The organism is Bifidobacterium sp. UTCIF-1 (genome assembly GCF_006408915.1).
Lineage (GTDB): Bacteria > Actinomycetota > Actinomycetes > Actinomycetales > Bifidobacteriaceae > Bifidobacterium > Bifidobacterium reuteri.
Map to the genome: position 1 here is coordinate 53,670 of NZ_JFAG01000013.1, position 51,498 is coordinate 105,167.

Annotated in this window: 31 protein-coding genes, 1 tRNA gene and 1 pseudogene; 13 read left to right on the forward strand and 20 right to left on the reverse strand. The window is 59.8% G+C overall.

Translation table 11 applies throughout. The features are described from left to right. Positions 1–621, forward strand: a 621-nt coding sequence (locus BW09_RS10945; RefSeq protein WP_181162097.1) for a LacI family DNA-binding transcriptional regulator, incomplete at its 5' end; no start/stop codon positions are given. A gap of 130 nt (positions 622–751) precedes the next feature. On the opposite strand, the gene BW09_RS07050 is transcribed toward BW09_RS10945, so the two are convergent. The 8 genes and pseudogenes from BW09_RS07050 to dnaA all read right to left on the reverse strand — a co-directional run bounded on the left by BW09_RS07050 (position 752) and on the right by dnaA (position 16,801). Then, a complete protein-coding gene (locus BW09_RS07050) occupies positions 752–4,996 on the reverse strand; it encodes a bacterial Ig-like domain-containing protein (protein ID WP_140463782.1) in 4,245 nt (1,414 codons plus the stop codon). A gap of 465 nt (positions 4,997–5,461) precedes the next feature. Continuing rightward, positions 5,462–6,022, reverse strand: a complete 561-nt coding sequence (locus BW09_RS07055) for a DUF3566 domain-containing protein (protein WP_140463784.1) — start codon at positions 6,020–6,022, stop codon at positions 5,462–5,464. 67 nt (positions 6,023–6,089) lie between these two features. After that, positions 6,090–8,831: a DNA gyrase subunit A gene (gene gyrA, locus BW09_RS07060; RefSeq protein WP_375137569.1), complete on the reverse strand. Its 2,742-nt coding sequence runs from the start codon at positions 8,829–8,831 to the stop codon at positions 6,090–6,092. Positions 8,832–8,905: 74 nt separating this feature from the next. Beyond that, positions 8,906–10,996, reverse strand: coding sequence for a DNA topoisomerase (ATP-hydrolyzing) subunit B (gene gyrB, locus BW09_RS07065; protein ID WP_044089255.1), 2,091 nt, complete (start codon positions 10,994–10,996; stop codon positions 8,906–8,908). A gap of 205 nt (positions 10,997–11,201) precedes the next feature. After that, positions 11,202–11,672, reverse strand: coding sequence for a DUF721 domain-containing protein (locus BW09_RS07070; RefSeq protein ID WP_044089256.1), 471 nt, complete (start codon positions 11,670–11,672; stop codon positions 11,202–11,204). Between the two features lie 178 nt (positions 11,673–11,850). Then, positions 11,851–13,018, reverse strand: a pseudogene (gene recF / locus BW09_RS07075) (DNA replication/repair protein RecF); the annotation flags it as partial. 169 nt (positions 13,019–13,187) lie between these two features. Beyond that, positions 13,188–14,312, reverse strand: coding sequence for a DNA polymerase III subunit beta (gene dnaN, locus BW09_RS07080; protein WP_044089257.1), 1,125 nt, complete (start codon positions 14,310–14,312; stop codon positions 13,188–13,190). Between the two features lie 968 nt (positions 14,313–15,280). Next, entirely contained in the window at positions 15,281–16,801 is a 1,521-nt protein-coding gene (dnaA, locus tag BW09_RS07090; RefSeq protein ID WP_140463788.1) for a chromosomal replication initiator protein DnaA, read from the reverse strand. A 318-nt stretch (positions 16,802–17,119) separates the two neighbouring features. On the opposite strand from dnaA, the gene rpmH reads away from it, so the two are divergent. The 10 genes from rpmH to BW09_RS07145 all read left to right on the forward strand — a co-directional run bounded on the left by rpmH (position 17,120) and on the right by BW09_RS07145 (position 26,786). Continuing rightward, positions 17,120–17,254: a 50S ribosomal protein L34 gene (gene rpmH, locus BW09_RS07095; RefSeq protein ID WP_007054596.1), complete on the forward strand. Its 135-nt coding sequence runs from the start codon at positions 17,120–17,122 to the stop codon at positions 17,252–17,254. A gap of 34 nt (positions 17,255–17,288) precedes the next feature. Then, positions 17,289–17,636 carry a ribonuclease P protein component gene (gene rnpA / locus BW09_RS07100; RefSeq protein ID WP_140463790.1) on the forward strand — a complete coding sequence of 116 codons (348 nt, stop codon included), beginning with the start codon at positions 17,289–17,291 and terminating at the stop codon, positions 17,634–17,636. A 1-nt stretch (position 17,637) separates the two neighbouring features. Further along, positions 17,638–17,955 carry a membrane protein insertion efficiency factor YidD gene (gene yidD, locus BW09_RS07105; protein ID WP_081886645.1) on the forward strand — a complete coding sequence of 106 codons (318 nt, stop codon included), beginning with the start codon at positions 17,638–17,640 and terminating at the stop codon, positions 17,953–17,955. Continuing rightward, the gene (yidC, locus tag BW09_RS07110; RefSeq protein WP_044089261.1) at positions 17,952–18,965 is read left to right on the forward strand and encodes a membrane protein insertase YidC; all 1,014 of its coding nucleotides are present in this window, start codon (positions 17,952–17,954) and stop codon (positions 18,963–18,965) included. The genes yidD and yidC overlap by 4 nt, the downstream gene beginning before the upstream one ends. Before the next feature lie 125 nt (positions 18,966–19,090). After that, positions 19,091–19,639, forward strand: coding sequence for a R3H domain-containing nucleic acid-binding protein (locus tag BW09_RS07115; protein WP_140463792.1), 549 nt, complete (start codon positions 19,091–19,093; stop codon positions 19,637–19,639). Positions 19,640–19,739: 100 nt separating this feature from the next. After that, positions 19,740–20,405 (forward strand): 16S rRNA (guanine(527)-N(7))-methyltransferase RsmG, encoded by a 666-nt coding sequence (gene rsmG, locus BW09_RS07120; RefSeq protein ID WP_140463794.1) that lies wholly within the window; start codon positions 19,740–19,742, stop codon positions 20,403–20,405. A gap of 586 nt (positions 20,406–20,991) precedes the next feature. Further along, positions 20,992–21,960, forward strand: a complete 969-nt coding sequence (locus BW09_RS07125; RefSeq protein ID WP_044089264.1) for a ParA family protein — start codon at positions 20,992–20,994, stop codon at positions 21,958–21,960. Continuing rightward, complete coding sequence (locus BW09_RS07130) at positions 21,960–23,330, forward strand: ParB/RepB/Spo0J family partition protein (protein WP_140463798.1); 1,371 nt, start codon at positions 21,960–21,962, stop codon at positions 23,328–23,330. The genes BW09_RS07125 and BW09_RS07130 overlap by 1 nt, the downstream gene beginning before the upstream one ends. 566 nt (positions 23,331–23,896) lie before the next feature. Next, positions 23,897–24,718, forward strand: coding sequence for a L,D-transpeptidase (locus BW09_RS07135; protein ID WP_258185023.1), 822 nt, complete (start codon positions 23,897–23,899; stop codon positions 24,716–24,718). An 835-nt stretch (positions 24,719–25,553) separates the two neighbouring features. Beyond that, positions 25,554–26,786: an ATP-binding protein gene (locus BW09_RS07145; protein WP_140463800.1), complete on the forward strand. Its 1,233-nt coding sequence runs from the start codon at positions 25,554–25,556 to the stop codon at positions 26,784–26,786. Positions 26,787–26,922: 136 nt separating this feature from the next. Here BW09_RS07145 and BW09_RS07150 read toward each other — a convergent pair whose 3' ends face one another. The 5 genes from BW09_RS07150 to BW09_RS11290 form a co-directional block, all read right to left on the reverse strand. Beyond that, a complete protein-coding gene (locus tag BW09_RS07150; RefSeq protein ID WP_140463802.1) occupies positions 26,923–27,948 on the reverse strand; it encodes an NAD(P)/FAD-dependent oxidoreductase in 1,026 nt (341 codons plus the stop codon). 310 nt (positions 27,949–28,258) lie between these two features. Further along, on the reverse strand, positions 28,259–28,615 hold the full coding sequence (locus tag BW09_RS07155) for an endonuclease domain-containing protein (RefSeq protein WP_044089268.1): 357 nt from the start codon (positions 28,613–28,615) through the stop codon (positions 28,259–28,261). 237 nt (positions 28,616–28,852) lie between these two features. After that, complete coding sequence (locus BW09_RS11160) at positions 28,853–32,965, reverse strand: murein biosynthesis integral membrane protein MurJ (protein WP_258185024.1); 4,113 nt, start codon at positions 32,963–32,965, stop codon at positions 28,853–28,855. Then, positions 32,962–35,244, reverse strand: coding sequence for a DUF6049 family protein (locus tag BW09_RS07170; RefSeq protein WP_140463804.1), 2,283 nt, complete (start codon positions 35,242–35,244; stop codon positions 32,962–32,964). The genes BW09_RS11160 and BW09_RS07170 overlap by 4 nt, the downstream gene beginning before the upstream one ends. A gap of 80 nt (positions 35,245–35,324) precedes the next feature. Next, positions 35,325–36,275 (reverse strand): NUDIX hydrolase, encoded by a 951-nt coding sequence (locus tag BW09_RS11290; RefSeq protein ID WP_181161801.1) that lies wholly within the window; start codon positions 36,273–36,275, stop codon positions 35,325–35,327. A 539-nt stretch (positions 36,276–36,814) separates the two neighbouring features. Between BW09_RS11290 and BW09_RS07180 the strand changes: the two genes are divergently transcribed. Next, on the forward strand, positions 36,815–38,233 hold the full coding sequence (locus tag BW09_RS07180) for a CCA tRNA nucleotidyltransferase (protein ID WP_140463806.1): 1,419 nt from the start codon (positions 36,815–36,817) through the stop codon (positions 38,231–38,233). A 431-nt stretch (positions 38,234–38,664) separates the two neighbouring features. On the opposite strand, the gene BW09_RS07185 is transcribed toward BW09_RS07180, so the two are convergent. The 7 genes from BW09_RS07185 to BW09_RS07215 all read right to left on the reverse strand — a co-directional run bounded on the left by BW09_RS07185 (position 38,665) and on the right by BW09_RS07215 (position 47,039). Beyond that, a complete protein-coding gene (locus BW09_RS07185) occupies positions 38,665–39,294 on the reverse strand; it encodes a LytR C-terminal domain-containing protein (protein ID WP_044089275.1) in 630 nt (209 codons plus the stop codon). Between the two features lie 45 nt (positions 39,295–39,339). Next, positions 39,340–40,248, reverse strand: coding sequence for a 4-(cytidine 5'-diphospho)-2-C-methyl-D-erythritol kinase (locus BW09_RS07190; protein WP_044089305.1), 909 nt, complete (start codon positions 40,246–40,248; stop codon positions 39,340–39,342). A gap of 118 nt (positions 40,249–40,366) precedes the next feature. Then, the gene (gene rsmA / locus BW09_RS07195; protein ID WP_044089276.1) at positions 40,367–41,368 is read right to left on the reverse strand and encodes a 16S rRNA (adenine(1518)-N(6)/adenine(1519)-N(6))-dimethyltransferase RsmA; all 1,002 of its coding nucleotides are present in this window, start codon (positions 41,366–41,368) and stop codon (positions 40,367–40,369) included. A 21-nt stretch (positions 41,369–41,389) separates the two neighbouring features. Then, positions 41,390–42,862, reverse strand: a complete 1,473-nt coding sequence (locus BW09_RS07200; RefSeq protein ID WP_140463808.1) for a G5 domain-containing protein — start codon at positions 42,860–42,862, stop codon at positions 41,390–41,392. A 371-nt stretch (positions 42,863–43,233) separates the two neighbouring features. Further along, positions 43,234–43,307 (reverse strand) — tRNA-Thr (locus tag BW09_RS07205). A 131-nt stretch (positions 43,308–43,438) separates the two neighbouring features. Next, positions 43,439–44,389, reverse strand: coding sequence for a thioredoxin domain-containing protein (locus tag BW09_RS07210; RefSeq protein WP_140463810.1), 951 nt, complete (start codon positions 44,387–44,389; stop codon positions 43,439–43,441). A gap of 205 nt (positions 44,390–44,594) precedes the next feature. Next, positions 44,595–47,039 carry a serine/threonine-protein kinase gene (locus tag BW09_RS07215; RefSeq protein WP_140463824.1) on the reverse strand — a complete coding sequence of 815 codons (2,445 nt, stop codon included), beginning with the start codon at positions 47,037–47,039 and terminating at the stop codon, positions 44,595–44,597. Between the two features lie 495 nt (positions 47,040–47,534). On the opposite strand from BW09_RS07215, the gene BW09_RS07220 reads away from it, so the two are divergent. Continuing rightward, positions 47,535–50,462 (forward strand): glycoside hydrolase family 3 protein, encoded by a 2,928-nt coding sequence (locus BW09_RS07220; protein ID WP_140463812.1) that lies wholly within the window; start codon positions 47,535–47,537, stop codon positions 50,460–50,462. Positions 50,463–51,498: the final 1,036 nt, after the last annotated feature.

The window sequence follows — 51,498 nt, forward strand, 5'->3', positions numbered from 1 at the left end:
ACCTTGTCCAATCATCGACCGACCGTGCTGCTGGACGATGACCGTCGGCAGACCGATATCGATACCGTGCTGACACCGTGTGAGGCCGGCGCGCAGGCAGCGATCACCTACCTCCACGGTATCGGGCGGCGTCGGATCGGCATCATCGGCGCCAATCCGGCGGTGAACGAGGTGTCACTCGAAGACAGTCGCATCACCAAAGGACGCCGTATCACCGGCTGCCGAATAGCATTCGAGGAGCTGGGCATGACGTGGAATCCCGCGCGCGTCATTCCGACTCCATGGAATAACGTGGACGCCCGGCAGGCCGTGCACACCTATGAATCGACGATCCGCGACTGCGACGCCCTGTTCTGCATGACCGACACGGTGGCGTTCGGCGTGATTCGCGGGCTCAAGGATATCGGACTCGATGTGCCGCGCGATATCGCCATCATCGGATTCGACGGCATCGCAATGGGGGCGTCCATGGTGCCGTCGCTGACCACGGTGGCCGTCGACATCGAAGACATCGCCCGGCGGTCCGTGGATCTGCTGATCAGGCGGATCGATGACGAACCCAATCTCCCCCATCAGCGCGTCACCGCGACATTCCACATCGAACGCCGCGAATCCGCCTGATATACGAAGAATGGCTCCCCGGTGAGGGAGAGCCATTCACATATTGTGCGTATTTTGCACTATTCGCGTACTCATTGGCGTAGGTGCTTACTTGCGCACGCACCTACCCACGTACCGCGTACCCGAAGCGTCAGTGACGCTGGCGGTTGAGCAGGAGGATGCCTCCGGCCAGGATCAGCACCACAGCCACAGCGGCCACGATGGTGACGCTGGAGCCGGAATCAGTCAGCTTGCCACCCTGATCGGCGGCGGGCTTCTTGTTCGGATTGGCGGTGTTGTCCTTGTCGCCACCGGGTTGCTGGCCGGGCTGCTGCTCGCCACCCTTGGCCTTCACCGTCACCGTGAACGTAGTGGTGATGGTCTTGTCGGCCTTGAGCGTGAGCGTCACCGTCAGGGTGCCCGCGTTGGAGAACGGCTTGGACAGATCCACCGGTTGATCGGAACCGTCGAAGAAGGCGGCCGTCGCATACTCGCTGTCGTCCAAATCGCGCGTGTTGCCGTTGGAGAGCTGGGCGCTCACCTTCAGGCCCTCGGCGGAGAACGTCTCACCGACCGCATATTCGGTCTTGTTGGGGTTCTGGGCCACGCCGATGCCGGTGATGGTCACGTCCGGCTCAGGCGTCTGCTTGGGGGCGACCGTCAGATCGAACGTGGCCTTGATCTCGGGATTCTCCACCGCGGCGACCGTCACGGTCAGGTCTCCGGCCGGGAGCGGCTGAGTGAGATCGACTGCGTTGCCATCCTTGTCTGCCGCAGACAGCGTATACTCGCTGGGCAGCAGTTCGTCGGTGTAGTCGCCGGTCCACGCACCTTCCACCTTGAGACCGGAAGCGGCTGCGGAGAACAGGTCGCCCTCCGTGTACTTGGTCTCCGGGTTGACGGTGGCGGTCAGTGACTCCAGTGTGGGCAGCGGGTCGGCGGCCTGGAAGATCTTCACTTCGGCCACCTTCACGTACGGATAGTCGCTGCCGTTGTCCACCGGGGTGACGATCAGGCTGATGGCCTTGGTGGCGGGCAGTCCGCTCAGGTCGAGGACGGTAGGCTCGGCGGGCTTGCTGGCGTCAGGCTTGCCGATCAGATCGGTATCCACCCATTTGCCATCCTCTCCAAGGTACTGCACCTGGAACTGGGCCGGTGCGGCCTCGGCCTTGGTCTGGTCAACATAGAACTCCAGATTGCCGAGCTTGTACGCCTGATCAAAGGTCCAGTTGATCCACGCCGGATTGGCCGGAGCGTTCTCGGACTTGTCCTTCCAGTTCGACCAATTGGTGCCCAGATTGCCGTCGGACGCATCCGAAGCCTTGGAGGTGCCCCACTTGGTCTGCACGTCGGACGCAGTGGCGGACGAACGGAACTTGTATGCCAGGTTGGTCACGTTCTGCACACGCACACGGAAGCGGGTGATCTTGCTGCCATCCACGTTGAGCTTGACCGTCACCGGCACGACACCGGCCTTGGAGGAGTCGAAGCCAAGCAGGGTGTACTCGGACGGATCAAGCACACGGGTGGTGCCATCAGACAGGGTGGCGGTCACTTCCAGCCCAGCGGCGTCCAGGGACTCGCCGGTCTGGTAATCGGTCTTGGCCGGCTGCTTGGTCACGGCAATGGATGCGATGTCCGTCACCGGGGCGGCCGTTTCGACCAGCGTCACGTTGTCCACATAGGCAGCGGAGGCATCATCCAGATCAGGCTGTGCGATGTTGACCCACAGGGCGCTGTCTGCCGGCACATCCCACGGCACAGTGAACGTACCGCGCACGTACACCTTGTCGCCGCCATCAGCGGTTTCGGCGTCCACCGACTTGTTCAGCAACACGGTGCCATACTGGCTGAAGTTGCCGCCTGCACCGGAACCTTCCTTGCGGGAACGGACGGTGGCGGTCACCGTGGATGAAGTCTGGTCGTTGCTGGCGCCGGTGGTGACCCAGAATCCAAGTTCATAGGTCTTGCCGGGCTGTGCAGGGATGTTGCGCTGATCGATCTGCGTGAACGAGACGCCATCGCTCTTGCCGAGCTTGGCGGCTCGTTCGCCGGAAACCACCGCGTTCTGCTGGTTGAGGTCGGAGCGGTAGCGCTTGATCTTGGCGTCGTTGTAGTTGTCGCGGTTCTTCGAATGGTCGCGGTTGGCCGGCGCCCACGGCGAGATGCCGTTCTTCGGCTGGCTGGCCTTGCCGTGGTTGATGCTTTCGAACGAACCGTCCCACAGCTGGTCGTATACGGTCGAGACGCTGATGCCGGTGACCGCACCGGACTTGCCGGTGTTGGTCAGGGTCAGCTTGGACACGTCGGACGAGGTGCGCACGTGCAGCACCTGCTCGCCTTCGCCGGTGGTCTGCTGGGTGTATCCGCGATCGTTGGCCAGTCCGGCTTCGAGCACGGCGTCACCGGCAGTGGTGGCCTTGATCTCCAAGGTGGCGTTGCCGGGCGCGTCGATGGTCACGGACTTGCCTGCGGACAGGTCACCCACGGCACCGGTTTCGGTGGTATCGGCACCTTGGAAGGCACCCACGGCCGGGGCGGACCAACCGGACACCACGTGCTGGGTGCCATAGGTCTGCTTGGCGTGATCGAAGCCATGCGGGAAGTCGAGGGTCTTGAGCGCATTGTCACCAGTCAGATACTTGTTGCTGATGGCGAACGGGAAGTTGTCGCTGGCCATCGCACGGCCCTTGCCGGCTGCGTAATCGGTGGCCTTGGCGGAGTAGAGCGAGCTCAGATCGCCCTTGGCTACGGCCTCGAGGTCCAGTCCGGTGGCGGCGACATAGTCAGCCAGGGAGACGTACTGGTTGCCGTTCTCGCCGACCTTGGCCCATTTGGTCTGATCGCCGCCGACGTACAGGTTGCTGCCATAGTTGATCTGGAAGCCGTCGTCATTGATCTTGCTGTTCTGGTCGGTCAACGTAGTACCGTCCTGCGCGATAATCACGTTGTTGTTGTACGTCACGCCGGCGTTCTGCGCATTGTTGGAGAACGTGACCTTCTCACCCTTGGGCAGGATGGTCGTGTTGTTGTAATAGTTCATGTCGGTGATGCCGTCGAGCGTCACCGTGCGATAGGTGTCGGTGGAGTCGTCCCGTGGCGTGGCGGCGACGCCGTCGTTGACGGACAGGTTGTAGCGGAAGGTGCCGCCGAGCGCCGTGCCGATCTCGTCCGGATTGTTGTACCAGTCGGTGCAGGCGCACACGAGGGCCGCGCCGCCGGCGTTGTCATGGCTGTAGTTGTACTGGAATACGGTGTTGCGCGTGCCGTAGTCGAAGTCCCATGTGGTGCCGTCGTTGTTGCCGGGCAGCTTCTTGGTGTTGGTCACCTCGTTGAACTGGAACAGCGTGTTGTCGGAGTTCCAGTTCCAGATGCCGGCGTTGGAGCCCTGGCCGTTGACGCTTGCCGCGTTCTCCAGATAGTTCTTCTCCACCACTGCGCCATCGGACATCTGCACGACGATGCCGTCGCCGCCGATGTCCTTCAACGTGTTGGATGCGATGTACAGGTTCCTGTTCGGGGTCCACGGGTACTTGTCGCGGGTGGAGCCGCTCACGCCGCACTCCCAGGCCACATCCTCGCGGCAGCGGAAGTCGGAGGACATGTTGATTCCGGATCGGTTCACGTTGGTGATGGTGTTGCCCACGATCTGCACGTCGTTGAACCAGGAGCGGGTGGCACGGGAGGTATCGGATTTGACGCTGCCCTTCTTTTTGTCAGCGCCATCGACCGGGATGGAGCGGCCGTAGTTCTCGAGCTGGATTGCCGCGGATCCGCCAAGGTCCTTCTGCTTTTCGCCGTAAATGTCGTGGATGGAATTGTTGCGGATGATGATGCCGTTCAGCTCGCCGGCGTTGTCGTTTTCGGCGGTGATGCCACGGCGCATGTATTTGTAATAGTTCGCTTCGGTGTCGGTATTGGAGATGTCGAGGTTCTCCACGGTGATGTATTCGCTGTTGCGCAGCAGGACCACATCGGCCACGCCGGCACCGTCGAGCTTCGGTGCGGGGGCTGTGGCGTCGCCGTAATCGCCGATGACGATCGGGGCTTCGGCGGTGCCGCGCGTGTTCACGATGCGCAGGGCGGCTTTGATGGTGGTGCCATCTACCGTCTGATCCTCACCGGTGCAGGTGGTGCCGCGTTTGAACAGCAGTCGGTCGCCGGCCTTGAGGGTGACGTTGTTGGCTGCGGCGAATGAGTTGAACGGCTTGTCCTGCGTGCCGTCGCCATTGGGGGCCGCCTGGCAGTCGACGTAATATGAGGTGCCGGTGGCTGGGGTGTCTTGTGTCGTCTCGTCCGCATAGGCTGCGACGGTCGGCACCAGTGCCATTCCGGACAACAGCGTCGCGCCGGCGACTGTGCCCGCGAATAGGCGCCTTAGGGTGGATTGGGTCATTGAAGAAACCTCCTTGCTTCTTCTTCATTGATGTTTGCGCAATCAAACGAATGCGCACGCCATTTCTGGCTCCTCAATAGCGCCCGCGTCCTTCCTCGCAGTTAGGCGCACCGAGTTGGTTGTAAGTATAGCCACAATGCGTGACCGGTTACAAATTATGGCAAATATGCACGCGCGGGATGTTATCCATAACATTCCCATGGTTCCCGGCTTGATTATTCCCGTCAATACGATAATTCAGCAGCCATTATCCGTTGCTCACAGCGCCACAGCGGTCAAGATACCGACACCGCATCCAAACCACTGATAGGTATCCAAGCCATCACGGGCATACAAAAAGCGGCCCCGAAAGGCCGCTTTTCCGATAATCGATTATCACCCGATCTATTGTCACTTGAACAGGTGCTCGCCGAGGCTGCGCCGGCGCTTCACCAGACTCAATCTACACGCCGGACCGGCAGGAACTCAGTCGTCGCCGAGCGTCAGGTGGACGCCGCCGACCAAGGTGCTGACCACGTTATACAGCAGGGAAATAATCGTGGTGAGCAGGGTGGCAATCACAACCTCGATGATGGAGAAGATGGTCACGCCGGAGATCACGGTGGTCAGGGACAACACGTTCTTCAAGTCGAATCCCTCGGTGTTGAGACCGGTGCTGGAAACGATCTGGGTGATCTGTCCGAAAACGCCGACGGCGTCAAGCATGACCCATACCAGCGCGGCGGCGACGATCTGGATGATGGCGCCGGCGATGGAAAGCATGAACGTCACCTTGGCCACGGACCAGGCGTCCACGCGGGTCAGGGACAGGCTCATGCGGCGTGCGCGCGGCGTGCGGCGCACGTTCGGACGCGAGGTGGTGGGAGTGCTGCCGTTCGGCAGAGCGGATTCCTCGGGATCGCTGGACACGGAACGTGCCACGCGGGGGGCACCCTGCGCAGGGCTGATCAACGGCTCAGCAGGTTCGACTGTGGGTGGGGCCACGGGCTGCATGACCGGCTCGTTTCCTTCGAGATTCTCGCTCATCGTTTCTCCTTACAGGCTATCGGTAGCCTCTGCTGTTAGCGAGGCTACCAGCTTTTCCGGACGCCGCTCACTCGGCGTCCGCGTTGTTCACATTCTCCTCGGATTGCGCGGATTCGGCAGCCTCAGCAGGCGCTTCAGCAGACTTAGTAGACTCGGCAGACTCAACGGCAGGTGCCTCAGCGGGTGCGGCGGCAGCCCCAGCGGCAGATTCGCCCTCATCCTCCTCGTCGTCCTTCTCCTCGTTGCGAGCGATGGACAGGATCTCGTCGCCCTTGTCCGGCTTGGCGAAGGTGACGCCCTGCGTGGTGCGGCCGGTGCGGTTCACCTCGTCCACATTGGAGCGGATCACCTTGCCGGACTTCATGATGGCCATGACCTGATCGTCCTCGGACACCACAAGCGCGCCCACCAGCGAGCCGCGGCCCTCCACGAGCTGCACAGCCTTCACGCCGAGGCCGTTGCGGCCCTGCAGGCGGTATTCCGAAATGGCGGTGCGCTTGGCGAAGCCCTCGTTGGTGACCACGAAGAGGTCCTTGTCGGAATCCTCCGGCACCACGTCCATGGCGAGCAGGCTGTCGCCTTCGCGGAACTTCATGCCCTGCACGCCGGCGGTCTGGCGGCCCATCGGGCGCAGCTGCTCGTCGTCGGCCTGGAACTTCAGGCTCATGCCAAGGCGCGAGACCAGGATGATGTCGTCCTCGGCGTTGCACAGTGCGGCGCCGATCAGCTCGTCCGCGTTCTCGCCGTTCTCGTCGGTCATCAGGCGCACGGCGATCAGACCGCCCTGACGAGCGGAATCGTATTCGGCCAGCGGCGTCTTCTTGACCTTGCCGGAGCGGGTGGCGAGCACCAGGTACTTCGCCACGTCGTAGTTCGGGATGGACAGCACGGCCTGAATCTGCTCGTCAGGCGCGAACTGCAGCAGGTTGGCCACGTGCTGGCCCTTGGAGTCGCGCGAACCTTCCGGCAGTTCATAGGCCTTGAGCCGGTAGACGCGGCCCTTGTTGGTGAAGAACAGCAGCCAGTTGTGCGTGGAGGTCAGGAAGAAGTGATCCACCACGTCGTCCTCACGCAGCTTGGTGCCCTTGATGCCCTTGCCGCCGCGGTGCTGGGCGCGGTATTCGTCGGCCTTGGTGCGCTTGATGAAGCCGGAGTGGGTGACGGTGACCACCACGTTCTCTTCGGCGATCAGGTCCTCGACGTTCATCTCGCCGGAGAACGGCAGGATCTTGGTGCGGCGCTCGTCGCCGTACTTGGCCACGATCTCGTCGAGTTCGTCGCCGATGATCTTGCGCTGGCGCTCGGGCTTGGCGAGGATGTCGATGTAGTCGGCGATCTTGCGCTGCAGTTCCTCGTGCTCGGCGACGATCTTGTCGCGGTTCATGCGAGTGAGCGTGCGCAGCTGCATGGCCAGGATGGCGTCCGCCTGCACCTGGTCGATGTCGAGCAGCTGCATCAAACCGGTGCGCGCGGCATCGGTGTCTTCGGAGGCGCGGATGAGGGCGATGACCTCGTCCAGCATGTCAAGCGCCTTGAGGTAGCCCTGCAGGATGTGGTCGCGCTCCTCAGCCTCGCGCTTGAGGTACGCGGTGCGTCGGGCGATGACGTCGAGCTGGTGGCCGACCCAGTGGCGGATGAAGGCGTCCAGACTCAGCGTGCGAGGCACGCCGTCCACAAGAGCCAGCATGTTCGCGCCGAACGTCTGCTGCAGCTGGGAGTGCTTGTACAGGTTGTTGAGCACGACCTTCGGCACGGCGTCGCGCTTGAGGACCAGCACGAGGCGCTGGCCGGTGCGGCCGGAGGTCTCGTCGCGCATGTCGGCGATGCCCTGGATCTTGCCGTCGCGCACGGCTTCGCGGATGGAGACGACCAGACGGTCCGGGTTCACCTGATACGGCAGCTCGGTGACCACCAGGCACATGCGGCCGTTGATCTCCTCGGTGTTGACCACCGCGCGCATGGTGATCAGGCCGCGGCCGGTGCGGTAGGCCTGTTCGATGCCCTTGTGGCCGAGGATGGTGGCGCCGGTGGGGAAGTCCGGTCCCTTGATGATGCGGATCAGGTTGTCGAGCAGCTCCTCGCGACTCGCGTCCGGGTGTTCGAGCGCCCAATGCACGCCTTCGGCGACCTCGCGCATGTTGTGCGGCGGGATGTTGGTGGCCATGCCGACGGCGATGCCGGCGGAACCATTGACCAGCAGGTTCGGGAAGCGCGCCGGCAGTACTGTCGGCTCCTGGGTCTTGCCGTCGTAGTTGGGCACGAAGTCGACGGTGTCCTTGTCGATGTCGCGCACCATTTCCATGGCCAGCGGGGCCATACGGCATTCGGTGTAACGCATGGCCGCGGCCGGATCGTCGCCGGGGGAGCCGAAGTTGCCCTGACCGTCGACCAGCAGATAGCGCATCGACCAGGACTGGGCCATGCGCACGAGGGTGTCGTAGATGGCGGCGTCGCCGTGCGGGTGGTACTTACCCATCACGTCGCCGACCACGCGGGAGCACTTGTTGTAACCGCGGTCGGGGCGGTATCCGCCGTCGTACATCGCGTAGACCACGCGGCGGTGCACGGGCTTCATGCCGTCGCGCACATCCGGCAACGCGCGTTCCACGATCACGGACAGCGCGTACGCCAGATAGGATTCGCGCATCTCCTGCTGCAGATCCTTGCGCTGGATGCGTTCGCCGGTCATCAGGCCGTAGTCGGTGTTGTCCGCCTCCTGCGGGCTCAACGGCTCCATCGAGCCGTCCGGCATGAACTGATCGTCGGTGCCGTCGCCGTCCGTCGGCATATTGTTGTTTTCGTCTGCCACTCTATCGTTCCTTTAGTTGTCTAAGTCTTAAGCCGCTCGTAGCCCCCTCTGACGAGGGCGGTTGGAGGATTCGGTCACGCGTCGATCCAGCGGACGTTCTTGGCGTTGCGCTGGATGAACAGGCGGCGGGGCTCCACTTCGTCGCCCATCAGCATCGAGAAGGTCTCGTCGGCCGCAGCTGCATCCTCGATGTGCACCTGCTTCAGGATGCGGTGCTCGGGATCCATGGTGGTCTCCCACAGCTCCTGGTAGCTCATCTCGCCCAGACCCTTGTACCGCTGGATGCCTTCGCCCTTGGGCAGCTGGCGGCCCTTCGCCTTGCCCTCGGCGAGCACACGGTCGCGTTCGGCGTCGGTGTACACGAAGTCGTGCGGGCCCTTGGTCCACTTGAGCCGGTACAGCGGCGGCATGGCCACGTAGACGTATCCGGCGGTAATCATCGGGCGCATGTAGCGGAAGAACAGCGTCAGGTTCAGGGTGGCGATGTGCGCGCCGTCCACATCGGCATCGGCCATGATGATGACCTTGTGGTAGCGGACCTTGGAGATGTCGAAGTCCTCGCCGTAGCCGCCGCCCACTGCGGTGATCAGCGATTCGATGGTGTCGGACTTCATCATGCGGTCCAGGCTGGCGCGCTCGGTGTTGAGGATCTTGCCTCGCAGCGGCAGGATGGCCTGGGTGATGGGGTTGCGGCCCTGGATGGCGGAGCCGCCTGCGGAATCACCCTCCACGATGAACAGCTCGCACTCTTCGGGGTTCGAGGACTGGCAGTCCTTGAGCTTGTCCGGCATGCCCGCGGATTCGAAAATCGACTTGCGGCGGGTGTTCTCGCGCGCCTTCTTGGCTGCCAGACGCGCGCGCGAGGCCTCGATGGCCTTCTGGATGATGTTCTTGGCCTCGGCGGGATGGGAGTCGAACCAGTCGCCGAGCTTATCGGTCATCACGCGCTGGACGAAGGTCTTGGCTTCGGAGTTGCCGAGCTTGGTCTTGGTCTGGCCTTCGAACTGCGGGTTGGTGAGCTTCACGGAGATCACGGCGGTCAGGCCTTCGCGCACGTCGTCGCCGGACAGGTTCTCGTCCTTGTCCTTCAGGATGCCCTTGTCGCGCGCGTACCGGTTGACCAGCGAGGTCAGCGCCGCACGGAAGCCTTCCTCGTGCGTGCCGCCTTCGGTGGTGGAGATGGTGTTGGCGAAGGTGTGCACCGATTCGGAGTAGGCGGTGGTCCACTGCATGGCCAGTTCGGCGGAGATGCCGAGCTTCAGGTCCTCGGCCTCGAAGCTGATGACCTCGTCCTCGACCGGGTTGACCTTGCGCACCTTGACCAGATAGTCGACGTAGTCCTTGATGCCGTTGGCATACTGGTAGGTGACGGTCTGATGGGTCTCGCCGGCGTCCGGCGCATCGTCGCCGGCCACCTCGTCGCCGGCCTGATCGGGTTCGCGCAGGTCGGTGAGGCTGATTTTCAGGCCCTTGTTGAGGAAGGCCATCTGCTGGAAGCGGGAGCGCAGGGTCTCGAAGTCGTAGACCGTGGTCTCGAAGATCTTCGGGTCGGCCCAGAAGGTCACGGATGTGCCGGTGGATTCGCCCTCGGCCATCGGCTCGCCCTGCTTCAGACGTGCGGTGGGGTGCTGGTCGAGGTAGGTCTGGGTCCAGTGGAAGCCCTGACGGCGCACTTCGATGTCCACTCGGGTGGACAGCGCGTTCACCACGGAGATACCGACGCCGTGCAGGCCGCCGGAGACCGCGTAACCGCCGCCGCCGAACTTGCCGCCGGCGTGCAGCTTGGTCATCACGGTTTCCACGCCGGAGACGCCTTCGCCGGGCACCTCGTCCACCGGGATGCCTCGACCGTCGTCCACCACGCGGATGCCGTTGTCCGGCAGGATGGTGACTTCGATGTGGCTGGCGTATCCGGCCAATGCTTCGTCGACCGAGTTGTCGACGATCTCGTAGACCAGATGGTGCAGGCCGCGCGGGCCGGTGGAGCCGATGTACATACCCGGGCGGATACGCACGGCTTCCAGTCCTTCGAGCACTCTCAGATCAGAGGCCTCGTAATGTTCGGGGGCCATGGATTCGTCAAGTTCTCCCTCGGTGAGTTCCGCAGTGTTGATATGCTCCGCAGCCGCCTTCAGCTGCTCCTCTTTGCTGGTTTCGTCTGCCAACAGGCTTCCTTCCGTAACTACCGGTCAACCTCGCAAATATCGTCTATTGCTGAAGCGATATGCTGTAAGACGCCCATAAAGGGCTCTTCTAGCCGTTTGACCATACTTCATGAGATTTTACTCGTTTAGCACGACGAGCGCCATAGCGAGCCTTCTGCGGGTTCGAGGTCCAAGCCCACCCTTGCCGAATCCACCATCCACGCGCTTACTTCCGCCGCGCCCATTTGCGCGAATAGCCGACGGCCGGACCGGTGACGCGGATCTCGTTGATGGTCAGTCCTTTGAGATTGCCCCGGATCGTTTCGGTCAGCTGGGGGATGAGATAGGTCAGCTGCGTGGCCCAGATGGTCGATTCCGCGCGTATCGTCAGCACGCCATTCGTGAAGTCGGCCACCGCCGTATGCTTGGCGACGCCTTCGCCCACCACCTGGTCCCAATGGGTGCGCAGTTGCGCCAGTTTCAGGTTCATGCTCCAGACGCCATCACCCGCGATGGTGGACATCACGTCGCCGAGCTCGATTGGGTCGCGTCCGGGTTTGCCGAAGTTCTCGACGGCTTCCTCACGCCGCCGGCGCCGGTCCTTGAGCAACGCGCCACGATGCGAGATCTGCTCGAATACCTCGGCGGCGAGCTTGGTCTGGTCAAGGTGCAGGGCGAAAGCCACCGGCGGCGTCATCGTGGCCCCGATTCACCGGTATCAGCGGCGTGAGATGCGGCGTCGGCGGCCGGAGCCGCTGACGCCGCGGTATCGCTCAGCAGCGAGGCATCGTCCGCAAGCGCAGTATCCCCCGACCGCGCTGCAATCGACTGCTGCAGCGACTCTTGAAGCGACTGGGCGAAGGCGTCATACTGCGCTTTCAGCGCGGCGACATCGATCACATGCGCGCGCCCCTCGCGCGTGGCCGCCTCCGGAGCATCGCCTTCCGCGGCCACGGTGATCAGCGTCTGATCCTGCCGGGCGGCGAAATCAAGGATCTGCGCGCGCCGGCTGTCGTCCAACTGCGCGAACACATCATCGAGAATCACGATTGGCCGGGTTCCGAGCCTGTCCTGAATGACCTGGAACAACGCCATTTTCAGCGCCAAAGCAATGGTCCACATCTCGCCGTTGGATGCGAATTCCTTGGCGGGCATGTCGAACAGTTCGAGGCTCAGGTCGTCGCGCTGCGGACCGATGAGGTTCACCCCGCGAGCCACTTCGCCGGGGTAGATGCGTTGGAAATGCTCGCTGATCGCCTGATGAGGCTCATCGAAGATCAGTACTTCGTCGAACGATGGCAGATACCCTAGGCTCACCTGTTCGGTGTCGCCGGCGAGATCGCGATAGATCCGCGCGAACGGTTCGGCGAGCAGCGCTATCAAATGCCGACGCATGCGGGTGATCGCGATGCCGGCTTCGATGAACTGTCCGGTCCAGATCTCCAGACCGCTGAGCACGGCGTCCACCGGCTGTCCGGCGTTCTGGTTCGCGCCCAGCTGCTTGAGCAGGGTGGCGCGCTGCTTGCCGATGCGCGTGAACTGTTGCAATGCCGCCAGATATCCGGGTTCAAGCAGCGCGCCGGCCTGATTGAGGAAGGTCCTGCGCGCGGCCGGGTCGCCGGAGATCAGCCGCTGGTCCTCCGGCGTGAACGATACCGAGGGAATCTGTCCGATGATGTCGCGCAGGTACATCGACGAGCCGGAATTCACGCGGGCCCGATTCGCCCCGCGCGCATGGATGGAGGCCTCGTATGTGGTGACGTGTTCGGTGACAGTCGACTGGTCCTGACCGTCGACGCCGTGCTCGCCGGCAACGTCGACCACGTTTGCGCGGATGGTGGCGGTCGTCTGTCCGCGCTCGATGAGCGGCAGGGTGCTGGAGGTGCGATGGCTGGATCCGGTGGACAGCACCTCCACGGCCTCGACGATATTGGTCTTCCCCAGGCCGTTGTTGCCGATGATCAGGTTCACGCCCGGTACGAAATCGACCACTACCTGGCTCCAGGAGCGGTAGTGGTCGAGTGCAAGTCGCGAAATGTACATCGGATGATGGTCGATTCCTAGGGGTTTATCTCGTAATTGTCTGAGTGGTGTTGGCCCCCTCTGACGAGGGGGCTGTCAGCGAAGCTGACTGGGGGAGAGACAAGAGACGCAGTGCTCAATTACTAGTGAGACGGACCACTAGGGGTTACCGGATCGCGGTCCTATGGGTTCAGCTGTTGAAGCGCATCGGCACGAGCAGGTACCGGTAGTCCATCGATTCGTCGGAATCGGCTTCCTGCTGGCCGTTGAACTCCACCGGCTTGACCGGGGTGGTCATTTTGATGCGCACGAACGGTTCGGCGATGGCGGACAGGCCTTCCTTGAGGTAGGAGGGGTTGAACGCCACGGTGATGTCGTCGCCGTCCATATCGATGTCGAGCGTTTCGTTGGCCTGGGCCTCATCCGCGGAGCCGGCGGACAGCGCCACTTCCTGGCCGGAGAAGACCATGCGGATCGGGGCGTTGCGTTCGGCTACCAGAGCCACGCGGGTGATGGCATCGAGCAGATCCTGCTTGTTCACCACGGCCTGAATCGGGTATTCGTCGGCGAACAGGCGGTCGACTGCCGGGAATTCACCATCGATGAGCTGGGAGGTGGACACGCGGCCGGCGTTTTCGAAGCCCAGCAGAGTCGGATTGTCGGCGTCGAAGTCAAGGCGGATGTTCTGGTGCTCGTCCAGCGAACGGGCCACATCCTTGAGCAGCGAACCGCGGACCAGCGTGGTCGTGTCCACATCCGGGTTCACCGGGCTCCAGGTGAAGGTGGCGCGGGCCAGACGGAAACGGTCGGTGGAGGTCAGCACGACCTTGTCGCCACGGAACTGCATGCGCACACCGGTGAGCACCGGGCGGTTCTCCTCGCGGGAGACCGCGACCGACGCCTGGTTGACGGCCTGCACGAAGGTCGGTGCGTCTACCTGGCCGAGGGCTGCGGGCACGACGGGCAGGTCAGGGTACTCGGTATCGGGCATGAGTTGCAGCGTGAACGTCGACTTGCCTGCGCTGATGGTCAGTGTCGAGTCGGTGGTGGACATGTAAGTCTTCTCGGAGCGCAGCGACTTGGTGATATCCGCCAACAGCTTGCCGAGGACCAGTACGGAACCGGGTTCGTCGACGCCGGCTTCGATGTGGTGACGTGCCGAGATTTCGTAGTTGAAGGCCGAGAACTGGAGTGTGCCGTCGACGGCTTCCAGCCGGACGCCAGCCAGAATCGGGTTCGAGGGTCGAGCGTCGATGACGCGAGACGTCCAGGCTGCGGCGTCGGCCAAGGCTGCGGTATCGATTTCGACTTTCATATGGGTTTCCCTTCGTCTGATTTCGCTGAAGAACATTCTAGCCGGTGAACGGCTAAGTCGATGTGGAGCAGTGCTCGCCGATTACTGTGCTGATGATGCCCTTCTAAGTACTGAGTAAGTAATCGCCATAATAAGCGCGGTGGATAGTGTGGATAAGTGCTCGCAGGGCTTCTGCCGCAACGGTTGATAACTATGTGCACAATGTGGATAACTTCTGCATAGCATGTGGATAAATCGCCAAGTTATCCACACCGGAAATGCCGGTTTTTGGTTATCCACATCGAGGTGGCACTTGTGCACGACTTATCCACCGCTATTTTGGGGGTAATCCACGAGTTATCCGCAGAGTTTACCCACATTTGTGAATAACTATGTGGATAACTTCGCCGCGTTTTTCGCGTGCGCACGGCGTGTTGGGCCCTTCGGCGTCGAGCAGAATCGATCCTGGAGACCGTTTTCGAGGGTTTTCGGAACCGGGTTGCGCGAAGTGCCGAAAACGTTCGCTGAAACGCATTCTCCCGGATAGCGTGATGTTCGTCCCCTGTGGCCGTAGGGAAGGCACCAGTGCCATGCGAACGGATGCTTGTGAGTTATCGGCATACAAGGCATTGGAGCGGCCGCCCAGCGCGTTTGTAGTTCGTTGCTTTTGCCAGCTCCCCTTGTCAGGACAGCACCGTAAAGCAAACAGCAGAGTTGTTTGTAGGTGTTGTGCGAGCCGACAGGCGAGCTGGCAAACCGCGCGCGAAGCGCGTCCCTGATTGCAGGACGAGCTGGCCCGCGAAGCGGGACTGAGGGGTAGTCGATTAGTCAACGAACCTTCGCAGGCCACAAGCCCGTCTTGCGAGGGCTTGTACTCAACTCGCAGAATCGATTCTGAAGACGAAAAACGGCACTTTTCGAGACCTCAGTCCCCAAAAGTGCCGTTTTTGGTCGCTCAGACGGATTCTCCCGGATTGGTTCCGGGTGCCTTACTTGTCGCTGTTCTGCTTCAGGCGCACGGTGAGTTCCGTGACGTAGGTGTAGATCTCCTGTTTCTGCTGCATTTCGTCGCTCACACGCGTGTAGGCGTGCATCACTGTGGTGTGATCGCGGCCGCCGAACACCTCGCCGATATCGAGAAGGCTCATACTGGTCATTTCGCGGGCCAGATACATGGCGATCTGGCGTGCAAGGGCCACGTTCTTGGTTCGCGAGCGTCCGACAAGGTCGTCGAAGGTCAGGTGGAAGTACTTGGCGACCTGGCCGATGATGTCGGTGGGCTTGATCTCCACGTCGGTGGTGAAGAAGTCCTGAAGCGTCTGCTCGGCCAGGGCGCGGGTGACCGGCTGGTTGCTCAGCGATGCGACGGCGGTGACACGGGTCAACGCGCCTTCGAGCTCGCGGATGTTCTCGGTGAATCGTTCGGCGATGAGGTCGAGCACGTCACTGGGGATCTTCGAGCCGTTGATCGAGGCGATCATGCGCAAAATGGCGATTCGGGTCTCAAGATCCGGCGGCTTGACGTCGACGGTCAGACCGGATTCGAAACGGGAGATCAGGCGCGCCTCGAATCCCTTGAGATTCTTCGGCGCCACATCAGAGGCGATGACGATACGCTTATTCGCCTGATGCAACGCGTTGAACGTATGGAAGAACTGGTCGAGGGTCGCTTCCTTGCCGCCGAGGAACTGGATGTCGTCGATGAGCAGCACGTCGACCTCGCGGTAGCGACGGTTGAATGCGGCGATTTGGCCCTGGCTCTGGTTCGGGTTCTGCAGCGCGTCGATGAATTCGTTGGTGAATTCCTCGGACGTGACGTACCGGACCTTGAGACTGGGGTCCTTGACCAGGGCGTAGTTGCCGATGGCGTTGAGCAGGTGGGTCTTGCCCAGACCAGACCCGCCATAGATACACAACGGGTTGAAATCCTGTCCGGAGCCTTCGGCCACCGCCAATGCCACGGTACGTGCGAACCGGTTGGAATCGCCGGGCACGAACGAATCGAACGTGAAGTTCTTATTGAGATGCGTCTCCGGGTCGCGGTTCATCTTCTGACCGCCTACCGGATAACGGGGCTCATTCACCGGCGCGGGAACGAATTGCGGCTCGGGTTGGGGTGCAACCTCAGGCTGCTTGGCGCCATACGGGGTCTGGCCGAACTGTTTGACCGTCGGGGAGGCATCCCTGCGATGGGGAGCCTTCGGCTTGGGCGCAGGCTTGGGTTTCGGCGTCATCTTAGGCGCGACTTTGAATGCCGGGAACATGGTGGTCCCGGTTACGTTCTGCAACGCCTGCAGCAACTGCTCGTTGAGATTGCCCTGAATGGCCTGCAACGTGTCATTGGAATCCACGCATAACACAATGGTCGGGCCGAACACGCCCTCGGGAATCACTCCCTCGAGCCATCCTTTTTCACGGGGAGTCAGCGACGAGCTGTGTTTGAGTATGGTGAGAGTGTCCGACCAGATGCGGGCAGCTTCGACCGCGGGGTCGGCAGATGAACCAGCCATACAGACCCCTTCTTCTTGCTCGTGCGTACATGGATACAATAGGACATGTTTACTACTATCCGCGGAAGTTATCCACCGCGTTGCGTGTTGGAAATGCTCGATTGTGAATAACATAGATGTAATTTGTGGATAACTATTCTGGCGGAATGGTTGATATTACGCCATTATCGAGCCCACGGCGTGTTGTGATGGTTGTGTCGAAATGTGAAAACTCATCCGCTGTTTTGACTTGTGGGCAGGGTTGAGAGTAGGTTGGTATAGCTTGACTCACGTGAGGGCAGCGCGAAGCGTTGCCAAATAGACCTAGGAGCATTGATTATGAAGAGGACGTTCCAGCCGAACAACCGTCGTCGCCACATGAAGCACGGCTTCCGTCTGCGCATGCGCACCCGTTCCGGCCGCGCGGTGATCAACCGCCGTCGCGCCAAGGGCCGCAAGTCCCTGTCCGCCTGATCCCATCGATCATTACCACAGCGGCATAGTCGAGGTGGAGCGGCTGAAAAGCCATCGTGATTTTGTGTCCGTGCTGAAGCGCAGGCGCAAAGTCGGTGGCCGAGATATCGTCGTGCACTATTTGGTGCCCGATGAGCAGCATGACGACCAGGCGAATCATCGTCGCCTGGGTTTGGCCGTCTCTAAATCCGTCGGCAAAGCGGTTACCCGTAATACGGTGAAGCGTAGGTTCCGAGTCCTGGCCAGGATGCACGAGCACCAACTCCCGGAACAGTGCGATATCGTATTGCGCGCCAAGCCAAGCGCGGCAACTGCCTCGTTCGCTTCTTTGGATCAGCAGATCGCAAAGTGCTTTGCTGCCGTGGCATATAAGGCGAAGTGACATGTCTACTTCCATCAAGGCGGTGATGATTCGCGGTGTGCGTTGGTACCAACGTCACATTTCAGCGAATACGCCGCCTTGTTGCAAGTATTATCCGTCATGCTCGAATTACACCATTGAGGCAATCGAACGGTATGGGGCTTTCAAAGGGGGAGTGCTCGCTGTGCTGCGATTGCTTCGCTGCAGGCCGTGGAGTCGCGGGGGAATAGACGACGTGCCGCAGCGTTACTCGATTTTTTACAGATTTTCGTGGTCGAAGGCTCATGAGGAGCCTCGACTGACACCATTGGCCACAACCCAAGGAGAGGCCCAACGATGATCAACCAAAACCAATTCTTCCTCGATAGCGGGTTCTGGGGGTTCTTCTACAAGATTCTGACCCCTGTCGAGTGGCTGCAGACCTGGATTCTCAAAATCGTTCATGATTTCTTCGTGCTGCTTGGCATGAACGAGGTCGGTGTCTCCTGGGTGCTCGCGGTCATCGCTCTGGTGCTGGTCGTTCAGGCATGCATCTTCCCGCTGTTCTATAAGCAGATCAAGTCGATGCGCAAGATGCAGGCGTTGGCTCCTAAGATGCAGCGCATCCAGAACAAGTACAAGGGCAAGACCGATCAGGCTTCCAAGGAAGCCATGAGTCGCGAAATGATGAAGCTCTACCAGGACAACGATGCCAATCCGGCCGGGTCCTGCCTGCCGTTGCTCATCCAGAGCCCGGTGTTCATGTCCATGTTCTATACGCTTTCGGCCATTCCGTACATCGCCAGTGGCGTGAAAAAGGAGTCGCTGGGCGCGTTTGATCAGGCCACCGCCCAGCAATTCACGCAGACCGATGTGTTCGGCATCGTCAGCGTCACCGACAACTTCAACTCCGCAGACATCGCAGGCAAAGTCGTCATCGGCATCTTCGTGGCGCTGATGTGCTTCTGCCTGTGGTTCACGACCTACTTCAGCATGAAGCGCAACACGCCTACCGCTTCGATGAACAAGCAGGCGGAGAGCATGCAGAAGATGATGCTGTGGCTCTTCCCGGTGATGTACATCTTCTCCGGTGTCACCATGCCCTTCGCCGTGCTGGTCTATTGGTTGACGAACAACGTGTGCAACTTGGTTCGTACGTTCTGGCAGGTCATGTATTTCCCGACTCCGGGTTCCCCGGCTGCCGAGGATAAGGAAAAGCGTGATTATCGCCATGAGAATGAACGTCGCGCCAAGGCCGGTTTGCCTTCCCTCGAAGAAGAGGAACTGCAGAAGGCGAAGGAAGCGGCCGAGCGCCGTGACGCCAAGGGATATCAGCGCGCCCAGCCGCAGCGCAAGCGGAAGCGGAAGTAGTAATTCATCATATGTCGAACGTGCTCCATGTTTCACGTGAAACATGGAGCACGTTCGACACTCTACGGGTATTTACCCTGAACACGTTAGACTTGTAAATCAGTATCTGCTAGAAGGAGTATCGCATGGCACAGGATGACGAGAAGACGATTGATCAGCTCAACGAAGAGGCTGACATCGCCGCTGATTATCTTGAAGGTCTGCTTGATATCGCCGACTATGAAGGCGATATCGAAATGGGTATCCGCAACAATCGTCCGACGGTGCAGATTGTTGCGGATGACGACACCGATATCAAGAACCTGATCGGACGTAACGGGGAAGTGGTTGATGCACTGCAACAGCTGACTCGTCTCGCTGTCCAGCAGAAGACCGGTGAGCGATCCCACTTGATTGTCGATGTTGATGGCTTCCTCAAGCGGAAGCGTCAGAAACTTCGTGATATCGCTCTCGATGCTGTGGATGCAGTAAAGGAATCCGGCGAGGCGGTCGACCTCAAGCCCATGAATTCCTTCGAGCGTAAGGTCGTCCATGATGTCGTGCGCGAAGAGGGTCTGAAATCCCGTTCGCATGGTGAGGAACCGAATCGTTTTGTCACTGTATATCTTCGGAAGTCCGAAGACGATGCTGAGGACGGTACCGAAGATTACGATCAGGACACGGTCATTGCATAGTCATGGTGTCTGAATCAGACCGTGTTTTAGGCTGTGGATTTCTTGCCAAGCCGATGAGTCTGATTGTTGTTTCACGTGAAACAGAGAGAAGGAATGTCGTATGGCAGATGCCCTTAATGGTTCGCCAGTACTTGAACAGGTGCTCGGCGATGCATTGCCTCGACTCGAGCGTTTTCATGACAAGCTCGAACAGGAAGGCGAGCCGCGTGGACTGATTGGCCCTAGGGATGTCGATATTATCTGGGAGCGTCATATCCTCAATTCAGCTGCCATAGTTCCGTACGTCATGCGATCCACTGCTCAGGACAGATTCAAAACGGTGGCCGATGTCGGTAGTGGTGGCGGTTTTCCTGGCTTGGTTGCTGCCGCATGTTTGCCTGATCATCGCTTTACGCTGATTGAACCCATGGAACGTCGTGTCGAATGGTTGAGCGAATGCGTGGAGCTCATGGAGTTGGATAACGTCACAATAGTGCGAAGCCGTTCAGATGAAGTCATTGCTCAGGTTCGGAAGCACACGCTGCATCCTTTTGCAGTAGTCACCTGTCGTGCGGTGGCGCCTATGACCAAGTTATCCGGTTGGACACTGCCCCTGTTGAAACCATCGGGTCAGCTGATCGCTTTGAAGGGTCGTTCCGCTCAGGCTGAACTCGATAAAGCGAAAGATCAGATCAACCGATATGGAGGTCGCAATCCTCGCGTCGTCGAAGCAGAAGTTGGTCCAGGACTGGAATCGACACATGTGGTGATTGTGGATAAACGATAACGCTCTGCTGTACATAAATCGATGCGATGTCCTATCCTATCCAGCGCCAATGTTCGTTGATGTTGTTGTTGGCTCCCCTTGTGAGGACAGCACCGTAAAGCAAACAGCGGAGCTGTTTGCAGGTGCTGTGCGAGCTGACAGGCGAGCTGGCATACCGCGCGCGAAGCGTGTCTGTAATTGCAGAACGAGCTGGCCCGCGAAGCGGACTGAGGGGTAGTGGCTTAATAAACGACCTTACGATGAGGCATACTAGTTGCTTTCATCGAACGAGGACTGGGAGGGGATTATTAAGGATTGGAATCCATTCTGGAGCAGCTGAGTACAGGCAATCAGCAAATATGTGGATACTTAACTTATCCACATTTTGCATCGAACAAAAAGTTATCCACATTTTTCGGCATGAGTTGTGGACAATACCAAAAACGTTGATAAATCAAGGGTTTTGATTGGTGTGATTTGCTATTTTCATGGTATAGCGACTGTGGTTATCCACAGTTATCCACAATAGTTTTGCACATGGTGGATAACTCAAAGACTGTCCATGCGGATAGCAAGACTTGGAACATACATATTGCAAGGAGGATTGATGGCCAAGAAGGATCATCACGAGGAAGCTATCGAAACAGCTTCTGAAACTCTTCATCGTATCTTTGAAGGGCAGGATTCGGGCCTCGGCACGCAGATGGCTGACGAAAGCTCTCGTTATGAGGCCCTTCAGAACGCCACATTCCCCAAGCCGAAGCGTACCCGTCTGATAGCAGTCGCTAATCAGAAGGGGGGAGTGGGCAAGACCACGTCGACAGTCAACCTTGCTGCTGCACTGGCGAAATATGGCGCTCAAGTATTGGTCATCGATATGGATCCCCAGGGCAACGCTTCCACGGCATTGGGCGTACCCCATGCTTCAGGAGATCCCTCGACTTACGATGTTCTTGAAGGACGCAAGCCGATTCAAGATGTGCTGAGCGTCTGCCCTGATTTCCCCAATCTGGATGTGGTACCTGCATCCATCGATTTGAGCGGTGCCGAATTGGAAGTCGCCGATCTGCCGAACCGTAATACTTTGCTGAAGGAAGCGCTAGACCTGTATCTACGCCAGTCGGATAAGCACTATGATTACGTGTTCATCGACTGCCCGCCTAGCCTGGGCCTGCTGGTGATCAATGCGATGTGCGCGGTCACAGAAATGCTGATTCCTATCCAAGCGGAATACTATGCACTTGAAGGTCTCGGACAGTTGATCAATACCATCGGATTGGTTCAGGATCATTTCAATCCCGTACTGCTGGTATCCACCATGCTGGTCACCATGTTCGATCGACGCACGTTGCTGAGTAGGGAAGTGTTCAACGAAGTCAAGGGCCACTATCCCAATATCGTTCTGGACACCACAATTCCACGATCGGTGAAGATTTCCGAAGCGCCAAGTTTCTCACAATCCGTGATTGCCTATGACCCCCGTGGTCTTGGGGCCATCGCCTATAGCGAAGCGGCATTGGAAATCGCTGGACGCTCCCAGCATGTACTTGACGCGATTGATGCGAGGAGGAAGTAATGGCATCGAAATCACGACTGGGCAAAGGTCTCGGCGCTCTATTTCCTGATCTCCCGGGGGAGGACTCTGCCGAGCACACCAAGAAGGATACCGAGAAGAAGGTGAATCCGGAAGAAGCCGCCAAGAAGGTCGCCGAAACCAAGTCGGCTTCCAAGGTGCTAGCATCTGCTGCCACCCCGGCTGCAATCAAGGGCAAGCCGTCAACCAATGTGAAAAAGAACATGGCGAAACGTGCCGCCATGCCAGCGTTGGATGATATCGCCCACCCGAGCGACTTGTTCTTTGGTGCTGATACGCCGCAGCCGCAGCTGAGCGGGGTTGAATCAACCTCGCTGTCCGGAACTGCGAGCAAGCATGTTTCACGTGAAACATCTGCTGCAGCAGCAGTTAGTTCCGCCAAGAACAATGCTGATACGGCAAAGGGCAAGAGCGGCGACGAGGAGAAGCCGGAGCTGAAGCCTGTGGAGGGCGGCTACCTCGCTGAGCTCAAGCTCAGCGAAATCGGTCCGAATGCCCACCAGCCTCGTACCATCTTTGATGAGGACGATCTGAACGAACTGGCCGCTTCTATCAAGGAAGTCGGCATTTTGCAGCCGATTGTGGTGCGCAAGCGTCCGGCCTCTCAGATTGCCGAGGCGAAGCAGCACCATGAGCCGCACGATGGCGATGCCGCTGCCAATCCATTCGCCGGCCATTTGGATAGCCCCTATGAGTTGATTATGGGTGAGCGGCGTTGGCGCGCCTCCCAGCTCGCTGGGCTGGAGACCATTCCGGCAATCGTCAAGACCACAGCGGACGACGATATGCTCCGCGATGCGTTGCTGGAAAACCTGCATCGCGTGGCGCTGAACCCTCTCGAAGAGGCTGCCGCATACCAGCAGATGATCGACGAGTTCGGTCTGACTCAGGCGCAGCTGTCGAAATCGGTGTCGAAGTCCCGTCCGCAGATTGCCAATATGCTCCGATTGCTCAACCTGCCTGCCACCGTGCAGAAGAAGGTTGCGGCCGGCGTATTGTCTTCTGGACATGCGCGAGCATTGCTGGGATTGACTGATCCCGAAGAGATGGACAAGCTGGCGTCGCGCATCATTGCCGAAGGATTGTCGGTGCGCAGCACTGAGGAGATCGTCGCGATGAAGATCGCCTCGGGTGAGCAGCCGAAGAAACCGAAGAAGTCGAAGACCAATCCATGGCTGGGATCGGCTGTCCAGCAGAGTCTGGAGAACCATTTCGACACGAAAGTATCCATCAAGGGCACGCAGCAGCATGGACGCATCGAGATTGTGTTCTCCTCGCCGGAGGACATGGATCGCATCCTCAATCTCCTGGTGCCCGAGCAGTCCAAAGCTGACGGTTCCAAGTGGGTGTGATATTGCGTGTCGTGCAGTGCAGAGCGTTAATCTGAAATAGTCGGCAGAGCGCCGATTGAGCTCGATTCTACCAATCGCACAAGGGGCTGCCTTGTTCACGTTGCGAGGCAGCCCCTTATCTCGCATTCAATTTACTATAGATTCATATACCAATATTTTGTACAACGATTTTTTCACTAGTTCTCACTTGGTTCTCACTTGGTTCCCACTATTTCTCACCAATACAAACCCTGAAGTATTTTTGAGCCCAATGGTGACGGGTGTCGAATGGATTCCACTGCTGGGTTGCCGGTAAAGGCTTCGATGACTTTGCTGTGTGCAGAGCGATCGGATGCAGGGAAGCAGGGGGAAGATGCGCCCTCCGCACCGGAAAATTCGTTCATTACTATTCCTGCGAATGGATGCTTGCTGGTACCGGCATGGTCGTTTGCTGTGATTGGAGTGCCGACTGACACTGATCTGTGAGCGGCGATCATTTGGAGGTTCGAGACTGCTTGTTATTGCGGCGAGGTATCCTATGCATAGCATAGAGAGAAGCGGGTGCGGTGGTGGCCCGATGAAGGCAGATGATGATGGGATTTACGGGCAACGTGTCGGGGCGGCACATCAAGAATCGTGACAACAGCGCGGCACTGGTCAGGAACACATCAGTCGGCGTGGTAGGCCTGATGCTGGTACTGGCCATTGGGGCCGGAACGATGAATATGAACAACGTCACGGCCGAGGCGGAGGATGCCTCCATTCCCATGGTTGTGGATAAGCCGGCGAAGGCCGTCCCGCTTCCTGCGTCCGTAGCCAAGACGAACGCGCCGGCTCCCAATGCCAAGATTATCGCGGAACGTGAGGCACAGGCGAAGGCCGCCGAGGAAGCCAAGAAGCAAGCTGAAGCGGCAAAACTTCAAGAGGAACAGGCAAGGCAACAAGCCGAGCAGGCTAAGTTGCAGGCTGAACAGGCAGCCAACAACGCCGCTTGGATGAATCCGACCGGCTCTCAACCGAATCTTGCCGATTATCCGAATCTCAGCGTCCACGTCAGCCTTGCCGAACAGCAAGTGCACGTGATGAGCAACGGTCAAGACATCTATGTGATGAAGGCCAGCACCGGTGTGGATGATGCCACGCCGCACGGGCGGTATTACATCAATGGTCTGCGGGGTGATTCATTCTACAATCCGAACGAGCAGATGGGTGCGCGCGACTGGGTCGGATTCATCGGCGGCACTTACCTGTTCCACAGTGTGCCGACGGACGCCAACGGCAACTGGATCGTTTCCGAAGCCGAGAAGCTCGGACAGCCTGCGTCCCACGGATGTGTGCGCCTCACTGTAGCCGATGCGGCGTGGTTCCGCCAGCAAATCCCGACTGGCACCCCCATCGACATCGGCTGAGAGGCGGTCGCATCGGCTGACGCCTGATTGCGATGCCTGTATGTGGCTATATGGCGTTCAGTAACTGTTAAGGATCCTTGAATAGCAATACGGGCACAGCGGTTTGTCGGGATCATTGTAAGCGTAGCCTCGAATGCAGCTTTCATGAAAAAGACTATTGCACTCATCGCATAGCACGCCTTCGCCGTATTCAATCGGCTGATTGCAGTACGGGCATTTGCTCAGTCCCTTTGTGCTATATGAATATCGGATCCGTCCATTGGTCGACACAATCACATGTGGGCCGCTTCTACGGAGAGGGCCGCTTCCACCGGAAGAGCTCCCACTGGAAGAGCTCCCACTGGAAGAGCTTCCACTGGAGGAGCTTCCACTAGAGGAGCCATACTTCAGATTCTCTCTGAACTCTTTATACTGCTTGCTCATTAAAGCCGGAATCAGCAGATTAAACACCGCGGCGAGGCTGAACATCAGCATTATCCAAAACGAATGGACAAAGAACCCATATACCGCACCAATAAGCAGGACAAGACTGACTATCACCCTCAGTATGATTTTCATACTTCCATAGTAGCCCTGTAATCATTGTGCCGATTTCGCTTGTTCGGACGTATATCGACCTTTCGCAACCCCTAATACGGTTCGATGTTTTGCGTAAGAATGCTGATGGCATAATTACGGCGTAGCATCTATCAGCGTATTGCGGCTGAAACTCATCGTAGAAGTCGTTATTGTGCTTTCCTGGGGTGTTTCCGGGGGGTATTATTGAAAAAAATGCGATTTATACCCCCGGAAAACACGTTTAACCAAGACTGTACATGCAGAAGAGGAATATGCCATGGCGTTATACCCGCGCGAACGATACTTGGAGCGACTCCGTCCTTTCTATGATGATGCTGGGTTAATAAAGGTGATCACAGGCATTCGCAGATGCGGCAAATCATCGTTGATGGCATGCGTCGCAGATGAGCTTAGGAATCGCGGTGTCGACGGGCGGAATATCATTATGCTGAATCTGGATAGTAGGGAACTCCGCAAAGTAACCACCGCGGATCAGCTTGATGCGGCCATCGAATCGCGGATTCCTGATGAAGGATTCGTCTACCTTTTCATTGACGAAGTACAGAACGTCAGTGGTTTCGAGAACGTAGTCAACGCTTATCGTGAGGACGGTCGGTTTTCTATCTTTATAACCGGGTCGAATTCTTATCTGTTGTCTGGCGAATTGGCAACCAAACTTACCGGGCGATACGTAGAGCTGGAGATGTATACCCTCTCGTATGGCGAATATCTTGGTATGAAAAGCTTCATTGGGATTTCAAGTAATGCTGACATGCTGTCATTTAACGATTACCTCACCTATGGCGGGTTTCCAAAGGCGCTGGAATACAGCGATCCTGATGCAAAGGCCATGTATGTTCAGGATGTGATTCAGCAGATTTTTGACAAAGACATCACTGCCCGTAGCCGCATCTCGAATCGGGATTCATTCAACCGTGTGCAAACGTATCTAATCAACAACTATGCGTCTCCCACAAATCTGACCCGCATTGCTCAGTATCTGCAGCACAGCGAGCACGTGATTATAAAACGAGAAACTCTTGCCAAGTATGTGCGTATGCTCGAAAACGCAAAGGTCATATACAAATGTCCTCGCTTTGATCTGAAATCACGCAGATCATTACGCGGTGGTGAGAAGTACTATATTGCTGATCCAGGCGTATATTTTGCGCGCAACATCGATGTAAGACTGAGCTATGGGCCGGCTTTGGAGAATGCATTGTATTTGCATCTGCGTGCTAAGGGGTATGAGGTTAGCGTTGGGCGCATCGGTAAGCTGGAGTGTGATTTCATCGTTCGCAAACGTGGACGATATGCATATATTCAAGTTTCAATGAGTGTTCTTGACCCATCGGTCGAAGAGCGTGAGTATCGACCGTTTACGTTCATACGTGATGGTTTCCCGCAGTATTTGTTCACTCTTGACCAGCTTCCCTTGCAACGTGATGGTGTACGCCATCACAACCTCATGGATTTCTTGGCCAATGATGGGGATATCGAATTTGAATGATTCCACTGATCTGATACGCCGACGTTCGAATACTAGGTCAGTGGTTGCGGCCTTTCAAACATAGTGGACAAGAGACATTCGGAACTTCAGCTCCCGGACGGCTGTACGTCCGGGAGCTCTGCGCATCTGCTAGTCGCTAATCGTTCAGGTAGGCCTGCGCATCAAGCGCGGCGCGGCATCCCATGCCGGCGGCGCTGATGGCCTGGCGATAGACGCGATCCACGCAGTCACCGGCGGCGAAGATTCCCACGGCGCTGGTGCGGGTGCTGGCACCATCGACCGTAATGTATCCATCGGTGTCACGAGTCACCACATCTGCGGCGAAATCGGTGGCCGGCGTATGTCCGATAGCGACGAACACTGCGGCGGTCTCCAGTTCGCTTTCCTCACCAGTGACGGTGTTCTTCAGCGATACGCTACTGACATTGACCTGCGGCTTGGGCGTAAGCGCCAAACCGCCGAGGTTCAGCGCCGGTGCTGCAGGAGCCGCAGCCGGCGCAGTCTCGGTACCATGAACTTCAGTCACTACGGTATTGGTCAGCAGACGCAGCTTCGGGTTCTCCTTGGCGCGGTCGACCATGATTTGCGAGGCGCGGAACTCGTCGCGACGGTGAATCAGGGTGACTGATGAGCCGAAGCGCGTCAGGAACAGCGCCTCTTCGAATGCGGAGTCACCGCCGCCGACCACGACAATAGGCTTGTCACGGAAGAAGAAACCATCGCAGGTGGCGCAATAGGATACGCCGTGACCGCTCAGCTCCTGCTCGCCCGGAACGCCGAGCTTACGGAAATTGGATCCGGTGGCGATGATCACGGCTTCGGTCTGCAGTACATCGCCGTCGGACAGGTTGAGGCGATAGCTGGGGCGTGCAGAGTCCTGGCCATCGGTGGCTGGCTCGACGGCTTCGATGGCCAGGACATCGTCGGCGATGAACTCGGTGCCGAAGCGCTTGGCCTGAGCACGCATGTTGTCCATCAGCTCGGGCCCCATGATGCCTTTCGGGAAGCCGGGGAAATTCTCGACTTCCGTGGTGTTCACCAACTGTCCGCCGGGAGTCAGCGCGCCGGTGACCATCACCGGATCCAGACCGGCGCGTCCCAGATAGATGGCCGCGGTATATCCGGCCGGACCCGATCCGACGATAACGACCTTGTGCTGCATGTGCCACCCCTTGTTCCCGTATGAATGTTCGATTCGTATTCGTTACTCCAGAATCTCCATCATAGGTGTGGCTAGCGCCTATTTGCGCCATTCAGCTGCAAGCTGTAGCAGAACATGGAGGGAGCCCATGCCTCCCTCTGATGGGACGCACATCCTCTCTGAGCGTAAGAGTTTATGGCTCCCTCTGATGAGGGAGCTCCCGGCGGCAGCCGGGTGAGGGAGAGAAGCCCGCAGGCGCAAGCCTGCGACATAAGCACAGTATCGGCCGAAGGCCGATGCCACCGCCCAACCAAGCATTGCAAGACCGCTCTTATGCAATTCGTTGGCGTACCACCTGATCTATCCGTGTGCATACTTCAAGGAACAAGCGATCCACTTCAAGGTTCGAGAATCTGATGACCATCAGGCCTTCATGTTCCAGTTCCTGTGTACGTTGCAGATCCTCGATCTGTTGCTGCTGTTCGTAATGGCCACCGCCGTCAAGTTCGACCACAAGCCGTGCTTTGGCGCAGTAGAAGTCGACGATGAACCGTCCAATAGGTTTCTGTCTTTGCCAACGTATTGGATACGTTTTCAGATATTCGTGCCAGAGTTTGCGCTCCCATGGAGTCATGTTGCGTCTGAGCATCCGCGCCCTTGCGGTATTGGCCCGATCATAATCCTTCATGTATCGAGGATACGCTGGATTTGTGGGAATGGGAATGGAATCGGCCTTCGGCCGATGCTGTGTTGTATGCCGCAGGCTCGTGCCTGCGGGCTTCTCTCCTTCACCCGGCTACGCCGGGAGCTCCCTCATCAGAGGGAGCCGCAAACTCTTCCACTCAGAGAGCCTGTACGTCCCTTCAGAGGGAGTCGCGAACTTGTGCACACTTCCCATCAGAAGGCTGCGGGCTTTTACTTTGGGTTAGAAGACTTCGATCTTGACGATGTAGAGCTGGTTCTGGGGGAGGCTGCCCATCGGGACCCACAGCATCAGATCCTGTGTGGTGATGGACTTGGTGAACTTCACTTCGGTGGTGCCACCCTCGGCGAACGTGAACGAGGCCATCTCGGTACCGTCAGCCGGGTTGCCGGTGGTGTTGGCGCGGATGTAGCCCTTGCCACCCGAACTGCGGATCGTGATGATCATACGGGACACATCGTGCGGCTGGTCGAGGTGCAACGTGTAGCCGTAACCGGACTGGCCGCCGGGGTTGGATACGAAGTTCGCGTTGGCGATGGCGTACGCGGTGGTGTTGTTCACGTGCGGCTTTGGCACGGAGCTGACCGAGCGATCCTCCACGACCTTCTTCACAGTGGACTTCTTCTCCGTGGACTTCTGCTCAGAAGACTGGTTCCCGGAGGACACGGACGATGAATCGGACGAATTCGATGAGGAATCCGACGATGAAGAGCCGGTGGCGGAGTCGGAATTGCCGTTGCTGGCCGAATCGGAGGAACCAGCCGATGAGGAGTCCGACGACGATCCCGGGGTGGAATTGCCGAACGGCACTTCGTTCATGTTCACATCCGGCCAAGCGTCCTTGGAAGACGATTTCGTATCAGTGGCATCGGCGGGATCGTTGCCACTGGCCTGGAAAGCGCTCCATGCCCAGAAGCCGGCTGCGACCACCACGACCAGCGCCACGACCAGCGCCACAACCTTCGTCGTGAGGCTGCCGAACAGGTTCTCGTCCGGCAGCTTGTCATCCTCCGCGCTGGACTTGACAGGCGGGTTCTTGGGGTCATAACTCGGCGGAATGGCAGCCACCTCGGCGATACGGGCCTGCTCCTCTTCCAGCGCGCGCAGCGATTCTTCGCCGGGCTGGATCTCACGTCCGCCGCCATCGTAGATCGGGATACGGCTGGTGGTCTCTCCAGTGGCATCGATTGGCACGGTCGGATGCGAATTACCGGCAAACGTGCCGTTGGCCGGCGTATTGAAATCGTTGAACCAGTCGGCTGTGTCATCGCCGGAAAGGTTTTCCGCGTTCCAGGCATCGGAGAACTTGAAGTCGAAGAGACGACGTCCTTGGGCATCCATGCCATCGGTGCCCGCGGCGGAAATCATCGGTCCTGCCTGCGAGATGGCCATCTCGGGCAGCTGCTTGCTGGTGATCAGCGAATCGGGAATCTCGGCAAGGTTCGGTTTGCCTTCGAGATCGCGGAACTGGGTACGCACTATGGAGCATTCGCCGGCAGTGATCGGCAGATCGATATCCGATTCGGCGAGGTCCTTCACCGGCTTCCACTCGCCCAGCAACGCATCGAGTTCGGCCAGTGAAGCCATCGGCAACGCCAAGGCATCCTCGTCGAACAATTCCAGCCCGCGCTTGCAGATCACCTGGAATTCGCCCGGAGTATCCGCAGGCAACGCGGAAAGATGGAATTCAGGCTGCTTGCGGCTGCGCTGACCGGTCAGCATCGAATACAGCAATGCCGCCAGCTGACGAACGGCATGACGCTCGGAGCCGTCATGCTCAAGCGTGTTGCCCGATGTGTCGGCCAGCAGCGGAGCGAACGGAGCGTCGGTGATCTCCACGCCATTGCCGGTGATGCGGACGGTGTCGGTGTTGACCACGATATTGCTGGTTACGCCGAAGAGCATCGGGCGAAGCACTTCGGACAGCTCGCCGATGATGGAGCGCATCGCCTGATAGCTCAGTGGAGAAGACGCCTTGGTGGCCAGATAATCGCTCAGTGACCGGCCGTCGTCTACCGGCGTGATGACCAGCAGCACATCCCCCTGACGGCGGTATTTGAGCACAGATACGAAATTCTTGGGGTGCGTGGCGGTGATGGTGCCTGCAATCTCGTTGATCATCGTGAGATGGTCACGATTGGAGACCAGATATAGCTGGCAGTCCTTGGCCAGAATACGGTCGTTGGCCTTCCATGCTTCAATGCCCGGTGCTTCGCGCAACAATGACACCAATGTATATCGATTGAGAATGGTATCGCCCAGTTGCGGTTTCATATGCTTGTCCGACTCCATACGATTGTGGCTTGGAATTGTCTTTGACATTCTATCCGTGGGGATGGCCTTGGCGGCGTCCTCCTCAGGGGTGATTTCAGGGGATGGTTCGCTGGGTGAAACAGGCTCTGCGGGACCGTCCGGATTCCCGCTCGGGGTGCCGTCGGAACCGCTGTCCGGCCCCTCGTCCGGACCGGTATCAGGGTCGGTGCCGGAACCGCCGGTTGCTGCGGTGGCATCTTCCGCGGCTGCGCCTTTCACGGCGGTATCGCCTGCCGCAGTCGCAGGGGATGGTATGAAGGGGACTACGCGGGCGGCTTTGGCGAGCACCGGCCCGGCGATCGCACTCAGCTCAGCCGTGCGCAACAGCCACAGAACCGCCACATATACGACCGCCAACACGATGGTGAGCACTATGCAGATGCCCATTGCGGAAAGCCAGCTCATGTGGCCGCCACCGGCTTGTCCGGCGAGGTGCCCTGCAGGTTGCGCGCCGGTTGCATCAGCGGCGGCCACTGCAGCGTCACGTCTGCCGAATCTGCCATCCATATGCTTCGCCGGCTGGATGTCGGCCCTGAACAACGCCACCACCGGTGACTTGAGCAGCCACACCACCACGCCGGCCACTACAGCCGCGGCAATCGCCTTGCCATAGGCTACGGCCACCGTCTTCAATCCAAGATGGCCGTCGAACTTGCGCCTCAGCATCATTAGCGTTGGCGGCAACGCCACAATAGAACCTATTGGCGCGGCGCAGGCGATGCCCACCACCCACCACTGCGGCGGCAGCACCATCATGCCGCCCACCATCAGCGCGATGACGAATGCGTAGTCGATGAGATTGCACAGGAAGGGGTGCAGACCGTCCTCGAACGCATAGAACGTGCGCTGGATCAGCAAGAAGCCGGAGACCAGCGGGATGCCGAAGCTCAGCGGAATCAGCGCATAGGAAATCAGCATCGTCTCATTCATCGATACGGACGGCAGCAGCGCGCGGATGATTGGCTCGGGGAACACGATCATCGCCGCGGCGAAGAACATGATCACCAGCCCCACATTGTTCAGCGCGCTGCTCAGATCATTGCGGGCCTCACTCAGATCATGGTCGGCGATGGAACGCGAGATCTTCGGGAACATCGCTGTGGAAACGGACACGGCGATGAGCGAATACGGCAGGATGAACAGCGTATACGCGTTCTGATAGGTGGCGTTGCCTGCGATGTCGAACAGACTGGCACCGGTGAGCTCCTGCGCCCGCAATGGCGCCAGCGTGGCGATTCGCGTCTGGATGATCGTGGCGATTTCGGTGATGACCACCACGCCCAGCGAGCCCAAGGCCACCGGTCCCATAGCCTTCAGACCGAATCCGGACAGTCCGAACTGAGGTCGGTATCTGAACCCCAGTTTCACTAACGGTAGAAACAGGACCAACGCCTGGAAGGCCACGCCCAACGTCCAGGTGCCGGCCGTCAGCGCTATCTTGCCCGGGTCCCAGAAATCCAGCGGCTGTTCGTTGGCCTTGCCGAACAGCAGGATGAACGCGGTGAAACCGGCGCAGCTGATGACGTTCGCTCCGGTGGAACTCCACGCATAGGCGGTGAAATGGTCCTTGGCGGCGAGAATCTGCCCCAGCACGGTATAGAGGCCGTAGAAGAAGATCTGCGGCATGCACCAGAGCGTGAAGGCGGTGGTCAGCGCGATCATCTGATCATTGTCGCCGCCCACATACAGTCGGGTCAGCAGCGGCGATGCGGCGCCCATCAGCACCGTGACCGACAGCAGGATCACGATGGCCAGTGTGATCAGACGATTCAGGCGAGCCTCGGCGTCCTTCTCCTTGAGCGTGCGCACGATCTGCGGAACTAGCACCGCATTGAAGATGCCGCCGGTTACCAGCGTGAAAATAGCCTGCGGAATCATCGAACCGGCCTGATATGCGTTCGCGGCCAGACCGGTGGTGCCCATTGCTGCGGCCAGCAGGATTGTACGAATCTGACCGGTCACACGGGAGGCCGCGGTACCGGATGCCATGATCAGGGAATTACGGCCTACGGTAGAACTCATTCGTCGGGATCCTTCTTACGGTTGAACTGGCGCCATAAACCCACGACGCCGAGCAGCACCGCGAAGCCGATGATGATGAAGCCGCTCGCATCGCTGATGCGTAGCACGCTGGTGATTGGCGTGTTCTGTACATTGCCGAACGCAGTGCCGCTGCGGTCCGTCAGCGAGACATGTGCGGTGGTGGAACCTGACGTGGAGACGCGGATCGTGAACGCCACCTGTGCTTCGCTGTGTGCGGGAATCACCAGGCTAGTCGTGCGCGAGGTGACGATCTGCATGGAATCGGTGATGGAATTGACGTTGATGCTGACCGCGTATGGCAACGCGTTGCTGACGGTGATTGGCATCTTCGCGGATTCGCTGAACACCGACACTGATTCGGATGGTGTGATGCTCACGCTGTTGAGCAGGGTGCTGGCCATGTTCATCGCGGCGTCGGCCATGCGCTGGTGGGCGTCCGAAGGTTCCGCGCCGGTGAGCGCGCGCAAGGCCATATCGTCGTGGACCGCAAGCAGGTCGGCCATCCATTGCGTCTGGTCGTTGTCGTGATTCGCCGTGCTGTTGGCGTCACGTCGGGCAAGCGCCTGCGGATCCAACGACGAGAGGTCTGTGGCGTTCACGCTGTCTTCCAGGATGGAGTCGCCCAGTCGCAGTATGTGCTGCCGGCTGGTGATCAGCTGGTCGAGTATCGTGCGCGTGGCGGACATGTCCGGTGTGCCATCGCCCTGGTTCACCGAATCGCTCACGTCATACGGGTCCGCTGCGGCCATGGCGTCAAGGCCGGTGAGACTGAGCCAGGATGCGCCTTCGAGCGCGCTCATCACCTGATTCACCCAGCCCGACGTGCTGTCCCTGTTGAAGGTCATGAGCAGGTGGCGCGAGGTGTACGGCTGTTCCATCTGATAGAACGCGCTCTGCGCCATCAGACGGGCGAGGCGGCCGGCGTCGCTGGTTTCTGCGGCGGCCGCCTCGCTGGTGGCACGGCCCTGGGCCAGCGTGCTCAGTTCGGATTGGGCTTTGAGCACGGTCACATCCCCGGCCGACGTGTTCACCACATACGTGCCGGTGTGCACGGTATCGGTCTGTTCGTTGTCGAACGAAGCGTTGGCGATGACTGTGGTATAGCCCTGCGCACGCGCCTTGGTCAGCGCGTCCATGCTCCAATTCGCAGCGCCCTGCCAGGCATATGCAGTGGGCGCGGCTGCGGTTTTGGCGGCCACTGCATACTGCGTCTGCGCGGTTTTCGCCGACCACTGATTATCCGCTATGCCGGCGTTGCCGTATGAGGCGGGATCGTTGATCGCGGCATAGGACGTGATATCGAAGTCGGCGGGCTGCATGACGCCCGCCACGGTGCCGGTGCTGCCGGACTGTTGCACGTATACCGGGTCGGCTACGAGCTGCAGCGCGGGATGCTTGGCGGCCGTCTGCTCAAGCGTGCGAGTCGCCGCAAGGCTCTGCGCATTGATCGCCAATGGCGTGCTGCCTGCGGTTGTCGCCGTGCCGGTGCCGCCATTGAAACTGTCAGAGGAACCTGAATCTTCCGCGGAACCGCTTGTGGAGGAACCGCTCGAGGAACCGTTGCTGTTACCGGATGATGAGCCCGCATCCGTGTCGCTGCTGCCGGTGCCGGTATTGTTCGCGTCGTCGTCGGTATCTTTTTCGCTGCCGTTCGCGGACGCAGGAGCATCGGTTTCTTCGATGATATTGGTGATGGCTTGATCGTTGGTCTGCCAATCGCCCGAGGTCAGCGGCATCGCCACAGTGAGGTTCATCGCCGGGGTCTGTGCGGTGTTCAAGCCGTCCGTGGAGCGGGTCAGGAAACTGTGGAGCTCGGCCTGGGCGTCGCCGGCGACATAGACGAGCTGCAGCGGTTTCGGTCCCCAGCTGCGCAGCAAGGACAGTGTCTGGTTGTCCGCTGGAATATTGAACGACACGGTGCTGCTGCCGCCAGCCTTGATGGATGGGACATCGACTGAATCGAGCAGGTTGGGCGTGGGAATATGGGTGCCGTTTTCCGCCCACGACTGCATATCCGACCGTGAAGCGAACGTGAACAGGGCATTGATGGTCGCGGTCAGGCTGCCGGCGGGAACGTCGCTGTCGCTATGATTCGCGACCACCACTTGCATGTGGAATCCGGAGGATGCGCTGACCACCGGTGTGCTTTGCGCGATGGTCAGTGTGTTGGCCTGCTGCCGGGCCGAGGATTGGTCCGATTGCGACGCCGAAGCGTCACCTGTGGCGTCATCGGCCCATGCGACCGGCGTAAACAGCATCGCTCCGACTGCAATGAGAGCAGCGAGGGCACGTGCACATCGTCCGCCGTGATGCGTACGGCGTTGCATTGCGGGTAGGTTCACTCGTTTGCCTGCCTGTTCTTCTTCTTGGCATACAGCCACGCGATTTTCCGCTCGTTCGGGTAGCTCAATACATCATCCAGATCATCGAAGCGCACCCAGATGGCGTCCTCCGCCTCGTGATCCGGATCGCCTTCCACCGTCAGTTCGCCGCCGGTCTGACGCAACGCGAAATGGTGCACCAGCTTGTGCACGCGCTGGGTGGTGCCGGTGAACCAGTAATCGATGGTGGCTATCGAATCGATGACCTCGCCCAGAATGCCGGTCTCCTCATGCACTTCGCGTACGGCGGTCTGCTGCGGAGTCTCGCCTTTTTCGATATGCCCCTTGGGCAGACACCATTCCAGATGTCCGGAACGCGAATGGCGGGCGATGATCGCCACGCGATTCTGGTCGTCGAAAATCAGTCCGCCTGCCGAATATTCACGCACCACCGGCAGCTCCTGCGCATCCAAGGACGCGAATGTGGTGGGGCCTTCCGATGTACGGCGTTGCGGCATGATGGCCGGCGTCGGGCCTGAACTGGCAACGGCGACGGTTGATGCCGCCAGTTCAGTTGCAGGCGCTGCAGCCGGTGCCGGTGCGGCAGGTGCGACGGTCGCGGTATGGTTCGTGCGATTCGATCCGACTTTGCCCAAAGTCGCTGCTGCGATGGCACGCATGGCGGCCGCCGCCGAAAGCGGGGCGGACGCCGGCGTCTTAGGTCCACGTGGCGCTGTTGTCCTGTCCGCTGCGTCAGTCGCATCTGATGCGGCAGTAGGCGTTGCCGCAGCCTCAACCGTGTCCCCGGCTACGGTTGTGTCCCCGACTGCTGACAAGGCAGCTGCAGCATCGTCAGCCACGGTCTCGGCTTCGGCGGCGATGCCTTCGGTCTGGCCGACTATCGTCCCATTCGCCGTGGCGATGGTCACTGTGGCCCGCATGCCGAACACCATGGCGGGAGTAGGCATTGCAGACCTTGATTCCGGTTTGCGATCCACCGGCAGCGGATGTGGTTTCGGCTGCGGCTTCGGCGGCGGAACCGGGCGCGGTGCGGCCGCGGCGGACTGAGGTTGGCGGACATCCGTCGCCATATGCGATGCGCGTGCGGTATGTGAACCACTGGAGTCCACAGTCTGATCATCCTGACCATCACCGGTGTTCGACTGATCGGCATTCGCGGTCGCAGCCCGGTGGATAATCGCGGCAATCATCGCCGGACTGATTGGAGCGCGGCCGTCATCATCGGATGCATCGGCATCCGAATCGGCGCGTTCGGCACGTTGTCTATCTGCCTCAATACCGTCCAAATCGGCGGAATTCTGCGGAGTCTGCGAGGAATACAGCAGTTGGTCTTGGGTATGGTTGCCCGCATCACTGGGTGTTTGCCCAAGCATCTGGGCAAGGTCGGCGGGCGTAATCATGCTTTCCACCATACTCAATCCCGTGTGCAGGTGGGGTAACGGTATGCTGGGAGGGCAGAAAAATGTCACATAGGGGAAGGTGCCCATTGGATTTTGAAGTGTGGCCCGAGGCGATCGAACTTGGTCGACTGTTCAAGGAGCAGGGCTATGAGCTGGCACTGGTCGGCGGTCCAGTCAGGGACCTGCTGCTGCACCGGCGCAGCCACGACCTCGACTTCTGCTCTTCGGCGCGGCCCGAGCAGTTCGAGCCGATTCTGCGCCGTTGGGGACATGACGGCTTCTGGGATATGGGCCGCAAATTCGGCACGCTGGGTGCCATGCGCAGGCGGGCTGATGGCACCGAAGTCAAGGTCGAGGTGACCACCTACCGTTCGGACACCTACGATCCGGATTCACGCAAGCCGGAAGTCAACTATGGCGACACTCTTGAGGGCGACCTGTCCCGTCGTGATTTCACCGTCAATGCGATGGCGCTGCGCGTGCCCGATCTGGAATTCGTCGACCCGTTCGGCGGTGCCAACGATCTGGCCAAAGGGGTGTTGCGCACGCCGGTCGATCCCCGGCAGTCATTCGACGACGATCCGCTGCGCATGATGCGCGCGGTGCGGTTCGTGGCCCAGCTGGGCTTCTCCATCGCGCCGGACGCGGCCGAGGCGATCACTTCGATGCGCGACCGCATCGGCATCGTCTCCGCCGAGCGCGTGCGTGACGAGCTGACCAAGCTGCTGCTCTCTGACCGTCCGCGCGCGGGTCTTGAGGCGCTGGTGGATTCCGGTCTGGCGGACATCGTATTCCCGGAGATTCCGGCGTTGCAGCTGCAGATCGACGAACATCACCGTCATAAGGATGTGTTCGAGCACACGATGATGGTGCTGGAGCGCGCGATTGCGTTGGAGACCGGCCCGGACGGCCCGGTGCCTGCTCCCGATCTGACGCTGCGTCTGGCCGCCGTCATGCATGACATCGGCAAGCCGAAGACCCGCAAGTTCGAGCCCGGCGGCAAAGTGAGCTTCCACCACCATGATGCGGTGGGGGCCAAGATGACCCGCAAGCGGCTCAAGGCGTTGCGTTTCGACCATCATCTGGTGGAGGACGTCTCCGAACTGGTGAACCTGCATCTGCGCTTCCACGGGTATGTGGATGAGCCGTGGACCGATTCCGCGGTGCGACGCTATGTCAAGGACGCCGGACATCTGTATGAGCGCCTCAACCGCCTGACGCGCGCGGATGCCACCACGCAGAACAAGCGCAAGGCGCAGATCTTCGCGCATGCGATGGATGAGATGGAAGAGCGCGTGCGCGAGCTCAAGAAGAAGGAAGACTTCGACGCGATCCGCCCCGATGTGGACGGCAACGAGATTATGGCCTTGCTCGGCCTCGAGCCCGGACCGATGATCGGCCGCGCCTACAAGCACATGCTCGAATACCGCCTTGACAACGGTCCGGTCGAACATGACGTGGCCGTGGCCGAGCTCAAGCGCTGGTACGCCGAAATACAGCAATAAACTCCCTGGATGGACGTGCCTGTCAACTGCGCGCGTAGCGCGTCCGTGATTGCAGGCCCTCTCTGATGAGGGGGCTGTCAGCGTAGCTGACTGGGGGAGAGACCGGGACGACTGTATGTTTCTCTCCCTCACCCGGCTGCGCCGGGAGCTCCCTCATCAGAGGGAGCCAACATTGTACTGTCATAGGCCCCCTCTGACGGGACGTTGCCGTGAAGCAAACAGCGGCGGTATTTCGGCCCTCTCTGATGAGGGGGCTGTCAGCGTAGCTGACTGGGGGAGAGACTGGCGACTGCGTTGATGCCGCAGGCTCGTGCCTGCGGGCTTCTCTCCCTCACCCGGCTGTCGCCGGGAGCTCCCTCATCAGAGGGAGCCACAAACTGTTCCACTAGGAGAACCTACACGTCCCATCAGAGAGAGCCAAGGCATAGCTGCTACTGCTGATCCGTGTTGGCGGGCTTGACGTCGGCGGGGAGGTCGGTCATCTTATCGGCGGCCTGGCAGCCTTGGATGTCGGTGATTTCCTTGCCTTGCTGCGGGGATTGTTTCTCGTCGTTCAAATCGCTGAACGTGGCGCCGAGCACCACATCGACGAGCTGATCGTCGCGCTGGATCATCACCATCGTGGCGTCAGTGAAGTTGCCGGCCACCGTATACGCCTGATTGATGGCGTTCTTGCCGAAGTACACCGTAGTGCGTTCCACGCTGGTGGAGGAGAAGTTGCCTGCCTCCTGCATGGCGAATCCGCGCTTGGCCAACGCCTTGCTCACCGCCGAGGCGAACTGCACATGGGATGTGCCGTTGAGCACGCGCACATTGACGGAACCGTTGGGCACATACGTGGCCTTGCCGCTGTCATTCTTCACTGCACAGGGGGCCGGATTGCCAAAGTTCGGTTCGGCGAGCGGCGTGGCTACCAGTCCCAGTCCGCCCACGTGGAAATTGAACAGCAGCGCAACCACCAAGGTGGCCGCCACAATCACGCCGGTGATGGAGAATACGACGGTTTGACGGTGGCGCACATAGCGCTTGCGGGCCTGACGTTCGTCAATCTGTTGCGGCATCGTGGGACTTCCTTCACTTACGAATGGCTTGTTGCTACCTTAGCGTCACTGGGTGACGCCGATTATCGGCATCACAGGGGCTTTGGCCCGGATGATTCGATCGGCCGCATCCTCACGCACCCATGCGTCGATGACTCGTTGCGCAGAGGCGTCGTCCGGCACGAACGCCACCACCGACGGGCCGGAGCCGGAAATGAACGCATGACGCGCTCCGGCTGCCAGAGCCGCGCTGATGGCGCGCCCGCTGCGAGGATGCAGGCTGATGGCCGCGGCCTGGAGATGGTTGCGGTCGCCGTCTGCGGCTCCCATGATGTCGAACGCGTGATAGACCTCGGGCGTGCTGAGCTGCGATTGGTACGCCCCGACCAGTACGTCGCCGCAGAATCCCTGCGATTCGAGTTCGCGGGCTGCGGCGCTTTCGGCCGTGATGTCTTCGATCTGCTCGCCGAAGCCTGTGCCGTGCGCCAGACCGCCGGTCAGGCAGAACGGCATGTCCGCGCCCAGTGTGGCGGCGATGGCGCGCAAGCGATCGATAGGCCAGTCGAGGTTCCAGAGGCGATTGATGGCCAGGATGGTGGCTGCGGCATCCGCTGACCCACCGCCCAGGCCGGCACCGACAGGAATGCGCTTGGTGATGGTCAACGCCACATCCGGATCGCGGCCTGCGGCCTCGGCCATGGCGAACAGGGCCAATACCGCATGATTGCGGCGCATGTCGCTGGTCGACGACGCCAGGTCGCCCAGATGCGCTCCTTCCAGATCAAGGGAGAATCCGCTGCCGGGAGCTTTGGCTGTCGCGGTGACCGTGTCATACACGCCTACAGCACAGTAGATGGTATCTAGGGCATGCCGTCCGCCCCATTCCGCATGCGGCTCACCGACGGCAAGGGTGAGGTTGGTTTTGGCCGGGCAATCCACGCGGATCGTGAACGGCAGCGGCGTGCCGCTGCGCATCGGGATTTCGCGGTGATCGCCCTGCGTGGGATGTCCGGAGTGTTCGGTGAGGTGCTCTAGGTGTTCAGGGTGCTCGTCATGCGCCGAGTGGATACGTTCGAGAGTGGCGGTGCTCATATCATGCCACCTTGCTTTCGGTCGGGTCGTCGGCGCCGGTATCGCCCTCCGTGGAGGCTGCTGTGGTTGGTGAGGTCGCCGTGGCTGAGGTCGCCGTCAACGCGGACGCCAGCGCGGAGAATTCGGAGATGGTCAGTGTTTCACCGCGACGGGTCGGGTCGATGCCGGCCTGCGCAAACGCTTCGGCGGGCACCAGATGTTTCAGGGCCGCATGCAGGGTTTTGCGCCGTTGTCCGAATGCTGCGTCAATCAGCTGGAACACGGTCTCGCGGTTCGCGGCATGCTCGCCGGTGGCGGGATTGACCGGGTCGTCGGCGGCGAACCGGGTGAATTTCACCAAAGCGGAATCCACGTTCGGTGCTGGCCAGAACACATTGCGGCCGATGGTGCCCACACGCTCGGCCGTACCATACCATGCGAGCTTCACGCTGGGGGTGCCATAGATCTTGGAACCGGGTTTGGCGGCGAGCCGGTCGGCCACCTCTTTTTGCACCATGACCAGGAACGAGGTGAGGTTGTCGAATCGCTCCAGCAGCGTCAGCAGAATCGGCGTGGCTACGTTATACGGCAGGTTGGCCACCAGGGTGAAACCCGTGTCTCCGTTGAAATCCGGCACATTCTCGGGGGTCACGGTCAGTGCGTCGCGATTGACCACGCGCAACCGGTCGGACGCCTCAGGCATGAATTCGGCGACCGTTTCGGGCAGACGTTCAGCCAACGGCGGGTCGATCTCCACGGCGGTCATCGAAGCGCCGGTCTCCAGAATCGCCAGTGTGAGCGAACCCAGACCCGGGCCGACCTCCATCACATGATCGGAGGCGGTCACGCCGGCCTCCCGGACGATACGGCGTACCGTACCTGGGTCGATGACGAAATTCTGACCGAATTTCTTGGTGGGGCTCACGCCGGCCTCGTCAGCGATGCGACGGATGTCGGCCGCGCCCAGCAGATGGCCGGTCGTTTGACCGGATTGCGTGCCGGTAGTGATGGTGTTGTCAGTCATAACGTGTTTTCCTTGCGGTCCTTAGTACCAGCCGACTTCTTCCGAATGCTGCCATGCCTTGGATGGACTGCCATAGCTTTGCGCGATATAGAACAGTCCCCAATCGATCTGTACGGCGCCATCGTCACGGTAATTCGCGCCGAACATGGCCATTTTGTCGGCGGGCAGCGACTGTGGGATGCCGTATGCGCCGGACCGTTTGTTCTCTGCGGACCAGGACCATCCTGACTCACGGTTCCACAGCTTCACCAACGCATCCCAGTCGGTGCCTGTCCAGCCGCGCTGTGCCGCGGCACCGGCGGCATAGGCTTGCGCCTGAGCCACCGTTGGATGCCAGAGGCGACCGGAAGGCGCCGGGTCGGTAGGGGTGGTAGTGCCGCTGTTGCCGCCCGAATTGCCCGAGTTACCGGAATTTCCGGAGTTGCTGCCGTTGTTCGAGGAATCGTTTCCGGAGTTGCCTGAGTTCCCCGAATTATTCGATCCTGAGTTACCGCCCGAGTTACCGGAATTGTTACCCGAGTCGTTGCCGGAGGAATCATTCTTGCCGGAATCATTGGAACCGGAATCGGCCTTGGTATCCGAATCGGCGGAATCGGAGTCCTTGGAATCATCGGAACCTGACCCATCGCCGTCGGTTTTCGGCTTCGCCTGGCCCACGGCGATGATCTGATCGACTGCCATCTTGGTCACGGTTTCGGACTTCAACGTTTCGGATTCGGCCACACCGTCCACATAGGTGACGCTGAACACCTGTGTTTTCTCGCCGTTCTGCCCTTGCTGACGGACCTCGGTCTTGCCCTCCTCGAGATTGGGGTCGATGATGGTCTGTGTGTCGAACGGGATCGAAGCGGTGCGGGTCTCCTCGCCGTGGGTCACGCGGCGGACGCGCAGTATCGTCTGGTCACCGTCCTTCTCCACGCTGACCCGGTCTTCCTTGCCCAGCACGATGCCTTTGGAATCGAGGATGGAGGCCGCAGGCAGCTTGCCATTCGGCGCCACCGAGCTTTTGCCGTCCGCGATGACGGTGACCGGGCCTTCCTGGTTGATGACCATGCCGCCGGTGAGTTGGTTGTAGACGTTATTGATGTCGACGGTGATCTTGGCCGCTTGCGCGTTGTTCTCCTGGAAGAAGCCCAGCAGCTGGTCGGCGCTGGTGGCCACGGTCCAGAACGGCACCGATGTGCCGTCGATGCTGATGGTGGTCTGGTAGGCCGAGCGCACGGTTACCACGGCGTGGTCGGCGAGATGGTCGCCCGATGAGGTTTCGACGATGTCATGGGATTTGACGTCGATGCCCTGTTCCTCGAGCAGGCGGGCGGTGGTCATGGCGTAGGTAGTGACTTGCGTGGTGGTGCCGTTCACGTTCAAGGCCACCGATTTGCGTGCGGTAAAGGCGAAAGCGCCCATCATCGCCGCTGTAAGTGTCACCACACAAGCCATTACGCGGATGCGACGCAGTGTAACAAACCGCTGCGGGGTCCAACGCCGAGCCATGTCTTATCTCTTCCTGATCGCCGGATACATACGCCCACCATCGTAACGGCTGGTCTGGTACGGCTAGTGCGTTCCCCAGCCACCGTTACCATTCCTGCCCGGATGTGCGGCTCTGACGCGGCCGGAGAGCGGGGCGGAGTGGTCAGGAGTGGCGAGGGTTGGGTTATGAAGTAAAGAAAAAGGGGGCGGGAGAGAAGGGGATTTCCCGCCCCCTATGAGGGCACGGAGCAGGTTGGGGGACGCTCCGCCCCTAGTCCAGGAAGCCATAAGTTGGGGGAAGGCTCCTGGAGAACTTACACAAGCAAGATCTCTTATACGCGGGAGCAACCGCGCATCCCTGTTACTATGATACGCTTTTTTCTCGCGCAACGAGCCTCTTGTCGGGATCGAACCGACGACCTGCCGCTTACAAGGCGGCCGCTCTGGCCATCTGAGCTAAAGAGGCGTGTCCCGAAAACGCAACATCGCGGATGCAACGTTTTGAACAAGTGACTAGCATACCAGCACTCCGGGAATGCGCACTGCCCGTGTCGGGACAGGACACGGGCAGTGCGCAGACGGAACGCGGGCAAAATATCAGGCGGTGATATCGATGGGCTTGCCATCGGCGCCGATGGACGGCATGTCGCCCTCCACGCCCACCTGATCGGAGGTCAGGCCGATGGCCTTCAGGAAGCCGTCCACCATCGTGGTGTTTGCCAGCGTGATGTTGTTCAGGCTCCAGTAGTTGTTGTTGATGGTGAGCGTGGGGGAGGAGAAGGAGCCGGAGGAGTTGAACAGCTCTTGGCGGGAGACGGTGTAGTCGTTGGAGGCGTTCAACCAATCCCAGTACTCGTTCTTGCCGCTGAATGCTGCCTTGGCCACGTCCTCGCTCACCCCGGCCTTGATGGCCTGCTCCTGAAGCTGGGAATCCTTGACCGAGACGTACTCGGTCAGCTCGCCGGGCTGGAATCCGTCGGCGTAGATGTTGGCGAGGTAATCGACCAGATGGTTCGGATCGTCGTCATGCTCGGCGATGTAGATGGCACCGTTGAAGGCGCGGTTCGAATAGTTGTCCGAGCTCTTGTTGTCCTGGAAGTTCAGGAAGTGCAGCTCGAGGTTGAGCTGGCCGGCGTTCATCATCTTCACCAGTGTGGGGTCGAGGTTGCGGTTCACCGAAGCGCAGCCCGGGCATAGCGGTTCCATGTAGATGGCCACGGTCGGCGCCTTGTCCACCTTCTTGCCGTAGCCGTCCTTGGACATCAGGAAGCCGCCCTTGTCGTCCGCCTTGGCCGGTTTGGTGGCCGCGGACTGCATCTTGCTGTAGGCCTCTTCCGCGCTGGCCGAGGTCTTGGTGACATTGCGGTAGATGACCACGCCGATCACGGCCACTAGCGCCACGACAATCGCCACGACGATGATGCCGATGATGGTCTGCTGCTTGCGCTCCTTGGCGGCCTGCTCGGCGCGCGCCTTCTGCGCTGCCTCTTCGGCGGCGCGACGCTCCGCACGGGTGACGCGCTTGACCTGACGCTTGGAATCAGCCATGAAAACCCCTTCGCATTCGTTCACATACTGTGAGATTCGCTAGATAGCTGGGCTCCATCATAATGATGGGCGCTGAGTACGACTGTGCTGAGAGCTGATCTGAGATGAATTCCATGTGAAAACCCGGGCTCGGGGAGCCGCTGGCCGGACATGCTGCAGTGAATGATGCCGTGATGCTGCGGCTGCCTAGGGCCGAGGAAGCCAATCAGATCAACGGAAACCAGCTGATTGGTATGCCGATCAGCGGTATGCCGGCACAGGCCAGCGACAGTATCAGCCATATGGTGAACATCACAGTGCCGCGATGCCCTCGCGCGGGCGGCGACACCGGTTGCATCGGCGATGCCGCGCCATTGAGCGGATTGAAGCCATTCAGCCTGCTCGGGCCTGGGGTGGTCGGGGCTGGTGCCGTTGGAGCTGGTGCCGTCGGGCTGGGGGCACCAGCGGCCGTCGCTGGCCTAGTACCGGAGGCATCGGCGATGGCCGCATTGATGGCGTCGATCTGCTGCGGTTTCAAACCGCGCAGCACCCCGGCACCCAGTCGCATCATCATCGCCTGCGGCCCGAACACGGTGACCAGCCAGCCCACCGCCATGAATCCCGCCAATGCCATACCGGACGGGGAGAACGGCACATCGCTCAGCAACGGCAAACCGAAGCCCCAACCCGCCGTGACATACCAGGGAATGGTGTTCACCGGCAGCGCCAATGCCACGCTGGCCACGGCGACACCGACGATGTCGATGATCAGCAGCAATATCGCGCGCGGTATCGTGAACAACAGTCCCTTGACCAGATGCCAAGGCAGCGTAGCCGTACGGATCAGCGCATCCGAGCCTTTGCGCTCGCCGCCCCGCCGGCCCTCGCGCTCCAGCTGCGCCTCCTCGTTGTATGACAGCACCAGCAGCAGCCACAGCATGACGACCGCCGCCGCAGCGCCGATAATCGGGAAGCTCGCCGATAGTGCCGACAAAGGGATCGCAAGCAGGAACAACGGCAGCGTGCCGCGTTGCAGGTACGCACCACGGCGTATGTCGGCGGGATTGGGCGCGGGCGTGCGCTGCATGAGCGCTTCCGTGGGTACAGCCTGGGCGGTCTGGTCGATTACGCGCTGCATGGCTGGGCGAACCGCAGGGTCGAATGCAGGGGGGACTGCCGCGGGCGGCGTTGGTGTTGGTGTCCGTGTGGACGTCGGTGGTAGCGACGGCGGCAATGTAGGAGGCATCACGGGCGGTAGCGCTGCAGTGGGCGGCAATGCTGCAGTGGGAGGCAATGCCGGCGGCAATACCTCAGTGGACGCGGCACTGGGCAACAGGCGCGTTCGCGTGGTGGCTATCGTCGCTTCGTCAGCTTCATTGGATTCACCCGGCAGTGCCTTGGTGGGTTCGACCGCATCAGCGCTGATTGCGGGAAGTATCGCGGTGGCGACTGTCCCTGCCGCATTATCGGGAATCAGCGGAATTGACGAGGCGATGGTCGGGGCGTCCTCGGCTGACAGCAGGGACGTCGGCAGTGACGAGGTCGGCAGCGTGTCGGATACGCGCCACAAGGTGCGCGGATTGTCCTCGTCCGGTTCAGCACCAAAAGGGGGCATCACCTCGGTGGCTTTTTTGGGTGCCCCTGCGCCGGCGCCAGCCGAGCCGGTTGTGCTGGTACCGAATGCGCTGGAGCCGAAGGGGCTGGCTTGGGCGTCTTGCCAGGCATAAGGATTCATTGCATCCAAAGCGATGGCGTGCAACAACTGGTCCGGTGTGCAGCGTTTGGAGCGGTCGGGATCGAGCGCGGCGCGGAATGCCGCCAATGTGCCGGCCGGCAGACCGGTCAGATTGGCGTTGCCCGAGGCGGCGCGTTCCAGGACTGCCATCATCGGCTTGGTACCGAACACCGGCGTGCCGGTGGCGGCGAAGGCGAGCACGGACGCCACCGACCACCAGTCGGTCATCTCGTCGGCCTCGGCGCCTTCGATGATTTCCGGCGCGATGAATCCCGGCGTGCCCATGACCAGGCCGGTGCGCGTCACATGGCTTTCGCCCTCGCCCATCGCGATGCCGAAATCCACCAGCACCGGGCCGGTGACCGACACCATCACGTTGGTGGGTTTGATGTCACGGTGGATGATACCTGCCGCATGCACGGCCTTGGTGGCGTCGATGAGCTTGCGGGCCAGACGTTCCAGATCATCACCGATGTAGCGGCCGTTGGCGGCCACGTCGTCCCTGAGGTTCTTGCCTTCGATGAGTTCGGTCACGATGAACGCCAGCGAATCGTCGAGCTCCATGTCCACGATGCCGCAGACGCCGGGGTGATTGACTTTCTTCAGTGCCATGGCCTCGCGGCGGAGACGCTCTCGCGGAGTCACATCGGCTTTGAGATTCGGGTCGTGTGCAGGTTGCACAGGTCGTGCGGGTTGTGCGAATGCGCCGCTGCCGGAGGTGTAGCCGTTGGCGGCGGCTTCGGATGCGGCGGGCGTCGTGGAATCATCGACCAGTGAATCGCGCAGGATCTTCATCGCGTAATTCGTGCCGCCGTCGTCGCGCACGCGCCAGACCGAGCCCATGGCACCCGAGCCAAGCCGGGAGACCAAGGTGTAGCCCCCCACCACTTCGCCCGGTTCGAGATTCAACGCCGTCAGATCGCTCATACCACCCATCCTAGTTGGGCGGGCGGCGGAATGGCCCATGATGTAGGGATATCCGCACGGTGTAGGGAAAGGCCCACGGTGTAGGGATGCAAAATGGCTTTATTCCGCGGAAGGTAAAATTTTACTCCCTACACGGTGGGCACTTCCCTACATGGTGGAGTGCGGGGTAAGGCGCAGCTGTCCCTGTGCGGCGGACGGATACGCCGTTCACGTAATGAGAAGCGCCGTTTGCGCATGTGATGCGTCGCGCGAATGGCGAATGTGGTAACAGATTATGCGCGCGAAATGACAGGATGGGTGCAGCGGCGTTCGCCGCCTCCGCGAATCTGCGATGCTACAGTCATCGGCATATTACGAGTGCCTGTGCAGCGACCCAATGGCGAGCGATGCAGGCATCCCGGCGGACGACACTGGCGCAAGGGCAGTGCCTGGTCGATCCGCGAAACGCTTCGATAACGGTATCGAGGCGATGCCGCGAATAGGTAAGAATCAAGGAGGAGAACCATGCTGCAAATCAACATGGCCGACGTTATGGGCGTCATCAATTCGGTGATCCCTTATCTGGTGGCCGTAGGCATCCTGTTGGTACTGGCCATTATCATCACCGTTGCCGTCAACAACAAGACGGTCAAGGCTGTGGCCAACCGCAAGCTCATTCATTCTGAGTCCTGGCTCGTGGCTCTTGTGAGCATCGTCGTGGCTGTGTCCATGATGCTTTCCGGCCCACTCGCCACGCTGCTGAACAACGCCACCATCACCAAGTACATGCTGTCCGACGACACCGTTGCCGCAGCAAACAAACTTGCCAAGGATGTGCAGGCTGAAGCCATCACCATGCTGAAGAATGACAACGACAACTTGCCGTTGAAAAACAAGAAGGTCAACGTGTTCGGCTGGGGCTCCACCAGCCCGGTCTACGGTGGCACTGGCTCCGGTTCCATGTCCGATCAGTACCCGACCGTATCCCTGCTGGACGGTATGAAGGAAGCTGGCATTGAGACCAACGCCGACCTGACCAAGCTGTACACGGACTATCGTACTGACCGCCCGGAGGTCGGCATGTGGGCTCAGGACTGGACCCTGCCGGAAGTGCCGGTCGATCAGTATTCCGATTCCCTGATCGCCGATGCCAAATCCTTCTCCGATGAAGCTGTGGTGGTCATCACCCGCGTCGGCGGTGAGGGCGCCGATCTGCCGATGAACATGAAGGCCGAAGGCATCACCTACGAGAACAACTCCAAAGATTACGAGGATTTCAAGGACGGCGAAGGATTCCTGCAGCTGAGCCAGACCGAACGCAATATGCTCGATCTGGTCACCAAGAACTTTGATAAGGTAACGCTGGTCTACAACGGAGCCAATACCTTCCAGCTCGACTTCCTAGACAATTACCCGCAGATTCAGTCCGTGCTGTGGTGCCCGCCCGCTGGTCAGACCGGCTTCTCCGCCCTCGGCGAAGTGCTTGCCGGTGATGTGAACCCGTCCGGCAAGACTTCCGACACCTTCCTGAAGAATCTCGACAAGAATCCGTCCACCAACAACTTCGGCGACTTCGCATACGACAATGTAGATGACTTGGCCGTTGAGGTGATTGATGACCGTACTGGTAGCAAGCTGCACGTTTCCCCGACCTTCGTGAACTACTCCGAAGGCATCTACGTGGGTTACAAGTTCTACGAAACCGCTGCCGATGAAGGACTGATTAACTATGACGAATTGATCCAGTACCCGTTCGGTTACGGCCTGTCCTACACCACGTTCGACCAGAAGATGGGCGACGTGACCTACGCGGACGGCAAGGTCTCGTTCGACGTGACCGTGACGAACACCGGTGACGTGGCCGGCAAGGATGTGGTGGAGACCTACTACAACCCGCCGTACACCAACGGCGGCATCGAAAAGGCGTCTGTGAACCTGGCTGCATTTGAGAAGACTGACTTGCTGGAGCCGGGCGAGTCTCAGACCGTCTCCATCGAGTTTGATGACGACGATATGGCCTCCTACGACGAGCGTGACGCCAAGGCGTGGGTGCTGGAGCAGGGCGATTACGAGATTTCGTTGCAGTCCGACTCGCACACGGTGATTGACTCCGTCACCGTGAACGTGCCGAAGACCATCACGTATGACACTGAGGACAACACCCACGATGGCGACAAGATTGTGGCCACCAACCAGTTCCAGAATGCTGAAGGTGATGTGACCTACCTCTCCCGTGCCGACCATTTTGCCAACTACGAGGAGGCTACAGCGGCGCCGAGCGACTTTAGTATGTCCGACAAGATCAAGTCCGAGTACACCAATAACGGCAATTACGATCCTGCCGAGCACAACGATGACTCCGATGAGATGCCGACCACCGGTGCCAAGAACGGCGTGAAGCTCTCTGACCTGTACGGCAAGGACTATGATGATCCGCAGTGGGACCAGCTGCTCGATCAACTGACTTTCGACGACATGGACTCCCTGATTGCTAACGGCGGCTACGGCACCCCGGCCGTGACCTCCGTGGGTAAGATTCAAGTGACCGACGCCGACGGCCCGGCTTCCCTGAACAACAACTTCACTGGCGTGGGCTCCATCGGCTTCCCGGCCTCCACCGCATTCGCGTGCACGTGGAACCGCACCCTCTCCAAGCAGTTCGGCGAGATGATCGGTCAGATGGCACACGATATGCATGTGGCCGGCTGGTATGCTCCGGCCATGAACCTGCACCGCAACGCTTACGCTGGCCGCACCTTCGAGTACTTCTCCGAGGATTCCCTGCTCTCCGGCGTGATGGCCGCCCAGCAGATTGCCGGCGCTCGCGAACAGGGTGTGTACTCCTTCATGAAGCACTTCGCCCTGAACGAACAGGAGACTAACCGTACGATGACCCTGACCACCTGGGTCAGTGAGCAGGCCATGCGCGAAACCTACCTGCGTCCGTTCGAGATGAGCGTCAAGGAGGGCGGTGCTCAGGCTGTGATGAGCGCGTTCAATTACGTGGGCCCGACTTATGCCGCTGCTTCCGATAACCTGCTCAACACCGTGCTGCGCAACGAATGGGGCTTCCAGGGCTTCGTACTGACCGACTATTTCCGTGGCCGTGGCTACCAGGATGCCGATCAGGAGATTCGTAACGGCAACGATTCCATGCTTGCAACCACTGTGACCACCAACCACGTGACCGACAAGTCCGCCACCTCCGTCAAGGCGATGCGTACTGCCGCCCACAACATCCTCTACACGGTGGCCAACGGCTGGCAGTACGAGAACGGCGAGCCTGAGGTCGACACACCGATGTGGAGGATCGCCATGTACGTGACTTGGGGCGTGGTCGCCGTGCTTGTGATCGGTCTTGAGTTCCTGACCATCCAGAAGTACCTCAAGCGCCGCAAGCAGGCTACCGTCTCGATCGCAGCCCCGGCTGCCGACGCTCCGGCTGAGGTCTGAGCGGCTGCGGAATCGACGAAGCCGCGTCTGGCTCCCCCAGCCAGGGGAGCCAGACGGCTGGCGGAGTGTTCCGGTTGTCCGTCGTGGACTTTGGCTCCCCTTGTCAGCGGAGCTGGCAGGGACGCTGACTGAGGGGTAGTCATCGCTATCCGTGTGACTCCTCCCGATGGGGTACTCCAACGGGCCTCTGGCTGCAACTGGATGACTCTATAACGAAACGGCTCGCCCCATCTTCGGGCGAGCCGTTTCGTATATGCGACGCAAGTGGTCCGTCTCGCAATTGTTTGAGTGGTATCGGCTCCCTCTGATGAGGGGGCTGTCAGCGGAGCTGACTGGGGGAGAGAAAAAGCTGAATCACTCAATTATTTTGGTTCTTCGGGAAGCAGTGTGTTCGCGTTTTGGCGAGGGTGCCGCGGGCTTGTGGTCTGTTTTGGCTTTGCGTGGGGCTGTTTGTTCGCGTTATGGCGAGGGTGCCGCGTACTTGCAGCCTGTTTTGGCTCTGTAAGGGACCGTATGTTCGCGGGTGCTGTGTGATTGCGCGAACTTATGGTTCCTTGTGCGGGGGTTTGCCGCAAGGAGGGTTCTGGGGGATGGTGGCATGAATCGTTTGGTGCGCTGGTTGTTGTCGCGCTGGTTGTTGGCGGGTTTGCGTGTGGGTGAATTGTTGGGGAACACGCCGGTGGGGAGCGGTTGTTGGGTGGTTTTCGGTTGTTTGCGGCGGTATATTGGCGGTGTCGGGGGTCGGGGACGTTGTTTTCGACACGCCGGTGTAACGCCGTCGTTTCAACGATTTGGGCATGGTTCTCGCATGCCGGTTTGCGTTTGTTCTTGTGTTCGTGTAAGTTATCTACTCGCTGCCGCTGAGCGGTTCGGGTTTCCTCCTGATGGTTGGTTTCCGGATCGGTTTGTGTGTGGTGGTGGTTTGAGAACTCAAGAGCGTGTTTGTACTACTTTTTAGAGTCGTTTTTTGATTGCCAGTCTGTTCCGAGCCTGTCGGGGTTTTCCTGGTGGGTCCTTGGTTGGTTGATTCGGGACA

What these genes read in the sequence shown, in the direction of transcription:
- rsmA (WP_044089276.1), bottom strand. Translation starts at nt 41,368, where the DNA reads ATGACTGACAACACCATCACTACCGGCACGCAATCCGGTCAAACGACC.
- BW09_RS07170 (WP_140463804.1), bottom strand. Translation starts at nt 35,244, where the DNA reads ATGCTGTTTACGCCGGTCGCATGGGCCGATGACGCCACAGGTGACGCT.
- BW09_RS07200 (WP_140463808.1), bottom strand. Translation starts at nt 42,862, where the DNA reads ATGGCTCGGCGTTGGACCCCGCAGCGGTTTGTTACACTGCGTCGCATC.
- BW09_RS07070 (WP_044089256.1), bottom strand. Translation starts at nt 11,672, where the DNA reads ATGACGCCGCCGGTGGCTTTCGCCCTGCACCTTGACCAGACCAAGCTC.
- BW09_RS07050 (WP_140463782.1), bottom strand. Translation starts at nt 4,996, where the DNA reads ATGACCCAATCCACCCTAAGGCGCCTATTCGCGGGCACAGTCGCCGGC.
- BW09_RS07185 (WP_044089275.1), bottom strand. Translation starts at nt 39,294, where the DNA reads ATGCCGCAACAGATTGACGAACGTCAGGCCCGCAAGCGCTATGTGCGC.
- BW09_RS07125 (WP_044089264.1), top strand. Translation starts at nt 20,992, where the DNA reads ATGGCCAAGAAGGATCATCACGAGGAAGCTATCGAAACAGCTTCTGAA.
- BW09_RS07210 (WP_140463810.1), bottom strand. Translation starts at nt 44,389, where the DNA reads ATGGCTGATTCCAAGCGTCAGGTCAAGCGCGTCACCCGTGCGGAGCGT.
- rsmG (WP_140463794.1), top strand. Translation starts at nt 19,740, where the DNA reads ATGGCAGATGCCCTTAATGGTTCGCCAGTACTTGAACAGGTGCTCGGC.
- BW09_RS07145 (WP_140463800.1), top strand. Translation starts at nt 25,554, where the DNA reads ATGGCGTTATACCCGCGCGAACGATACTTGGAGCGACTCCGTCCTTTC.
- BW09_RS07150 (WP_140463802.1), bottom strand. Translation starts at nt 27,948, where the DNA reads ATGCAGCACAAGGTCGTTATCGTCGGATCGGGTCCGGCCGGATATACC.
- BW09_RS07155 (WP_044089268.1), bottom strand. Translation starts at nt 28,615, where the DNA reads ATGAAGGATTATGATCGGGCCAATACCGCAAGGGCGCGGATGCTCAGA.
- BW09_RS07115 (WP_140463792.1), top strand. Translation starts at nt 19,091, where the DNA reads ATGGCACAGGATGACGAGAAGACGATTGATCAGCTCAACGAAGAGGCT.
- BW09_RS11160 (WP_258185024.1), bottom strand. Translation starts at nt 32,965, where the DNA reads ATGAGTTCTACCGTAGGCCGTAATTCCCTGATCATGGCATCCGGTACC.
- dnaN (WP_044089257.1), bottom strand. Translation starts at nt 14,312, where the DNA reads ATGAAAGTCGAAATCGATACCGCAGCCTTGGCCGACGCCGCAGCCTGG.
- BW09_RS11290 (WP_181161801.1), bottom strand. Translation starts at nt 36,275, where the DNA reads ATGCCTACTCCCGCCATGGTGTTCGGCATGCGGGCCACAGTGACCATC.
- BW09_RS07055 (WP_140463784.1), bottom strand. Translation starts at nt 6,022, where the DNA reads ATGAGCGAGAATCTCGAAGGAAACGAGCCGGTCATGCAGCCCGTGGCC.
- BW09_RS07135 (WP_258185023.1), top strand. Translation starts at nt 23,897, where the DNA reads ATGATGATGGGATTTACGGGCAACGTGTCGGGGCGGCACATCAAGAAT.
- dnaA (WP_140463788.1), bottom strand. Translation starts at nt 16,801, where the DNA reads ATGGCTGGTTCATCTGCCGACCCCGCGGTCGAAGCTGCCCGCATCTGG.
- yidC (WP_044089261.1), top strand. Translation starts at nt 17,952, where the DNA reads ATGATCAACCAAAACCAATTCTTCCTCGATAGCGGGTTCTGGGGGTTC.
- BW09_RS07220 (WP_140463812.1), top strand. Translation starts at nt 47,535, where the DNA reads ATGCTGCAAATCAACATGGCCGACGTTATGGGCGTCATCAATTCGGTG.
- rpmH (WP_007054596.1), top strand. Translation starts at nt 17,120, where the DNA reads ATGAAGAGGACGTTCCAGCCGAACAACCGTCGTCGCCACATGAAGCAC.
- yidD (WP_081886645.1), top strand. Translation starts at nt 17,638, where the DNA reads ATGTCTACTTCCATCAAGGCGGTGATGATTCGCGGTGTGCGTTGGTAC.
- BW09_RS07190 (WP_044089305.1), bottom strand. Translation starts at nt 40,248, where the DNA reads ATGCGCAGCGGCACGCCGCTGCCGTTCACGATCCGCGTGGATTGCCCG.
- BW09_RS07130 (WP_140463798.1), top strand. Translation starts at nt 21,960, where the DNA reads ATGGCATCGAAATCACGACTGGGCAAAGGTCTCGGCGCTCTATTTCCT.
- BW09_RS07215 (WP_140463824.1), bottom strand. Translation starts at nt 47,039, where the DNA reads ATGGGTGGTATGAGCGATCTGACGGCGTTGAATCTCGAACCGGGCGAA.